At 35.4% G+C, this 42,800-nt stretch carries 26 protein-coding genes and 1 tRNA gene (1 of these 27 cut by a window edge); 13 read left to right on the top strand and 14 right to left on the bottom strand.

Translation table 11 applies throughout. From position 1 onward, the window contains the following. The 4 genes from ABD792_RS08180 to ABD792_RS08195 all read left to right on the top strand — a co-directional run. Positions 1 to 8,607, top strand: the 3' portion of a protein-coding gene (locus ABD792_RS08180; protein ID WP_345005402.1) for a T9SS type B sorting domain-containing protein. It extends 5,151 nt beyond the left edge of the window; only the last 8,607 of its 13,758 coding nucleotides appear in the window; its start codon lies beyond the left edge, outside the window; the stop codon is at positions 8,605 to 8,607. A 42-nt stretch (positions 8,608 to 8,649) separates the two neighbouring features. Continuing rightward, complete coding sequence (locus ABD792_RS08185) at positions 8,650 to 9,627, top strand: PorP/SprF family type IX secretion system membrane protein (RefSeq protein ID WP_345005403.1); 978 nt, start codon at positions 8,650 to 8,652, stop codon at positions 9,625 to 9,627. 61 nt (positions 9,628 to 9,688) lie between these two features. Continuing rightward, a complete protein-coding gene (gene folB, locus ABD792_RS08190) occupies positions 9,689 to 10,051 on the top strand; it encodes a dihydroneopterin aldolase (protein ID WP_345005404.1) in 363 nt (120 codons plus the stop codon). Between the two features lie 51 nt (positions 10,052 to 10,102). After that, positions 10,103 to 10,173, top strand: a tRNA-Cys gene (locus ABD792_RS08195). Between the two features lie 11 nt (positions 10,174 to 10,184). Here ABD792_RS08195 and ABD792_RS08200 read toward each other — a convergent pair. The 10 genes from ABD792_RS08200 to ABD792_RS08245 all read right to left on the bottom strand — a co-directional run bounded on the left by ABD792_RS08200 (position 10,185) and on the right by ABD792_RS08245 (position 28,304). Then, positions 10,185 to 10,886, bottom strand: a complete 702-nt coding sequence (locus tag ABD792_RS08200) for a LysE family translocator (RefSeq protein WP_345005405.1) — start codon at positions 10,884 to 10,886, stop codon at positions 10,185 to 10,187. Between the two features lie 70 nt (positions 10,887 to 10,956). Beyond that, positions 10,957 to 13,257, bottom strand: a complete 2,301-nt coding sequence (bglX, locus tag ABD792_RS08205; protein WP_345005406.1) for a beta-glucosidase BglX — start codon at positions 13,255 to 13,257, stop codon at positions 10,957 to 10,959. Then, positions 13,254 to 14,354, bottom strand: coding sequence for a glycoside hydrolase family 16 protein (locus tag ABD792_RS08210; protein ID WP_345005407.1), 1,101 nt, complete (start codon positions 14,352 to 14,354; stop codon positions 13,254 to 13,256). The genes bglX and ABD792_RS08210 overlap by 4 nt, the downstream gene beginning before the upstream one ends. Positions 14,355 to 14,439: 85 nt before the next feature. Further along, positions 14,440 to 15,384, bottom strand: coding sequence for a PKD domain-containing protein (locus ABD792_RS08215; RefSeq protein WP_345005408.1), 945 nt, complete (start codon positions 15,382 to 15,384; stop codon positions 14,440 to 14,442). 12 nt (positions 15,385 to 15,396) lie between these two features. Further along, positions 15,397 to 17,487, bottom strand: coding sequence for a PKD domain-containing protein (locus ABD792_RS08220; RefSeq protein WP_345005410.1), 2,091 nt, complete (start codon positions 17,485 to 17,487; stop codon positions 15,397 to 15,399). Positions 17,488 to 17,507: 20 nt separating this feature from the next. After that, positions 17,508 to 18,992 (bottom strand): RagB/SusD family nutrient uptake outer membrane protein, encoded by a 1,485-nt coding sequence (locus ABD792_RS08225; RefSeq protein ID WP_345005411.1) that lies wholly within the window; start codon positions 18,990 to 18,992, stop codon positions 17,508 to 17,510. A 10-nt stretch (positions 18,993 to 19,002) separates the two neighbouring features. After that, positions 19,003 to 22,032: a SusC/RagA family TonB-linked outer membrane protein gene (locus ABD792_RS08230; protein ID WP_345005412.1), complete on the bottom strand. Its 3,030-nt coding sequence runs from the start codon at positions 22,030 to 22,032 to the stop codon at positions 19,003 to 19,005. Between the two features lie 228 nt (positions 22,033 to 22,260). Continuing rightward, on the bottom strand, positions 22,261 to 25,080 hold the full coding sequence (locus ABD792_RS08235; protein ID WP_345005414.1) for a helix-turn-helix and ligand-binding sensor domain-containing protein: 2,820 nt from the start codon (positions 25,078 to 25,080) through the stop codon (positions 22,261 to 22,263). A gap of 137 nt (positions 25,081 to 25,217) precedes the next feature. Further along, positions 25,218 to 25,895, bottom strand: coding sequence for a head GIN domain-containing protein (locus ABD792_RS08240; RefSeq protein ID WP_345005415.1), 678 nt, complete (start codon positions 25,893 to 25,895; stop codon positions 25,218 to 25,220). 186 nt (positions 25,896 to 26,081) lie between these two features. After that, on the bottom strand, positions 26,082 to 28,304 hold the full coding sequence (locus ABD792_RS08245) for a ribonuclease R family protein (RefSeq protein ID WP_345005416.1): 2,223 nt from the start codon (positions 28,302 to 28,304) through the stop codon (positions 26,082 to 26,084). A 696-nt stretch (positions 28,305 to 29,000) separates the two neighbouring features. Between ABD792_RS08245 and rpiB the strand changes: the two genes are divergently transcribed. Genes rpiB through ABD792_RS08260 form a run of 3 tightly spaced genes read left to right on the top strand, consistent with a single transcriptional unit; the run spans position 29,001 to position 30,796 of the window. Further along, on the top strand, positions 29,001 to 29,435 hold the full coding sequence (gene rpiB, locus ABD792_RS08250) for a ribose 5-phosphate isomerase B (RefSeq protein WP_345005417.1): 435 nt from the start codon (positions 29,001 to 29,003) through the stop codon (positions 29,433 to 29,435). Then, the gene (locus ABD792_RS08255) at positions 29,436 to 30,353 is read left to right on the top strand and encodes a cation diffusion facilitator family transporter (protein ID WP_345005418.1); all 918 of its coding nucleotides are present in this window, start codon (positions 29,436 to 29,438) and stop codon (positions 30,351 to 30,353) included. After that, positions 30,353 to 30,796 carry a GNAT family N-acetyltransferase gene (locus ABD792_RS08260; RefSeq protein WP_345005420.1) on the top strand — a complete coding sequence of 148 codons (444 nt, stop codon included), beginning with the start codon at positions 30,353 to 30,355 and terminating at the stop codon, positions 30,794 to 30,796. The genes ABD792_RS08255 and ABD792_RS08260 overlap by 1 nt, the downstream gene beginning before the upstream one ends. Before the next feature lie 19 nt (positions 30,797 to 30,815). Here ABD792_RS08260 and ABD792_RS08265 read toward each other — a convergent pair whose 3' ends face one another. From ABD792_RS08265 to rnpA, 3 genes are read right to left on the bottom strand one after another with little or no spacing between them, the layout of a single operon-like run. Further along, positions 30,816 to 31,670, bottom strand: coding sequence for an OmpA family protein (locus tag ABD792_RS08265; RefSeq protein ID WP_345005421.1), 855 nt, complete (start codon positions 31,668 to 31,670; stop codon positions 30,816 to 30,818). 33 nt (positions 31,671 to 31,703) lie between these two features. Further along, complete coding sequence (locus tag ABD792_RS08270) at positions 31,704 to 33,341, bottom strand: S41 family peptidase (protein ID WP_345005422.1); 1,638 nt, start codon at positions 33,339 to 33,341, stop codon at positions 31,704 to 31,706. Between the two features lie 17 nt (positions 33,342 to 33,358). Then, positions 33,359 to 33,730, bottom strand: coding sequence for a ribonuclease P protein component (gene rnpA / locus ABD792_RS08275; protein ID WP_345005423.1), 372 nt, complete (start codon positions 33,728 to 33,730; stop codon positions 33,359 to 33,361). 294 nt (positions 33,731 to 34,024) lie between these two features. On the opposite strand from rnpA, the gene ABD792_RS08280 reads away from it, so the two are divergent. Together ABD792_RS08280 and ABD792_RS08285 are read left to right on the top strand one after the other, a co-directional pair. Beyond that, complete coding sequence (locus tag ABD792_RS08280) at positions 34,025 to 35,878, top strand: glutamate-cysteine ligase family protein (RefSeq protein WP_345005424.1); 1,854 nt, start codon at positions 34,025 to 34,027, stop codon at positions 35,876 to 35,878. After that, a complete protein-coding gene (locus ABD792_RS08285) occupies positions 35,879 to 37,099 on the top strand; it encodes a M14 family metallopeptidase (protein WP_345005426.1) in 1,221 nt (406 codons plus the stop codon). A 28-nt stretch (positions 37,100 to 37,127) separates the two neighbouring features. Here ABD792_RS08285 and dusB read toward each other — a convergent pair whose 3' ends face one another. Continuing rightward, positions 37,128 to 38,120 (bottom strand): tRNA dihydrouridine synthase DusB, encoded by a 993-nt coding sequence (gene dusB, locus ABD792_RS08290; protein ID WP_345005427.1) that lies wholly within the window; start codon positions 38,118 to 38,120, stop codon positions 37,128 to 37,130. A 170-nt stretch (positions 38,121 to 38,290) separates the two neighbouring features. On the opposite strand from dusB, the gene ABD792_RS08295 reads away from it, so the two are divergent. The 4 genes from ABD792_RS08295 to lepA all read left to right on the top strand — a co-directional run bounded on the left by ABD792_RS08295 (position 38,291) and on the right by lepA (position 42,681). Continuing rightward, complete coding sequence (locus ABD792_RS08295) at positions 38,291 to 39,034, top strand: prolipoprotein diacylglyceryl transferase (protein WP_345005428.1); 744 nt, start codon at positions 38,291 to 38,293, stop codon at positions 39,032 to 39,034. Further along, on the top strand, positions 39,024 to 40,424 hold the full coding sequence (locus tag ABD792_RS08300) for a radical SAM protein (RefSeq protein WP_345005429.1): 1,401 nt from the start codon (positions 39,024 to 39,026) through the stop codon (positions 40,422 to 40,424). Before ABD792_RS08295 ends, ABD792_RS08300 begins: the two co-directional genes overlap by 11 nt. 192 nt (positions 40,425 to 40,616) lie before the next feature. Then, a complete protein-coding gene (locus ABD792_RS08305) occupies positions 40,617 to 40,808 on the top strand; it encodes a hypothetical protein (RefSeq protein ID WP_345005430.1) in 192 nt (63 codons plus the stop codon). A 76-nt stretch (positions 40,809 to 40,884) separates the two neighbouring features. Continuing rightward, positions 40,885 to 42,681, top strand: a complete 1,797-nt coding sequence (gene lepA / locus ABD792_RS08310; RefSeq protein WP_345005431.1) for a translation elongation factor 4 — start codon at positions 40,885 to 40,887, stop codon at positions 42,679 to 42,681. Positions 42,682 to 42,800: the final 119 nt, after the last annotated feature.

The following is a 42,800-nucleotide window of genomic DNA, read 5'->3' on the forward strand; positions in this document are numbered from 1 at the left end:
CAAATAACCGATGCTAATGGCTGTCAGGCAGTATCAAATGTAATTACTGTTAATCCAATAGAAAATCCTACAGCAACCACTACAACCGTAAATCCGAGTTGTAATGGAGACTCCAATGGATCTGTACAAATAATACCAGCCAATGGTGTAGGCCCCTATTCCTATAGTTTTGAAGGAAGCTCTTTTACCTCAACATCACTATATACTGGATTAGCAGCAGGCACCTATACCTACCAAGTACAAGATGCTAATGAATGTATTTTTAATGGTACGGTAACCTTAACAGAACCCACCACTTTAGTTGCTACAGCAAGTGCAACAACATTTAGTTGTGATGCTAACAACACAAAACAATCGGCAACAGTAACCATTGCTGTTCCTACTACAGGAACGGCACCCTATCTATACAGTTTTAATGGATCTGGTTTTAGTTCAAATAATACCTTAACAGTAAACGACAATGGAACCGATCAAACCATAACCTATGCTGTTCAAGATGCCAACGGGTGTACCGCTAATGGCTCTATTACGATTTTACAATTAGATCCCCCAACGGATTTAGATTTTAGTTCTACAGATGTAACCTGTACAACAACAACTTCAACAGTAACCGTAACTGCAACAAATGGTGTAGGCCCATTGGAATATGAAACGATTGCCCCATCTCCTATTATAGTTGGTAAACAAACTTCAAACGCATTCTCAGGATTAACCCCAGGTACTTATATCTTTAGGGTTACCGATGCTAACGGATGTTATTATACAGAATCCTATACTATAAATCCTGTTACACCAATAGCTATAACAGGATTAAAGTTAAGTGATGTATTATGTAACGGCGATAATACAGGAGCTGTACAATTCACCGTTTCTGGATATGCAGGTAGCTACACAAGTACTTTAACAAATGGCTCAGGAACTTTAGTGCAATCTGGAAACACCATTGATTTAACCAATCTAATAGCAGGTAGTTATACCGTAGAAGTTACAGATTTAACCACAGGATGTACAGCCGATGAAACTATAACTATTTCGGAACCTGCTAACCCCGTAAGTCTTACAGCAACGACAACGAATGTTCATTGTAATGAAGATAATTCTCAAATTACTGTAACACCTTCTGGGGGAACACCTAATTACACTTATGCTGCTGTAATAACAGGTACTACTGCGCCTACAACTTATAATGGTAGTAACGTTATAACTGTAGATACTAATTCTGCTACAAACTTAGTTTGGGATGTATACGTTAAAGATGCCAATGGGTGTACAGCAATGACCTCTGTAACAATTACAGAAGACCCATTACCAACGGTAACCGCACCAACAGTATCGAATCAATGTACCGCGACATCTGGATTTACCTTTACCGTTACGGCAACAGGACTTGCTCCACTTTCATATAGTATTAATGGTGGCTTATCCTATCAAACCAGTCCAACATTTACCGTAAATGCTGCAGGTAGCTATACCATTACAGTAAGGGACGCTAATGGATGTACAGCAACGAGTGCTACACAAACAGACGTTTTTCCGCCAATTACAACCAGTGCACTTCTAACAAAAGATTTAACATGTTCGCTACCGCAAGAAGCTAGTATTGACATATCGGTATCGGGTGGTAACCCTCCTTATACCTACGAAGTAAGTACTGATGGTGGAAGTAGTTATTCGCCCATTGCTGGGTCTCCATATACAACTACTAACGCAGGTACCTATCAATTTAGGATTACGGACGCTAATGGATGTACCCAAGAAACGAATGTAATAACAGTAAATGCTACTAATAATGTAACGGTTTCAACGTCGGTTATTAACCCAACTTGTAATGGTAGTACAGATGGTTCAATTCAATTAACGTCGTTAACAGGTGAAGCCCCATTTACTTACAGTATTGATGCTGGTACTACCTTTGCATCTTCAAATGTATTTGGAGGTTTAGCAGCAGGAGGTTATAACTATGTTGTTAGGGATAGTAAAGGTTGTGATGTCTCTGGAACTATTAACTTATCAAATCCTTTACCAATAGATGTAACAATTATCTCAAATCCAATACAATGTAGTCCAAGTATTGATGGTAGTTTAGATATCACGATCAATTCTGGCGGTGTAACTTCTTTTACTTATACCTTATATGATAATACTTCTACTCAGGTAGGATCTAGTGTAACAACGGCATCAACAACACATTCATTTTCTGGATTATCGTTCGGTGACTACTTTGTTACTATTGTTGATGCTAATGGCTGCGAATACCGAAGTACTGAACAAAGAATTGAAACACCTCCATACCTTGATTTAGATGCGACAGTAGCCGGAGGTACATGTGTAATAGGAGCTACAGTTGATGTTTCGGTTAATGCTGGGTTATCCCCCTACACATATTCAATATATGGACAACCAGCAACTTCAGTCGGTCCTACAGCATCAACAACACAAACTTTTACAGGATTAGATCATGGAGTAACCTACTTCTTTCAAGTTGAAGACTCGGTAGGTTGCATTTCAATTATAGAAGTTACTACACCTATTTTATCAGCTATTAATATTGATTCTATTACAACAACAGATGTTACATGTAATGGAGCAGATAATGGTTCTGTGAACTTTACTGTTTCTGATTATGATGGCACTGTAACCTCATTATTTTATGAAGTACGAGATGAATTAACTAATACCGCTATATCTCCTGCAAAAAATGGTACAATTAATAGTTTAACAGGAGCTCCCGTTAATGGAACTATTACTGGGTTGGGAGCAGGTAATTATACATTATTTGTTAGAGAGTCGGATGGGTCTTTATGTACCACTTCAAGTCCTTTCCAAATAACGGAACCTATTCAACCACTTTTTTCAGCTGTTTCAAATACAATAAATGCCAATTGTAATACTGGAGCACAACTAACAATTACAACAACGGGAGGCACAGGCCCTTATCAATATGCAGCTGGAGCTCTAGGCTTTACCCCAACCTCAGGAGATTTTGGTTCGAATAATGTATTGAATTTAAACCCTTCCATCAGAACAAATTGGGATATTGTGGTAGAAGATGCTAATGGATGTCAGGTTAGACTTAACCAAGATATAACATCAGACGCCCCACCAACAGTTGACCCTGTACCCCAACAATGTTTTGACGGTACGCCATTTAATATCACGTTGGTTGAAGGTACTGGTACTGCTATTGCTCCGCTAACCTATAGTATCGGTGGTGCTTACCAAACAAGTCCAACCTTTAGCATTAATATGGCTGGCACTTATACTGTAAGCGTAAAAGATGGTAATGGGTGTATCGCTTCAACAACGTATATTGTAGAGCCTCCATTATTATTGGATGCAAATATGACACAAGATTTAACCTGTATCCTTGATGCTAGTATTACTTTAACTGCTAGTGGGGGAACTGGTAGCTACAACACTTTTGAAGTTAGTTATAATGGCGGTGGCTATGTTGTTATCGCCGGCTCTCCATATACAGCTAATGTAGACGGCACCTATCAATTTAGAGTGACAGATTCTCAAGGGTGTCAAGCGATATCTAATGTCATTACAGTCACACCAAACACAACGCCTACATTTACAGAAACTCATACTGATGTGAGTTGTAACGGTGGCTCCGACGGAAGCATTGTTATAACGGCAGCAAACGGTATAGCACCCTATCAATACAGTATCGATAATGGTGCTACGTTCCAAGCATCCAATGTGTTTAGTGGACTATCAGGAGGCACATACAATGTGGTTGTTAGAGACAGTAAAAATTGTGATTCGGCAGCAACACCTGTGACTATTAACGATCCTACCGCTGTGGCAGGAACAGGTTCTTTAACACAGGGATTAACCTGTGGCTCTGGAAATGCAACACAACCAGCCATTGTAACCATTACAGGAAGTGGAGGAACAGCTCCTTATACTTATAGCTTTGATGGTGGTGTTAATTACAGCTCAACAAACACCTATGCAACATATACGGCAGGAACTGTAACAGCTTATATAAAAGATGCCAATGGGTGTATTATTGCAACGCCTATAGATGTTAATATTCCTGCATTAGATGTCCCAACTGATTTGGATTTTTCATCAACATCAGTAACTTGTTTAGCTGTAACTAGTGATGTTACATTAACACCAACTGGTGGTGTCGCCCCATTATCCTATGAAATAATTTCACCAGCAAGTGCAACAAGTAATACAACAGGAGTTTCCTCTGGAATCTTTACAGGTTTAGCACCGGATACATATGTCTTTACCGTAACTGATGCCAATGGTTGTTATTATACAGAATCGTATACTGTAGATCCGGTAACCAATATTACAGTATCTAGATTATTGGTTAATGATGTGAGTTGTAATGGCGATTCTGATGGAGCTGTTGACTTTACAGTGTCTAATTTCTCAGGAACCTATAGTTACACAATTAATGGAGGGGCTGCTATCGTGGGGCAAACAGCAACCACAATAAATTTAACAGGGTTACCTGCAGGAGATCAAACCATAGTGGTAACAGATGATACAACAGGTTGTACCGATACAGTTACAATAACCGTTAGTGAACCAACTACATTAGCACTTATTGAAGCTGATAATATCAATGCAACTTGTAATTTTGGTGCCCAGGTAACTGTAACAGCAAGCAATGGTACACCGCCATATCAATATGCTTTTGTGATAGACGGTTCTGCACCAACTGTATCGGATTACACCAATAACAATACCGCTGTTTTAGATCCTGCAACCAATACCGATTGGGATGTTTGGGTACAAGATGCCAACGGATGTACCGCTCAAATAGATGTTGTTATTTCAACAGATCCTTTGCCAACAGTAACGGTTCCAACATTCGCTGATAACCAATGTAATTTGAATGGTGATCCTTATACATTTACAGTAACAGGTACAACAGGAATACCGCCATTTGAATATTCTATTGGTAATGGCTTTCAATCGAGTCCAACATTCACGGTCTCAACACCAGGAACATATTCTGTAACCGTAAGGGATGGAAATGGTTGTACAGCTACTAGCGGAACATCTATAACTGTTTATCCGGCCTTAGACCTCACACCATCCATTACAACTTTACCTAGTTGTACAAATGATGATGGTGTGATTACGGTAACAGGCTCTGGAGGTTCTGGAAATTATAGCTATGGAATAAGTCCTAGCCCTGCATCGGTTTCTATTTCTGGAAATGTAATTTCAGGTGTGCCATCAGGAACCTATACCGTAACTATTACAGACACGGTTACTAACTGTACAAAAGATGCAACTATTACTTTGGATGCTGCCACACCTGTAACATTTACCCCTGTACCAACAGATGTAAGTTGTAATGGAGGAAGTGATGGTAGTATAACGGTAAACTTACCTGCGAGCAATGACAATCCAATTTATACTTACGAAATTACTGCTCCTATTGTAGTTGCTCCTCAAACTTCTAACGTATTTACAGGATTAGCGCCAGGAACTTACACCGTTCAAGTAACTTCAGGAAGAGATTGTATCGCAACTCAAGATGTCATTGTAGGCGAACCTAACAGCATTGTAGTTCCCGCTCCAACAGTAGTAGATTACGCTTGTACAGCAGGTACCAATACAACAACCTTTGCGAGTATTACAGTAAATAGTGTAACGGGAGGTTCTGGAAACTACATCATTTATGAATTTATAAAAGGGGCAACCGTTGTACAGTCTGGATCTAGCAATGTTTACACCGAAAGTGATTTATCGGGAGGTAATTACACAATAAATGTTTATGACGACAATGGCTGTTCTGGATCAACAACAGCTACTATCGAACCTTTTATAGCCTTGGAAGATTTAACCGTTAATGTCGATAACGCCATTACTTGTATTAATGACGAAGATATTACTGTTTCGGTAACGAGTACAGGCGGTATACCAACAAACCTGGAATATACATTAGAAGATGCTAATGGTGTTCTCCCTAATCAAACAAATACTACAGGCGTATTTACAGGACTGCCAATAGGTAATTATATCATTACCGTTGAAAACTTAGACACACAATGTAGTTTACAAACCGTACACTACGTTAACGACCCTAATACTTTTGATCTTAACATAGACTCTGTTATTGATGTAACGTGTTTTAGTGATAACGATGGTAGCGTTAATGTTACACTAATAGATAGAATACCAACACCTAATGACGAATCTGGTCCTTTTACATATAATGTTGTTGATGCTTTAGGTGCGACTGTTACCTCTGGAACAACAGCCAATGCTGGTCCTATTACCATTTCTGGTTTAGTTTCTGGAACTTATAGTATTACAGCAACTTTAACAAATACACCTTTCTGTACGGTTAGTGAAAACTTTACCATTACGGCGCCTACAGCAGCTTTAAGCATTACAGAAACGCATACAGAAATAACCTGTATAAGTGGCAACAACGACGGAACCATTTCTGCCAGTGCCACAGGTGGATGGCCAGGAGACTACGAGTACCAGTTAGAGTTAACCAGTGGAACAATCATTACAGCATATAGCTCAACATATCATTTTACAGGGCTAACAGCAGGAGATTACATTGTTAGTGTTAGAGATAGTAAAGGTTGTATAGCGTCAACAAATGTAAGCTTGGTTAATCCAGCCCCTATTGATGCTACAATAGCGGCTACCCCAACATTGTTATCGTGTTTTGGTGACACCAATGCAACCATAACGGTTAGTAATGTTACTGGCGGACAAGGTAGTAACTACACCTATACCTTAAATAAAACTGCACCAACACCAAGTTCTTCTGGGCCTCAAACGTCTCCTATATTTAGTGGTTTAGGATCTGGAACCTACAACGTCACTGTAACCGATGGTTACGATTGTGAATTTACTACAGCCGATATCGTTATATCTGAACCTTCCCAATTGGTAGCAGATTTAATCAAGGCAAGTTCACAAACCTGTTTAACAGAGGCAACGCTTACTTTAAGTGCAGTAGGAGGCATAGGACCTTACGAATATAGTGATGATATAGTATTTAACACCGTTCTAGGCTCTTTCTCTACAGATGTAACATTCTCTGTACCAGTTGGCACCTATGTATATTATGTAAGGGATACAAACGGGTGTATCGCTACCGTTTCTAACGAAATTACCATAGAACCGTTAGAACCGTTAATTGTAAATTTAGATACAACCAACGCAACTATTAATTGTGCTGGCGAAAGTACAGGTGTTATTATAGCCGAAGCGCAAGGAGGTTTAGGAAACTATATTTATACCTTACAAGACGACTCGGGTAATGATATTACACCAGTAACCCAAGATACACCAGGTGTCTTTACAGGATTACCAATAGGAACTTATCAAGTCTTTGTAGAAAGTGGTGATTGTGACGTAACATCAGCTACTGTTACCATAACAGAACCTTCAGAACCATTAACCGCCCAATTTGTAACAACAGATGTTAGCTGTAATGGTGCCAATGATGGTATAATTGAAGTGATAGCTTCTGGAGGAACGGGTATCATCAAGTATGCAATTTCCCCTCAAATGGATCAGTTTTTTGATGAACCTATCTTTGATGATCTTTTCCCAGGAACTTATCAAGTGATCGTACAAGATGAATTAGGGTGTTATATACTTGAAGATATTACTATTGTAGAGCCAACGCCTGTAATACTTAACATTGTTCCAAACTCAATCATTCCAGAAATTTGTGATGGTGATATGAATGGAGCCTTTAGTATTGAAATTTCAGGAGGTACAGCTCCTTATAGCGTTGCTTTAGATGACATTAATGGTACGTACACTACTGGTGTTCTGGAAAACACACCGTTTACTTTTAGTGGCCTAAGTGGAAGCGATCACATTGTATATGTTATGGATAGTGAAGGCTGTGAATCGGAATGGAACATTACTTTCCCAGAATCGGTTAAAATCGAACCAGTGGCCATTGTCGAATATGGATGTACTAACAACATGTCTACTAATACGGTTACCGTAGAAGTTGATGAAAGCATAACGGATCCTTCTGAATTGGATTATTCATTAAATGGTGGGCCATACCAATCCAGTAACGTATTTATAAACGTACCAGCTGGACTTGATCACTTTATTGATGTTAGACATATAAATGGTTGTATACAAAGGACCGAAAACTTTGATATTGAACAATATGAACCTTTAGAACTTGTGCTGGAAAATGGTGGCTTAAATGAGATAGTAGCCGTAGCCACAGGAGGTACTGGAAATTATGAATTCACTTTAAATGGTGAATCGTATGGAAGTGAAAATACATTCCTTATTTATGCATCGGGAGATTATACTGTAACAGTAACCGATAGCAATGGTTGTGTAGCTACAGCTACCAAATATTTTGAATATATCGATGTATGTATCCCAAATTATTTTGTGCCACAAAATGGTGGTTGGGGACCTGGATGTACCTCACAATATAAGGATATGACCTTTGACATATTTGACAGGTATGGACGTAAAATAGCCACTTTACGCGTTGGAGAAAAATGGGATGGAAACTACCGTGGTGCTCCTTTACCTTCGGGTGATTACTGGTATGTTGTAAAGCTAAATGATCCAAAAGACGATCGTGAATTTGTCGGCCATTTTACGCTTTATAGGTAATATAATTAATGGATAAAGCCATTAACCAAAAAAAATGAAGCAATGCGAAAACTAATCATATACACACTGTTTATAGTCATAACTACCAGTAGTTATGGACAGGAATTAAACTTGCCTGTATTTACCCAATATTTAGCCGATAACAATTTTGTGGTTTCTCCTACCTATGCTGGTATTGGAGATAATCTAAAAATAAGGGCTAATGGTTTAACCCAGTGGGTAGGCATAAAAGGTGCTCCCGACAACCAATCGATATATGGTGATTTTAGAATTGCCGATCGCTCAGGTGTTGGTATTTCTGCATATAATGATAGAAATGGTAATACCATACAAACAGGTGCCAAATTCTCGTTTGCACACCACCTTATTTTAGATTATTACTCCAAGCAGTACCTATCTTTTGGTATTTCTTATAATATCAATAATTTTAGAATTGATATTAATAATTTTAATACCACATACGAAAACCCTATTATAGATCCATTCGTTACAGACGATAGGCGTACTTCCAACAATAACTTTGATGTAGGTTTCCTGTATAGAAACCATGGTTTCTTTTTAAGTTTTAATGCTAATAATATTTTAAAGAAAAACTTTGATGAAGATATTAGGAAATTAGAACCCAACTTACTGTTAAACTACCAAATATACACAGGTTATACCTTTAGGGGACCTAAAAAAAGTGGTTTAGAGTTTGAACCATCCATGTATTACCAGATGTTTAACAGTGACAAGCGTTCCAGTACCGATTTAAACTTTAAGGTGCGAAAGTACGATAGGAATGAAGATTATTTTTGGGGCGGCATATCCTATCGTTTCCTTAACGATCAGTTCTTAAAACCTTTAAATATAGGCCCTATGGTAGGCTTTAAAAAATCTATCTTCTATTTTGGATATGCCTACCAAATAACAACTAATGCACTATCGTCATTTAATTCAGGTACGCACGTTATTACCATAGGACTTGACTTTTTACAAGGTATTAGTAATTGTCCTTGTACGCAAAGCCCGGTTCATTAAACCTTTTATTCTTTTCTAAAAGAAATAATAAGTATTTTTGCCTTTTTTAAAAGGAATAGATTTGGGACTTATAAAAGTTGAAAACATACGTGTTTTTGCCTATCATGGCTGTCTAAAAGAAGAAACAAAGATTGGTAGCGATTATCGTGTAGACCTTCAGGTTAAAGCCAATTTGCAACCCTCAGCAAAAACAGATACATTAAGTGATACAGTAGATTATGTTTTGTTAAACCGTATTATAAAAGAAGAAATGGCGATACCTTCCCATTTGCTCGAAACGGTTTGCAAACGTATTTTAAAGCGTATTTTTATTGAAGACTCATTGGTTGAAAAAGCAACGGTTTGGGTTAGTAAATTGAATCCACCAATAGGAGGGGATGTTGAAAAAGTAACCATTAAAATAACTAAAAAACGTAAAAAGTAATTTTAAGTATTGTAAACTCTTATTTTTTTTTACATTTGCAGCATAGTTAATGGCGTCATGGCCGAGTGGCTAGGCAAAGGTCTGCAAAACCTTCTACAGCGGTTCGAATCCGCTTGACGCCTCTTAAAAGCTTTCAGTTTCTTTCTGGAAGCTTTTCTTTTATAGGGTTTATTTGTTCCAGCTTTTCTTTAATAAGTTTCTTTTCTTCTGGGAAAAAGCCCTGAACTAAAAGTAACATTCCAAAACCTAAAATAACCAAAGCAATTATTTTCTTGGTTTTAAAAATAAGTCGAGGTGTTAATTTATTTCTTAATTTTTTAGCAATCAATATCTTAATTATATCCACTAAAAAGTAAACCAATAAAATAGTAGTTAAAAAGGTAATTACCCCTTCCGTAGAGCTTGTTAGGGTATTTGCTATTACAATAAAAGCAACCCAGCCTAACAGAACACCTATATTAATAAAATTAAGCAAGAAACCCTTTAAAAACAGTTTTCCGTACTTTTTTTGGATATCGATTTTATGATACTCCTTAACTATTTCCCTAAAAGACTTAGATGTTTTTATAAAAGACGTAAACCCGTAAACAACCAATAAAACACCTCCAAAAATCAAAAAATTAGGATCCCCTTTTATTTTTTCAAGCAATTTATTGGTACTAAGGAACGCTACTAAAATAAAGAGTATATCGGCAAACATAACACCGCAATCGAATATCAGGGCACTCCTAAAACCTTTTGTCGCACTGGTTTCTAAAAGTACAAAAAAGACTGGGCCAATTGTAAAGGCCAATATAATACCAAATGGAATAGCCGCTAAAACATCGTCAAACATGCGTTAAAACATCTTTACACAAAGAAAAGAAATATTTTAAACTTATCTTACGACATTGTTTTTTCAATTTTTATTTTAGTTCAAACCCCATTTCCAAAATAGTGTTTGAGCTTCCTCCAACAAATACCATGAATTCGCCCGGTTCTACAACAAATGCACCTTCATTATTATAAAACCCCAATTCTTCTTCTGTTAAAGTAAATATTATAGTCTTTAACTCATTAGGTTCTAATGCAACCAATTCAAAACCTTTTAACTCTTTAATTGGTCTTGTAACGCTAGCAATCATATCTCTAATATACAATTGCACGACTTCTTTTCCTTTTACAGTTCCTGTATTTTTCAAATCAACAGCAACCTTAACTGTACCGTTTGAAATCGTATCTATTTTTAAATTACTATAAGAAAACGATGTATAGCTTAAACCATGACCGAATGGATACAAAGGTGTATTACTTTCATCTATATAATGTGACCAAAACACTTGGTTAGGAGCTGGTATTACTGGTCTTCCTGTATTCTTGTAATTATAGTATATTGGTACTTGTCCTACACTTCTTGGGAATGTCATGGGTAACTTACCACTCGGGTTATAATCACCATATAAAACCTGTGCGATGGCATGACCGCTTTGTGTTCCCAATTGCCATGCTTCAACAATGGCCGGTATATGCCTATCTTCCCAGTCAATGGCCAAAGGTCTTCCATTGTTTAATACCAAAACAATATTTTTATTTACTTGGTAAACTGCTTCTAAAAGTTCTTGTTGTACGCCGGGTAATCCCAATAAAGCCCTGCTTCTTCCTTCTCCACTTTGGAACCCGTGTTCCCCAAGTACCATAACAACAACATTGGCATCTTTAGCTACAGCTATTGCTTTATTAAATTCGCTTTTATCAGTTGTGTTAATATTTACTTCAAAAGGAAATCCTGTTTCACCAAGGGCAACATCAGCTCCTTTTGCATAAGTTAAGGTGTTACCGCTGTAGCGTTCCATACCTTCAAGAACAGAAATAGCGGTATCATCATCTGCGGCCAATCTCCAACTTCCGAGAGGGCTTGTTTTATCATTGGCCAGCGCTCCTATTATAGCAATTTTCTGCCCTTCTTTTTTAAGGGGTAGCAAGTTATTCTCATTTTTAAGGAGTACAATAGATTTTTTTGCCATATCTAAAACAGCATCGTGAATTTCCTTGCTTCCTATTGTTTCTTTCTCTCTTGCTTCGTCACAATATTTATAAGGATCATCGAATAATCCCAATTCAAACTTAACCCTTAAAATACGCATAACTGCATCGTCTATTAGTTCTTCAGAAACCTTTCCTTGTCTAACTAATTCTGCCAGTTCGTTCACATAGGCATAAGATTCCATATCCATGTCCGATCCAGCATTAACTGATAATTCTGCAGCATGTTTTCTATTCTTTGCATAGCCGTGAGCCATCATTTCGTTTATTGAGCCCCAGTCGGAAACTACAAAACCATCATATGCCCACTTGCCTTTCAAAATATCGCGTTGTAGAAATGTATTACCCGTTGCGGGTACGCCATTTAATTCATTAAACGAATTCATAAATGTTTTTACACCTGCATTAGCAGCTGCTTTAAATGGAGGAAAAATAATGTTGTTTAATGTTGATGTCCCTACATCTACTGTATTATAATCTTTTCCTGATTCAGCAAAGCCATAGCCTGCCCAATGTTTGGCACAAGCTGCAATGGTTAACGGCGAGGACAAATCATCACCCTGAAATCCCTTAACTCTTGCAACACCAACTTTCGCACCTAAAAAAGGATCTTCGCCTGCACCTTCCATAACACGTCCCCAACGTGCATCTCTTGAGATATCTACCATAGGCGCAAATGTCCAATTAATACCTGCTGCAGCCGCTTCTTTGGCTGCTACTTGAGCCGATCTTTGTATTGCTTCCAGATCCCAACTAGCGGCTTCTGCCAACGGAATAGGGCTTATGGTTTTATAACCATGAATCACGTCGAAACCAATAATTAATGGGATGCCTAAACGGGTTTCTTCTACGGCAATCTTTTGGACTGCTCTAACATCCTCAACTCCCTTAACATTTAGCATGGATCCTACATATCCTTTCTTTAAATGCTCATATTTTTTCGCTGCGTCTCCAGAAGATGGGGTAGGACCAGTAACATCCCAAAAACCATTATATTGATTCATCTGGCCTATTTTTTCTTCCAAAGTCATTTTATCAAGTAAACTTTCTACTTTGTTATCTATTGACTCCGAAAGTCCTTTATCCATATTTCCCGAGTTATTTGCTTCTTGGTTATTGTTACAAGAAACTCCTATTAAAAAGAAAAAAAGGACTATGTGTAATTTTTTTAAATCGTGTCTCATTGGTAAATTTTTATATAATCTATTTCCATGGTTGATTCGGTAAAATTTTCATCGATTGTAAACCAATTACCTCCCATTGCAATGTTTAGAATTAAAAATTGTGGTTTGGTATATGGCCAATTATTACTGTCTTTAACATCTGGTTTATAAGTATATAAAATGGTTCCATCTAATGAAAAATGCAATGCATCTTCGGTCCATTCTAAGCCATAAACATGAAATTCATTTGAAAAGTCATTCACGGTTGTTTCACCTACTTTAGTTCCGGCACAACCTCCTGAACAAGCTGGGGTATGGGTTGCACTGGACACAATTTTAGGGTTATGTCCCCAATGCTCCATAATATCAATCTCTCCACAAGCAGGCCACCCAACAGTATCTATGTTGGCGCCCAACATCCATATGGCCGGCCAAGTCCCTGATCCACTTGGTAATTTAGCTTTTACTTCAACTTTTCCATAAGTGAACTCGTATTTGTCTTTTGTTAACAATCGAGCTGATGTATAATCAAATCCTTGATAAGCCACCTTTTTAGCGGTTATCTTCAAAATACCATCTTCAACTTTTACATTTTCAGGTCTGTTTGTATAATATTGTTTTTCTCCATTGCCCCAACCACATAAATCCGGACAACCATTTCCTAAATCGTATCCCCATTTTGAATCATCTGGCTCACCGTCTATATCGAATTCATCTGACCAAACTAATTGAAGTGGTTTTTCTCCAACATAAACAGTAATAGTTTTAAACAAACTAATGGTATGTCCTGTACTTGAGTAAGCAAAAACTGTTACCAAATAATTGTTAGTTCCTTCTCTGGAAAATGTATGATCCAACACGCCATTCGTATTTTTTACTTCCGCTTCATTTTCTATTTTAAAACCATATGTAACTGCATTCACTGCAGTGGCTTTACAAGTTATAGTTCCTGAACCGTCACCATTAGGGTTTTCACTGTCCAATCCTAAAACACCTATAGTTAAAGACAAATTACTGGGAATAATCGCTTCCTCTGTTTCTGGAGAAATCATCGAATCACTGTTCCCTGAGCAGGAAACAAAAAACAATAGGATGACATGTAAAACTTTATTAAGCATACGTATTTGTTTTTTAATTAAAATTTAGAGGCTACCTACTAGAAGTAATGAATGACAATACTTCTAGTAGGGATAAAGTCAGCTATTAATCGTTTGGGTTATCTGTTTGGTATTTACAATACCAAGCCAATGCAGGGTTAGAAGCATCTAACATTCTTACAAACAATGTGTTTTCTGTTATTTCAATAATTTCTATTGAACTAATGCCCACATACCAACACATAAAACCGCCATCGGAGAAATTAATGGTCGTACCTCTATATTCTCCGTCAACTGTTGCGTTGGAATTTGATGGAGAGAAACTAACATTCTTTACACCGTCTAAAGTAGGAGCTACATCGGTACCGTGACAGGTATCGCCTGCCACACCTATTGATGCTGCATAGTCTCCAGGGGTATAAGCTATATCTGTTAGTTGTTCGAATGTTACTTTACCATCGGCAGACTGGGTAAAAACAAATTCTGCATCGTACATGCATAATTTATCGGAATGCCAAGCGTTGGATGTAAACCATTGTGACCATGTATGTTCTCCACCGGGCTGTACATCATTAGGTCCCAAGCCTATATTTCCAGGCTTATCGGCTGCCCAATACCAGATTTTACTGTTACCAGATCCACCCGTTAGGAAATCCTTGGCTTCCTGATCTTCAAAAGAACTAAATACATCGATATTCATTGAACTTGTTGTTGTTATGCCACCAATACCAGAGGCCATGACTGTAACCGAATAGGTATTTAGCCCTGTTAAACTGAATTGGTGGGTTACATTTCCTGAAGGTGCAACTACTACATCTGTACCATCACCAAAATCATATCTGAATGTTATTACATTGTCGGCTGTTGATGTAAACTTTACTAACCCTGTACCATCTCCATTGGGGTTATTGGCATCAGCTCCAACAATTTCATACGACATTGTAATATTACCTGGCGCTATAATATCTCCTATTTCGCCATCATCATCTTGACAAGCAGTCAGCAAGAACAAGCTTAAAAAAGGCATTAAAATATATTTTATGTTTTTCATGATTTATATGTTTTAATTATGAAAGTAAATGTTATCAACATAAACTGTTGCACTGCCTCCAGAAGTATCCCAAATTAATTGGGTAATATTTGAAAAATCTAAGTTATAATCAGATAATGGAATGGTAACACTAACCCATGTGCCTATAAGGATTTCAGATAGGAAAACAATGTCTTCTTGTACTGGATCCAATGCCGTATTCACTATTTTAAATCCAAGAGTAGTAGCATCTGGTGTGTAGTAATCGAAATGTAAATATTTAACTCCAGTTAAGTCGGTTGGGTTACCATAATCTGTTACAATACCAGAATAGTTTAAAGCTTGGTATAACCAAATATTATCACCATCTACACTAAAGTCTGTTAGGGTAGTTGTTTGTCCCCAGTTTGGATTTACTTCATTAAGTGTAACACCTGTATAGGCATCACTATAAATTGAAATAACATCATTTTGAGCTATTGTTGGAACTGGTGCTATAACCTCTGGCTGTACAGAGTTCTCAGAATAAAAGTACAGGTTGTCTATATATACTTTAGCACTGCCTCCTTCGGTATCAAAAAGTAGCTGGGTAACTTGGGATGCATCTATATTGAACTTACTCATTGGTATGGTAACGCTTACCCAAGTACCCCTAATTATTTTATCTATAAATACTATATCTTCTTGGCTCACTACTGTATTAACTATTTTCAAACCTAGTTTCTCAGCATCTGGTGTAAAATAATCGAAGTGAACGTAGTCCATAGCAGATAGGTTTGTTGGGTTACCATAATCAGTTACAATTCCTGTGTAATTTAATGCCTCGTATAGCCAAATGTTATTACCATTTAAATTTACGGTAGTTAAAGTTGTTGTTTGTCCCCAATTTGGGTTCAATTCGCTTAAACCAACATTGGTATAGCTATCGCTAAAAATTGATACTACGTTAGCTTCATTCTGCGTAGGGGAAGGCGCATTATATTCTGGTACCTTTGCAACTGTAGATGGTTTATAGAAATAGATATTATCAATAAACACTGTACCGGCTGCCCAAGGGTCTCCTACAAACTTCATCTGGAAAATTTCTGTAACTGTTAATCCTTGGTCTGTATAATCTGTTATTGGAATATCTATGCTTGTCCATTCACCAGCCGTTAAATCGCTCCACACAGGCTTTTCCGTAACATCGCCAGAGGCATTATTAATTAATGATGTTTCTATCTTCAATCCTTCATCGGCTGTCCAAACATCTAAATGCAAATATTTCATTCCAGAAACATCTATGGTAGTTCCGTCAGCTAAGGCTATGCCTTGATAGCTTAAGTTAATGTATTGTAACATCGTATCGCCATTTAAATCAAACTCTGCCCAAGAGCTACCTTGTCCGCCCTGTCCCCAATCTGGAAAGAAATTAGTATCGGGTACGTTGGTATATTTGTCGCTATATAGTGAAATAACGTCTGTTTCTTCTCTATTTGGAGGTGATGGCGCAGAGGCTATAGGTTGCAAAATTTCTGTAACTTCAAATTCCTCTGTATACTCTGTAGTTGCAATAGCAGCACCCATAACCACTACTCTAATAGTATAGATGCCTGGTTCTTGGTAAATATATGAAATAGGCTCTCCTATATTGGCACTAACAGGATCATCTATTCCTGGTTCTCCAAAATAAACATCGTAAGACACAGCAAAATCTGCATTAGCCGTGACATTAACCTGCTTAGAAACAGCAACATCGTTTGATATGGAAACGTCAACATTCTCTGGGGCTTTAAAGGAGACTTCGAGGTTTTGATTAACTTCTGTTTTTAACCCAGTAATACCTACAGCTTCTATAGTTACTACATACGATCCTTCTTTATAGGTATGGGTTACGCCTTCTCCTTGTATTACATTTACGGGTTCTATTGTATCATCACCTAATGTAATATTGTAGTTTGATGCTCCTACGGCATTGGGTGTAATAGTTACAACTCCTGTATTGTCTTGAGTTACTTTAAAGAGTGCAGACACTTCCGAAGGTGCTACTACTTCATCCAAAAAACTCAAATCGTTATCATCAGTACAGCCGAAAATTAACAATAAAGCCATGCTGAAGGTATATAAATATTTTAATGCTTTCATCTGTTTAATTTTTTGTTTTTTTAGTATCCTGGGTTTTGTGCCCATCGCCCTCCAGATAAATTAATTTCTTCAATTGGAATGGGAAACAGCTCATGCTTGCCTGCCACGAATCCATCAATTTCTTGTGCTGCTCTTCCAGTTCTCACCAAATCAAAAAATCGATGTCCTTCACCTACTAATTCAACACGGCGTTCTTTATAAATATCATTGGTTAAGTTTGTTCCTGTCGTATTAACATCTGATAATAAGGCCCTGTTACGAACTTGATTAAGGTAATCTTGTGCTCTGGTATCGCTTATACCTCCTCTGTTTAAAGCTTCAGCGGCCATTAACAATACATCTGCAAATCGAATAGATCTGTAATTGTCTGGATTCGTTAATGCTGCATCACCTATATCCAAATCGCCTTTTCGGGCAATATATTTTCTGTTAAAATATCCTGTTTGTTCGTATCCTGCTGTTTCATCGTAAGACGATCCTGGATTGTCTATAATGTATTGTTCTATGTCTAAAATAGAAGTTTCGTAACGCAAGTCTCCTGGCTCGAAAGCATCGACCACTTCTTGTGTAGGCACATTAAAACTATATCCTGCATCGAACTTTCCTGTAGCATCAACAAAACCTCTTGGTCCATTAAAATAAGTTGTATAATTCCCTTCTAAGCACTGAAAACAATCAAAACTTCCGCCATCAACGTCGGAGTATTGTATTTCGAAAACAGATTCTATATTGTTCTCCCAATCCCGTTCGAACATGTTAGGGTACTCTTCGGAAGTTAACAAACGATGTGGTCCGTTATTTATTAAATCTTCCAATACGGTTGCCGCTTCATCAAATTTATCTTGGTATAGATAGGCCTTACCTAAAAGGGCTTGAGCAGCACCTTTAGTAACTCTTCCCGTTTCGTTTTGTACATACGGTAAATTAGCTGCTGCAAAAATTAAATCATCTTCAATTAATGCGTAAACGTCTGCTTTTGGAGTTCTGTCTATGGTAAATTGATCTCCAAAACGGATACGCTTATCTATTAACATTGGCACATCACCCCACCATTTAACTAATATAAAATTGTAATAGGCTCTTAAAAACCGCGTTTGGGCTATAACACTGGTTTTATTTGGGAAATCAATTTTATCTTGAAATTCCATAATATAGTTACAGCGGTTAACCGCTTCATACATCCACTGCCACATGGTTCTTAATCCGCCATCACTTTGTCCAACAGGTGAGTGGATCATGTCGTCTATTTGTTGGATGTACGGTGAATCTGTTGCACTCTCTCCACCACATAGTGTATTATCTGAAGCTATTTCAGCATATTGGTAAAATTTTGATGTGGTCTGTAGATAGTCGTATGCTGCTACCAGTGCCAATTGATAATCATTTTCTGAGTTGAAATAATCCTCTGAGTTCTCATCTTCTGAAGCAACTTCAACAAATGAATCACTACATGAAAACACCAGCAAAGAAGCTAATAATACATATATATGTTTTAGATTTTTCATATCTCTTTTTTTAAAATTTTACATTAATACCTAACAAAAATGTACGAGCACTAGGATAAATCCCTTGATCTATCCCGCCTCCTAAGGGAGCACCAGTTCCAGCCGTGGGATCATAGCCATTGTATTCTGTAAGTGTAAACAAGTTGCTTGCCGACACATAAATTCTAAATTTGTCAAACGAAGATTCTTCGGAACTGTTGTTAGAAAAAGTATATCCCAATTGTATGTTTTGTAAGCGTACAAAAGAACCATCCTCTACATAATAATCTGAAAACAATGTATTTGGACTTGTACCAATAGTTTGTCTTGGAGCAGCATTGGTAGAACCTGTTCCTGTCCAACGGTCTAAATACCAAATGGGTTTATTTACCAACTGCTGATTTCGCTCATAATTACGAACTATTTCGTTGCCAAGAGAGGCAAAAGCATACGCTGAAAAATCAAACTTTTTATAGTCGAAAGATATGTTAAGTCCCATGGTTGCATCTGGAATTGGGTTTCCAAGGTCAACACGATCCTCTAAATCGATAACCCCATCATTATTTTGATCCACAAACTTAAAATCGCCCGGTTGTGTTGCAATATTGGTTACGGCCGCATTATCAACTTCTTCTTGTGTTTGAAAAACACCGTCTGTTTTATAACCAACAAAGTAACCTAAAGGGAAACCAGCTTCCATTCTAGCAATAACTGGTTGTGAAATTCCAAAATTACCAGCTTCAAGAAACTCTCCTTCACCACTTACTGAAATTACTTCATTCTTTATTCCAGTAACGTTATAGTTAATACTGAATTTAAAATCTTCGCCAATAGTGTCTGAATAACCAATAGCAAATTCGACACCTGTATTTTCAACAATTCCTGCATTTACAAATGGGGCTGCTCCAGTTCCCAACAATCCTGAAACTTCAGGAGACACCAATAAATCTTCTGTTCTTCTTGTAAAATAATCTGCAGTAATATCTACTTTATTATTAAATATGCGCATATCAACGCCAACATCTAAGGTCTTTTGTTTTTCCCATTTAATTTCTGGGTTCGCTATACCTCCTGAAGCTTTACCGAAAATTTCATGTTCAGCATCATTTCCTCCAAAAAAGTAAGTGCCTTCTCCATTTAAAAGGGATACAAACCTGTAGTCACCAATTCTATCATTTCCCAAAATCCCATAAGAAGCTCTTAACTTTAAAAAATCAAAAAACTTGCTATTGCTCATAAAATCTTCATCTGATACTACCCATCCCAAGGAACCTGACGGGAAATAACCAAATTTATTGCCTGGTCCAAACTTAGTGGAACCGTCTCTGCGAATTACTGCAGACAATAAATACTTTCCTTTATAATCGTATTGTACTCTTGCAAAATAGGATAACAACCTACTATCAAATGTTGGATTGCTTCCCCGTTCTTTATAGATGTCTTCTTGATCGGAAGCTAAGTCTACCTTTGCATTAGCAGGGTCGTTATTAATAATATTCTTTCCTGTTCTTCCAGAGAATACTCCAGTTGTTTTAAAAACAGAGGTTCCTAAAAGAACGTTTAATTTATGGTTATCATTAAAGGTATTTTCATATTTAATAAACCCATCAAAGGTATAATCCCTAAAAATATCGAAGCCTTCAAAAACTTCACTTGTAAGCGTATTAAACACTTTTCCAACACCGTAAAAATCGATAGGGTCGAAGGAGTAGGCATCAACTTCAGAATAATTAAATTGAATATTTGCTTCTGCTGTAAAGTGATCTAGAAAGTTATAGGACAAACCGGCAAACCCATTAAGTTTCATAACTCTATTTCGGTTATAGGTATTAGTCATTTGGGCTAAAGGATTTACCACTTCACCACCTAATCCATCAGCTAATGAAAACGCTCCATTTTCATCCCTAACGGGAATATTTGGTGCCATGTTTACGGCATTGAATAAAACAGAACCCAAAGTGCTTTCTGGCAAGTTGTTCTTTTTAGTTCTTGTTAAAGTAAGACCAGACTTAAACTTAAAATTTTCTAAAAAGTCTAAATTATAGGTCAACGTATTGGTAAAACGCGTAAAATTTGATTTTGTTCCACCAACAATTCCATCTTGTTTTAAAAACGAAGAGCTATAAGAATATGATGATTTTTTACCACCAGCTCTAAATGCGATGTTATGATTAAAAATTGGTGCATTTTGGAAAACTTCATCCTGCCAATCTGTTCCAACTCCTAAAGCTGACAAATCTGAAAAAGGAGGTGTACTGCCCGCAGCAGCATAACCTTCATTAACGATTACAGCATATTCAGTCGCGTTTAAAACTGGAAGTTTTCGAGTCGTTTGTTGGAATCCAGCATAAGCATTATATTCAACGGTTAATGGCATTTCCTTACGACCGCTTTTAGTCGTAATTAAAATAACACCGTTTGCTGCACGAACACCGTAAATACCTGCTGTGGCATCTTTAAGTATATTCATACTCTCTATGTCATTAGGATTAATAACACTTAAATCTTCAACAACATTGCCATCAACAAGTATTAATGGACGGCTATCTCCATTTGTCGAAACACCACGTATACTTATAGTTGATGCACCTCCCGGTGACCCTGAATTGGTAGTTATGTTAACACCTGCTACTTGTCCTTGTAAGGCTTGCTCGATTCGGGTAGGTTTAAGTTTTTCTATCGTCTCTGCACCAACTACCGATACGGCTCCGGTAATTTCCTTTTTGGTTTGGGTTCCATAACCAATAACAACAACCTCATCTAATTTTGCAAGATCTTCTTGAAGTGTAATGGTTAATTTTGAGCTATTGGTTACAATCTCTTCATATGTTATATAACCTACATAGCTAAATATTAAAGTAGAACCAACCTGAATGTCCGATAGAGTAAAGTTTCCGTCAAAGTCACTAACTGTACCTTTGTTGGTATCTTTAAGAAGGATATTGACTCCAGGAATTGCTATTCCGCTTTCATCTATAACCATACCATTTATATCTATATTCTGCGCGCTGGCATAGCTTATAAATAATAGGGTTAAAATTTTAAAGAGCGTATGTCTCATAAGTTTAGATTTTTAGTTTATGTAAACCTAAATATTTTTGTTGTTGTATTTTAATTTTGTACCTCAACAAAAAATATACACTCTAATAAAATAATTGTTTTTATAATAAAATGCTAATAAATAAGCAGTATTATTGGGTATTTATTATTTTTTAAATAAATAAATGGAGAAACCAAAAAACACCAATGTTGTGGTGTTGTATAGGTAAAAATGGCTTTTGTAGTGTGTTTATATTTCCAAAATATAATCTGTTAAGCTCGATTCATGGGGTAAATCCATCTTTTTTCGTAATCTATAGCGTTTTACTTCCACACTTCTTGCCGATATATTGAGTAGTGGAGCTATTTCTTTTGAAGATAAATTTAGCCTAAGGTAAGCACAAAGTCTAAGGTCATTTGAAGTAAGGTTAGGGTGTAGTGTTTTAACCTTTTTTAAAAAATCTTTATCAGCATTGTTGAAAGCTTCTTCAAAAACATTCCAATCATCTGTATTGTTAAGATTTCTATCAATAATTTTTATAACGTGCTTTAAGTTCTTATTGTTTTTTGTAACATCACCCAACTCTTTTTTAATACTATTGAGAAATTCGTTCTTTTTAATCAAACTCATAGTTGATATGGCCAACTCCCTATTTTTATTCTCAATATCCTGCTTTAAATTTTCATTATTTAAACGCATGAGCTGTTCTTTATTTTCAAGTTCTTTTAATTCAAGTTCCCTTCTATTCTTTTGTAGTAGTTTTTCTCTTTGTTTTCTATAATACCGTTTGTATATGTTATGCATTAGCAAGGAAAATAATATAAAGAATGTGATATAAAAAGCAATCATTGTTTTAGTAAGATACCAAGGTGCTTCAATACTAAAACTATAAAACTCTGTATTTGTTGAAATTTCATTTCCTAATCGGGCTCTTACATAAAAGGTATAATCGCCATATGGTAGATTTTCAAATAGTTCTGAAGATTTAGCTGACCATTGACTCCATTCATTATATATTCCGTCTAGTTTATACTGATACTCGGTTATTAGATACTTACTGTATTCCGGCACACTAAAACTGAATTCAATATTGTTTTCTTTATTTTTAAACTGTCCATTTTTGGTTTTATCAATAAAGTTATACCTATACGTGTTTTTATAAGTGCTATTAGAAATTTGATTGATATTTACCTCGAAAGGTTTATTGTACAGTTTATTTAAATCAATTATTACATAACCCAATGAAGTGCCATATAGGTATTTATTATCTCCTATATGTGTAATGTTTTCATATCCTGACACATCATTTCTTACATAACTTGGAAATGATATTCTTTTTATTTTAGGTACATTACTTAATTTTCTGGGAGACAGATAACTTAATCCATACAACGAAAAACTCCATAATCGGTTATTATCAACATCGTTTACCAACTTTCCCGAAGTATATTCTTCTTCTTTAAATAAGGTGCTTAAAATGGAATCCTTTACAAAGGTTTGATTATCTGAATCAAATTTAAAAACACCTTTTTGGTGTGCATATAAAATATCGCCCTGGTACTTTGTTAAACTAGTTTTTAATCCTTTGTCTACTGAGCTTTCTTTAACAACATGAGTTGCTTTGGTTAGTGCCTCATTTAATTTAATTTTAAAAACACCTTTATATTCATGACTTACAAATACTTCTGTTTTATTAAGCATTTCAAAGTATCTACTAGACACATCAAAACCTTCTATCTTATTTCTTAATTGCCAAAATCCATTTTTATTCTCTAAAACATACAGTCCGCTATAATTTCCTTGCAGCAATAAATTTTCATCATTATCTATGGTTCTAATATTCCAGGTTCCTAAAACGTCTATAGCAAGTTTTGCTTTACCTTCATTAATAACAAACGTACCGGAGTTATGTCCACAAAACAAGGTGTCTTTTAATACCGTTAAACACCATACAGCTCCTTGGGTGCCTTCTATAAATTTAAATGTATTATTATCTATCCCTGTTTTTTTATAAAAAAGCCCTTGATTGGTTCCTATGTACAAATAACCATTGAATACAACCGAAGCATTCACAGCACCTATATCACCAACCTCGTCATTGTAAATACCAAATGGTGATTTTATATTTATACAGTCTATTCCATTTTCTAATCCCAACCATATATTATTTTCTATGTCTTCAAAAACTGATAATACTGTATTATTACTTAAACCACTGGTTTGATTAATTTGATAATTGATATCGCCTTTAGGTGTTAAATGTATAATACCATTAGAAATAGTTCCCAACAAGAAACTTTTATCTTTTAATTGTTTGCTATTATATATCCTATGCTTAGAAATCGTTTCGTTAGCAGGAATATTCCATTTGGTAAGCTCTTGGTTATTAAAAATATAAAAACCTTTATCTTCCGTTTGGAACAGAATATTTCCATTGTGATTAAAAATATTAACCAGTAAATTTTCTCTTAAAATAATATTATTTGATACGAGTTTAGATGCTCCATTTTTTATTTCATAAACGCCATCTTTTACTTTTTGAAAATAAATACTTTCATTTATTTTAAACATTTTATAAATGGTAGTATCCGAATTGATTGTAGAATAACTGTTATCTCTTTTGTTGTATATATAAATTCTTTTTAAAGACTGGAATAAAACCCAATCATCAAGCGTTATAATATTCCAAAATTCCTCATCTTCCAGAAAATTTATCTTTAGTTCTCTAGATAAGGAATGGTATGTTAATATTCCAAGTTCATTTCTATTCCAATACCCAAACTCTTTATAACTTCCGGTGTAGATTGTTTCTTCAAAAGCATTTACGGATCTAATAATGGTATGATTGGGTGAAGGGTACAATGTCCATTTAGCACCGTTATATTCCAATAACCCTTGATTATTTGCAACATAAATATATTTATTGGTAGTTTGTGAAATTGACCAGTTTTGATTTTCGGCACCATAATCGTTAGGTGTGTAACTATTAATTGGCGGATGCTCTTGTGCAATAGCAAGTAAACAAACAAAATACAACAAAAAAACAAGTATCCCCTTGATCAATTTCATAACTAAAACATAGTTTGTATAGTTACTAATTTAATAAAAATAAAGGATTAAAGTATTTGTGTATAGTATATGTATTGATAACAAAAAAGTCCAATGCTAGTAATACATTGGACTTTTTATCATGATATTATAAATATTTAATTCTCCATTCTTTTTACACGCCCACCCAAAACTTTGCTTTCACTAACAGTTTTTGGATTACCGTAAATGTATACATCGCCTCCTGCTCTTATTTTTATGTCTACCTCATCTGATGCATTAACATAAGCTTCGCCTGCAGCATTGATAGATACATTCGTTTTTTCTGTTTTAAATGTTTCCCCATTGAAAATACCACCTGTTAATAATGAAATTTTTTGTGACTTAGATTTGCCTGCTACTGTTATAATTCCACCTGTAACAGCTTTTGCTGTGGTGTAATCGGTATCTAGTTTTACTTCAATGTTAGCACCTTCTTGCGCCCTTAAATCTATTTCAAATTGTTTGATTGGATCGTTAACGTATATTTTAGCACCTTCGTTGGCATCAATAATATCTACACCACTATAGTACAAGGTAACCTTAGTTTTATTACCGTCAAAAATTTGTTTTAAGCTCATTTTTATTTTAAGCGTACCGTTTTTATTGTTAACTAAAACGTGCTCGCTATTTTCTCCTGAAATAAGTACTTTATCTTCTTTTGATTTAATCATTTTTACTTCGATTAAATCGTATACCTTAAGTTCGTTAAATTCACCTATTGTTTTTTCTATGGGTTGTTGAGCCAGCATAGCTGCTGACATCAATATTGTAAAAATTGTAAATACGCGTGTCATTTCTTTTTTGCTTTTTGTTTATTATAGTAACGGTAACTAACAATTATTATTCCTTTTTTACTCAATAATCAAAAATTTAAATGTTTAGAGACTTGTCTCGCTATCTAAATGCTTTTTATAAAAAATGCCTCTTGGCTTTTATCGTAGTTAAATTGGATACTTTTAAATATAAATGCATCTACACATTTAATCTACTAAAATAAAATCCAAATGCTTCTTTACCAGATCTGTATTTTTAACCTTTACGGTCACTTCGTCACCTAATTGATACATGTTTTTTGTATGCCTGCCTATTAAGGCATACAAACTCTGGTCGAATGCATAGTGATCGTCCTTAATATCCCGTATACTCACCATGCCTTCACATTTATTGGCAATAATCTCTACATAGATTCCCCAATCGGTGACTCCAGAAATAACTCCCAAAAAGTGTTCGTCCTTATGATCTTCCATAAAGCGTATTTGCATGTATTTTATGGAATCACGCTCGGCTTTGGTGGCCAGGTTTTCCATATCACTGGAATGTTGACATTTATCTTCATAGGCTTCCGTATTTGCCGATTTACCACTATCGAGATAATGCTGTAATAAGCGGTGTACCATAACATCGGGATAACGTCTAATAGGTGATGTAAAGTGCGTGTAGTAATCGAAAGCCAATCCGTAATGCCCAATATTATGCGTTGTATACTCTGCCTTGCTCATACTACGAATAGCCAAGGTATCTACTAAGTTTTGTTCTTTGGTACCAACAACATCCTTTAATAAGTTATTAAGCGATGATGAAATGGATTTTCTATCCTTAAAATTTAATTTGTAACCAAACTTAGAGACTATCCCTTGTAAACTAGCCAATTTACTATCATCTGGCTCGTCATGAACGCGGTAAACAAAGGTTTTCTTAGGGCTTTGTTTACCTATAAATTCTGCTACTTTTCTATTAGCCAGTAGCATAAATTCTTCTATCAATTTATTGGCATCTTTACTGGTTTTAAAAAACACGCCAACAGGATTATTTTCCTTATCCAGATTAAATTTAACCTCCACTTTATCGAAGGAAATTGCACCATCTTTCATGCGTTTATGCCGCATCACTTTTGCAAGTCCATCTAAGACTAATATGGCTTCGGCTATTTCAGTTTTGGTCTTATATGCTTGTTCTGTTAATGAAACTTCTTTTGGAACTTCAGTATTTATTTGATCTCTTGACTGTGATCGAGATGAGAATTCGTAATCTGTATTATTTTCAATAATAGCCTGCGCTTCTTCATAAGCAAAGCGCGCATCACTGTAGGTTACCGTTCTTCCAAACCATTGGTCTTTAACTTCTGCTTTCTCATTTATATGGAATACTGCAGAAAAAGTTAATTTTTCTTCGTTAGGTCGTAAAGAACAGGCATTATTGGATAAAACTTCTGGTAACATAGGTACGACTCGATCTACTAAGTATACCGAAGTGGCCCGTTCGTAAGCTTCATCATCCAAAACGGTTCCCTCTTTAACATAATGTGAAACGTCGGCAATATGTATTCCTACCTCATATAAGCCATTTTCAAGTACTTTAAACGATAAGGCATCATCGAAGTCTTTTGCGTCCTTAGGATCGATGGTAAAGGTCAAATCCTGTCGCATATCCCGTCGTTTCGCTATTTCATCTTTTGTAATGGACGTGTCCAGATTATCAGCAAAGGTTTCAACTTCGTATGGAAACTCGTAGGGTAGACCGTATTCTGCTAAAATAGCATGAATCTCTGTATGATGTTCTCCCGGCTTACCTAAAACCTTGATTACCTTTCCATAAGGTGAATCGGCGTTATCGGGCCAATCTTCCAGTTTTACCAATACTTTATCTCCATCTTCAGCTTTAAATGTTTTATTAATAGGAATAAAGATGTCTTTATACATTTTATTGTTGTCGGGAACGACAAAAGCATAATTGCTATGAACTTGAATAACCCCAACATATTCGCTTTTTGCACGTTTAATAACTTGGGTTATTTCACCTTCTATCCTACCACGCTTTCGGCGTTTATACACATAAAACTCAACTTCATCGCCATTTAAGGACTTGTTCATATTATTGGATGCTATAAAGACATCCTCATCAAAATCCTCACATATAACATAGCCAGAACCTTTCATTCCTATATCGACGATACCTGTATGATATTGGGTATTGACTATAGCTCTGAACTTGCCTCTTTCGACTTGTTCTATTTCCTGGTTGGTCGCTAACTGCGCTAATTTTTTAATAATCTGATTTCTGCTACTGGCATCATTAACACCTAATTTAGCAGCAATTTGTTTATAGTTAAAAGCTTGGTTTCTATCTTTTTTTAAAATACTCAAAATAGTATTTGAGAGGTTGGAAATCCCTTTTTTCGATTTCCTCTTTTTCTTTCTTGTCATTTAATTTTTGTAATCATTTTTATTTCCTAAGATACAGGAAATTATGTTATTAAATAGCGCTAAATAGGGAGAAGGGTTCGCTATTTATTTTTACAAAGCTACAATTTTAATATTAACTTATCTTTTCTATAAGTTAAATAATAGCTAATGCCTATTAACATATTATAAAATTCAAGTTTCAAATATCAAAATGGTTTTAAACATATTATTCTAGTTATCCACATTATATATATTATTAATTGTCTTTTTAAAAATTTAAAAAAAATAAATAATGATTATTATAGGCTGTTAATAACGGGTATAACTTTTTGAATATTTATTTTGATATTAATTTTTTTACGTTCTATTAATAATTAATTAACAATCAAAAATGTTTTAATCGATTCATTTTTAATGAATTTTAATTTTCTATAAACAGTTGTTAATAACTAAAATTTTCAGGTTCATACTAATAACTATTTCTAAATTTCATGTTTATATCTGTTATTTTGAAGTGTAAAAAAAGTATTAAAAAAAGTGTTCAAATTTTTGGAAGTATAGCCGAAAGATTTGATTAGAAAAATAATTGAAATATCATAGATTTACTTTTATAAAGTAATTAACAGTTATTAACAAGTAATCAATATACTAATCTACATTACTTATTATTGATTTTAGTTAGTACCTTTGTAAAGTCTAAAAATAACATACGAACAGATGAAAATTTCAATAGGTAACGACCATGCTGGAACGGATTATAAATTAGCAATTGTAAAACATTTAGAAGCTAAAGGTTATACTGTTAATAACTATGGTACCGATAGTAACGATAGTGTGGATTATGCCGATTTTGTACATCCGGTGGCTGATGATGTTGAAAAAAATAAAGCAGATTATGGTATTTTAATTTGCGGTAGTGCCAACGGTGTGGCAATGACTGCCAATAAGCACCAAAAGGTACGTGCTGGTTTGTGTTGGAACAAAGAAATAGTAGCTCTTACACGTAGCCATAATAATGCAAACGTGTTGTGTATTCCAGCGCGTTTTACGGCTATTCAGCAAGCTATTGAAATGGTAGATACCTTTTTAAATACGGAGTTTGAAGGTGGTCGCCACCAAAAAAGGATAGAAAAAATACCGTTATCTTGTTAAATGGCACACAGTCACCATTCCCATAGTCATACCCATCATCGCGACATGAAGGATAAGAATCTTATGATTTCTATCCTTTTAAATGTAATGATTACGGTGGCTCAGGTTATTGGTGGTTTAATATCAGGTAGTTTATCATTACTTAGTGATGCCCTTCATAACTTTAGTGATGTCCTTTCATTGATAGTAAGTTATGTAGCTTCTAAACTTTCTAAACAAAAAGCGTCGGTTAACAGAACTTTTGGATATAAGCGTGCCGAAATTTTAGCAGCTTTTGTAAATGCTTCTACTTTAATAATTGTAGCTATTATTTTAATAAAAGAAGCTATTGAACGCTTTAAGCACCCACAGGTAATCGATTCCAATTTAGTTATTTGGTTAGCCATTATAGCAATTGTTTTTAATGGTTTTAGTGTTTTGCTGTTAAAGAAGGACTCTAAAAACAACATTAATATAAAATCGGCATATCTTCACTTGTTAACAGATATGTTGGCTAGTATCGCTGTGCTAATTGGTGGTTTATTAATGAAGTTTTACCAAATATTTTGGGTAGATAGTGTCCTTACTTTTTTAATTGCCCTATACTTAATTTGGGTAGGCTACGATCTCTTAAAAACATCTACTAAAGTATTAATGTTGTTTACACCAGAACATATTAATATAAAGGATGTTGTTAGGGTTGTTAATAATTTACCTAAAGTAAAAAAATTGCATCATGTGCATATTTGGAGTTTAAGTGATGAAGAGCTGCATTTAGAAGCGCATTTGGATTTATATAACGATTTATCTATTACAGATTTTAACAAATTGCTGGAAGATATAGAATCTGTTTTAAGTGAACAGTTTAATATTAACCATGTAACGATTCAACCAGAGTACGATAAAAACGATCCAAAAGAAATTATTGTTCAAGACTAATGTTAACAATAAAAATTAAAACGTTTTCTGAATTAAACATTCATGAATTATACGATATGTTACAATTACGAAGTGAAGTATTTGTAGTTGAACAAAACTGTGTGTATCAAGATTTGGATGGAAAAGATGAAAGGGCCTTACATGTTTTGGGCTTAAAGCATGATAGACTTGTTGCTTATACTCGTATTTTTGGACCAGGCTATTATTTTAAAGAGGCTAGTATTGGTAGGGTAGTGGTAGCTAAAAATGAACGCGATCACCAATATGGTTACGATATAATGAAGGCTTCTATTGAAGCTGTTCATAACTATTTTAAAACGACCACTATTAAAATTTCGGCACAAGTTTATTTAAAAAAATTCTATACTAATTTAGGTTTTAAGAGTATAGGCGAGGCGTATTTAGAAGATGGTATTCCACACATAGTAATGTTAAAAGATTGATTATTCTATTAATGTTCGTTTAATCTACATACGTAATCACAATTTCAACACGCCTGTCGTATTTGGGATCACCTCCCAAAGGAAATTTTCGACGCATACCCAAATAGCGCATACGTTTTTTACTAACGCCTTTTTTAGCAAGATAATCGTATACATATTTGGCTCTGGCTTCAGAAAGGTTTCGTTTTTTTGTTTTTCTATCGACTGCATCCCTGCTAAATTGTGTACAGCATACATGGCCTTGAATGGTAAAGTAAATATCTTTGCGTTCTACCAACGATTTTGCAATGTCTTCCAATATTTTTTTAGATTCTGGAGTAACGGTACTATAGCCAGTTTTAAATAAAATATTTTCGAAACGAATTTTATCACCTACTTTAAGTTCGCCTTTTATGATTTCGGCAGTTGCTTTCTTTTTTTCTTCAACAGGTTTTTCTTTTTTTTCTACCTTCTTTTCTATAATAGGTGGTTTGGGATTAACAATAATCTCTACTTTCCTGTTTAAGCCCCTTATTTTCGAGATGTTTTTTTCGTTTACAATTTTTAATAGTATTTCACCTTTACCGTCTACGTTAGTAATTACCGTTTCGCTTATTTCGTGATTAGAAAAAATAGCTTTAATAGCTTCGGCACGTTGCTTGGAAAGTTTTAGGTTATAGCTAGCGGCACCAACATCGTCGCAAAAGCCAAAAATAGCTACAGATTCAATATCGACATCGGTTAAACTCGAAATAAATAAAAGTAAGCGATTTTCTTCGGTAGGAATAAGGTCATATTTATCGGTCTCAAAATAAACATCGTGTGTTATATTATTTTGAGCAAGAACCATACTACCGTAAAGTAATACTAATATAAAAGTAAAAAGTTTATTCATATTAATATAGCCAAGGAATAAATTTACAAAATCTTATCTTAAATATTTAGCGTAAGTAATAGGACTTTTTAAAATATCGGCAGCTACTTTCATTCCTTTATCGTGTGTTTTATAATACTCGTACAAACCTTCTCTATATACATATTGTTTTACAATTTCTTCAGTTAATAATTCTAGTAAATGATCTTTATTTTCGTCGAGTACCTGCGTTTTAGATTTTTCTAAATTGGTTATTAAAGTAGTATAATCTGTTTGGATATTATCGTTCAATTCCTCTTTTTTAGCTATTTCCATTACATTTAGAAGTGCTTTCTCTGTTTCTGTTTCAAAAGAAAAATGATGAGATTTTAAAAACATCTTAAAATCTTTAAAATCGGCATCGGTCAGTTTAAAATTATTAATGTCTTTTATATTATCATGTTTGTAATGGTAATTGGTAGCGTAGTTAAATATTAAATCATCGTTAACAATCGCTTTTATAATAGCCGAATTTTTTTGTGTATTTATAATTTCGTCTGGTAAAATACCTCCACCATCAAAAACGCTACGCCCATTTTTGGTTTTAAATGTATTATAGTTTTCTTGTTTTACACGAACTGCTTGACCTTTTTCATCTCTATGCCAATAATCTAAAGCTTGAATACAACGACCGGAAGGTGTATAGTATCTAGAAATAGTAATTTTTAATTGCGTCCCGTAAGTTAGTTGTTTAGGGCGTTGTACCAAACCTTTTCCAAAGCTTCTTGATCCTACTATAACAGCACGATCCAAATCTTGTAAGGAACCCGATACAATTTCACTGGCCGAGGCACTACCACCATCAATTAAAACTACCAAGGGAATTTCGGTATCTATGGGGTCATTTTTAGTGTAATAGGTTCTGTTGTATTTTTTTACTTTGGATTTGGTAGTAACTATTAATTGACCTTTAGGTACAAACAGGTTTACAATACGAATGGCTTCGTTTAATAAACCACCAGGGTTACCTCTTAAATCTAGAATGATTCGCTTTGCACCCTGCGCTTTAAGATCTCTCAGGGCGTAGTTTGTTTCAGCATAAGCTTTATTATTAAATCGACTTAAAACAATATAACCTGTTTTTTCGTCTATCAATGAAAAATGGGGTACGGCCTTTATTTCAACTTCTGCTCTTTCTATATTGGCAGTTTGTGTTTTACCTTGTCGTTTGTAAGTTACTTCTACTGTGCTCCCGGGAGCTCCTTTTAGTAAGTCACCGGCATTTTCCTTATGGTTCTCAACAAGAATATTACCTATTTTAATGATTGCGTCTCCAGCTTTAAGTCCAGCTTTGTCGGCAGGGTAGTCTTTGTAAGGTTCAATAATAACCAGTTTGTCTTTTAAGGTTTTTATTTTGGCCCCTATTCCTGTATAATCGCCTGTATTATTAATTCTGGCAGCTTCTACATCCTGTTCGTTCATAAAATTTGTATATGGATCCAGGTTTTCCAGCATACTTTTAATAGCTGTATCCATTAAATCTCCAGGATTGGTGTCATCAACATAATTCATGTTGAGTTCTTTAAAAAGGGTTGTAAATATTTCTATTTGCTTAGCTATTTCAAAAAAATCATTTTTAAAAGCTGTTCCTGTAAAGAAGAGGGTAAAAGCCAATACAGGTACTAAGATTTTCTTTTGTATTAAATGCTTCATTACTGTAGTATTTATTTTTACAATATTTTGCCCGAAAACTTTTCAAACAAACGTTTCATTTTTGTTTCAACAAGCTCAAAGCTTGGTTCGTCTTTACCAATGTACAAAATCATAAACGCATACTGTGTTGTAATGTTGTTAAAATATATAGCTTTATTCAACCTATAGGCTTCTCTTAACAAGCGTTTTACACGATTACGGTCTACAGCATTTTTAAAATTACGTTTACTTACCGATACACCGGTTTTAAATTGCGTACCATCATTAAAAGTAGTTTGGATGTAAACCAGACGTAAAGGGTACGCAGATACTGACTGACCTTCTGAAAATAATTGCTCAATAAGCTTTTTGCTTTTAAGTTTTTCTTTTTTAGGATAGGTTGCAGTCATATGTTATTTTATCTACACAAAAATAGCAATAACAATTCACACAGCACCAGACTTATACCTTCATGATAAAAATCATGTTTTAAACAATTGAAACGTAGTAATTTAATGTGTTTTAAAAGTGTAAATAAGTTAGTGTTAAAATAAAGAACATTAACTAGTTATCACGGTAGTAAACTACCTCGGTGCAAGTATACGAGGCATTTACAGGATATTATTTTGATTTCGAGGTAAGCCTTGGAGCATTTTAATATCGATTATCGAGTATAATGGAAAGGTATTAAATCATTAATAATTATGGGAGATCTAAATATTTCAAGGCTCAAGACGAAAAAAGATAGATCAAATTATATCCATCATTTGGTAAACGATATAAAAGCACTTGACTTAATGCTTGAAACAGGTATGATAGAAGAGGAACCTATTCGTATTGGAGCTGAACAAGAATTCTTTTTGGTACATGACAATTTTTTACCAGCCAATCAATCTGATACAATTTTAAAAATGATTGACGATAAACATTTTGTAACAGAAATAAGTAAATATGCACTAGAAATTAATTTGGACCCCCAGATACTTAAAGATAATTGTTTTTCGAAGCTGCATAGCCAGTTGAATAGTTTGTTGAACAAAGCAAAGGCAGCTGCAGCCAAAAAGAAGGTGAAGCTTATATTAACAGGTATTTTACCCTCCCTGTCTGTTAATGATGTAGATGAATCCAGTATGACCAATGCTACTCGGTATGAGGTTTTAAATGAGGTTTTAAGACGTTCCAGAAAGCAAAGCTTTGATATTCATATAAAAGGAGTGGATGAATTGAACTTGTTACACGATTCGGTTATGTTGGAGGGTTGTAATACGAGTTTTCAAATGCATCTGCAAATTCCTCCAAAGCGTTTTGTAGATATGTATAATTGGGCACAGGCCATTTCGGGTCCAGTTTTGGGTATTTGTGCCAATTCACCCATACTTTTTGGAAAAGAACTTTGGAATGAAACGCGTATAGCCCTGTTTGCTCAAAGTATGGATACTAGAGTCCATTCCTACTTGTTAAATGAAAAGCCTTCGAGAGTTAGTTTTGGAAATGCTTGGCAAACAGGTAGTATAACCGATATATTCAAAGATAATATTTCAAGATACCGAAGTTTTTTAACATCTCATTTTATTACGGATAGTGTGGATATGCTTAATCGTAATGAGGTACCAAAATTAAAAGCCCTGCAACTACATAATGGAACAGTATACCCTTGGAATCGTGTTTGTTATGGTGTTTTAGATAATAAGCCAAGTTTACGGATAGAAAATCGCTACATACCTTCTGGTCCAACAACTATCGATGAAATTGCTAACATGGTTTTTTGGGTAGGAGTTATGATGGGTAAACCAGAAGCATATCATAACATTCACGAAAAATGGGATTTTAAAGATGTTAAAACCAATTTTATTAATGCTGCGCGTTACGGTATGGCTACACAGTTTTATTGGGATGGAAAATACATATCCAGTCATCATTTAATTTTAGAAATGTTATTGCCTATGGCTTATAAAGGACTGTCAAGTGTAGGTGTTTCATCCAATGATGCCGCATTTTATTTAGAAATTATTAAAGATAGAGTACACAAGCTTACGGGATCGGAATGGATCATCAGAAATTATAGAGCTTTGTTAAATAGCCATAAACGTTATGAGGCTATGCAAATACTTACATCCAAGCTTTATGAGCAACAAGATAAAGGGCATCCTATTGCTAATTGGAATATGTTGTATAGAGCAGATGAGATACCTATTACCCATCGACGTATTGTAAAGCATATTATGAGTTCCGATATTTTTTCGGTTAATAAAAAAGACAGTATCGAGCTGGTTTTACAAATTATGAAATGGAAGAGCATTCACCATATGCCCGTTACCAATAGTGATAGAAATCTTGTTGGCTTATTGACCTGGACAGATGTTGAAACGTATTTAGATGATCCCAAGCAACAATTTAACGCGGTCGATAAGATTATGAAAACCGATATCATAACAATAGGTGAGTACACTTCTGTTGCAGCTGCTAAACAATTAATAACAAGACATGGTATTGGATGCCTTCCAGTGGTTAAGCATGAAAAGTTGGTAGGACTAATTACTAAAAACGATCTTTACTAAATGATTTCTGTACACAATAAAGCACTAGCCGAAACAATAACAGTTGAGCGTATTCTAGGAAAAGTAGAAGGAACAACCAATGGGCCTACAGTTGTATTTTTTTGTGGTATACATGGTAATGAGACCTCAGGTGTTTTTGCTTTAAATGAGATTTTTGAAAAATTGAATGCCAATTTGGTTCATGGAACAGTTTACGGTATTTTAGGTAACTTAAAAGCACTTCAAGAACATATAAGATATAAAGATCAAGACCTTAATAGGCTTTGGACCAAAGAACAAATTAAAAAGACTAAAGAGAAGTTTATTTTAAATACCGAAGAGGTCGAGCAATTGGCTTTATTAGAACTCTTAAAATCTATTATAAAGAGTCATAGTGGCCCCTTTTATTTTGTAGATTTACATAGTACTTCAAGTTATTCCCTGCCTTTTATTACTATTAACGACGCCTTGATAAATCGTCGTTTTTCCAAACAATTTCCCGTACCTATTGTGTTAGGGATTGAAGAATATTTAAATGGAGCGCTATTGAGCTATATTAACCAATTGGGGTATGTATCCCTGGGGTTTGAATCAGGACAACATGATGCAGCCGATGCAGTGAATAACAGTATAGCCTTTACTTATTTAACCTTGGTATATTCGGGTGTTTTAAATAAAGAATCATTACCAAATTTTTCGACCTATTACAAACAATTAGAAGCCCAATCACAAAATACGTTTGATTTCTTTGAAATAGTTTATTTACATTCCATACACCCAAAAGATAGTTTTAAAATGTACAATGGATTTAAAAGCTTTCAGGATATAAAAAAAGGAACCGTTTTGGCAGTAAACAATGGTGTTGTTTTAAAGTCTGATTACAATGCTAAAATTTTTATGCCATTATATCAAAATAAGGGTGTTGACGGATATTTTATCATTAAGCGCATTAGACCTGTTTTTTTAGTAATATCTGCGTTATTAAGACGATTAAAAATGGACAGTTTACTTATTTTATTACCAGGTATTTCATGGTTGGATAAAAAAGAGGGTATTTTAAAAGTAAACCTTAATATTGCCAGATTTTTTGCAAAATCTATTTTCCATGTACTAGGTTACCGAAGTAAGCAGATAACACTTAATTCCTTACAACTGAATAATCGTGAACGTGTTGCTAAAACAGCCATGTATAAAAAAAAGTGGTGGTATAAAAACAAGAGAGATTACAGCGCTAACGTTTAAGGTAAGTTAGGTGTTTTAAAAAAATGTGTCATGAAAACTGATAGTCTGCAAAAACATCCAGAACCTCATCAAATGCGGCAAAAACATCTTCGGGGCGATCACTTGTAACCATTTTGGTACGGTATTCCTTAAAGTGAGGGATACCTTTAAAATAATTGGTGTAATGCCTTCTGGTTTCGAAAACGCCTAATATTTCACCCTTCCAATCTATGGACATTTGTAGATGTCTGCGTGCTGCTTCCACCCGTTCCTCCAAAGAAATTGGAGTTAGGTGTTCACCTGTTTCAAAAAAGTGTTTTACTTGCTTAAAAAACCACGGATTCCCAATACTGGCCCGACCAATCATAGCACCATCCAAACCATAATTATCACGCATTTCCATAGCTTTTTCTGGTGTATCCACATCACCATTCCCAAATACAGGAATATGCATTCTCGGATTATTCTTAACCTCAGCTATAGGTTTCCAGTCCGCATTGCCCTTATACATCTGTGCCCGCGTACGCCCATGAATGGCAATGGCTTTACAACCTACATCCTGTAAGCGTTCGGCAACCTCAACAATACGAATGGACTCATGGTCCCATCCCAATCGGGTCTTTACCGTAACAGGAATATTGGTACGCTTTACCATTTCGGCAGTGAGTTGCTCCATAAGGCATACATCCTTTAATATACCAGCACCAGCGCCTTTACTCACAACTTTTTTTACGGGACACCCAAAATTAATGTCGATAATATCCGGTTTCGATTCGGCAACAATATCAATTGTTTGTAACATACTGTCCAAGTTTGCTCCAAATACCTGAATACCCACAGGACGCTCCTTTTCATAAATATCTAATTTCATAACGCTTTTAGCTGCGTTGCGAATGAGTCCTTCGCTCGATACGAACTCAGTATACACCACATCAGCTCCCTGCTCTTTACACAGGGCTCTAAAAGGTGGGTCACTAACATCCTCCATAGGAGCTAAAAGCAATGGGAAATCACCTAATTCTATGTTACCTATCTTAACCACAGTACGTTACATTGTTTTTTTGAAGCTGCAAAGATACGCAATTATATGACATTCCTAACGTTAATCACTATTTAAGCGAAATCAGAATCCCTTTATATAGGGAAAAATCATACTCAAAACGTCTATTAAATGCAATTATCGTATTTTTAGTTTATAAAACCATATACCTTTTGAACATTCCTTTCGAACCCGTATGCTTTGGTTATCGTATCAATATTCACCTCATTCTGGAGTATCTCGCTTTTTTTATCGCATTCAGATATTATGTACTATTACGCCGAAAAAGCAAGGACGTTATCTCCACCAATAATCGGTTATCCATTATACTTGGTGCAGCCCTAGGTGCTTTGATCGGTTCAAGATTGGTAGGTTTTTTGGAAAACCCAATCATGCACATATCCACCGAACATATTTTACAACTACTAAATACCAAAACCATTATGGGAGGTTTGTTTGGTGGCTTACTAGGAGTGGAACTGGCAAAGAAAATAATAGGCGAGACGCGATCGTCTGGCGATCTATTTGTATTTCCTATCATTTTGGGAATTTTTATAGGTCGTATAGGTTGTTTCCTTTCCGGAATCAATGAATTTACCTATGGCAAGGAAACGGCTTCCGTATTTGGGATGGATTTGGGTGATGGCATCCTTAGGCATCCAACATCACTTTACGAACTGACATTTCTTATTGGGCTATTTTTTATTCTTAAATACTTAAAAAGAACTATTGCCTTAAAAAACGGAGCCCTTTTTAAATGGTTCATGCTACTCTATTTTGGTTTTCGGTTTTTCATAGAATTTTTAAAGCCCAATACCTTTTTCGTATTCGGACTGAGCAGCATCCAACTTTTATGTGTAATTTGTTGGTTATACTACAGTCCTTTCATCATTCAAAAATTTAAAAATGCCCACTAGGAATTATACCTATTACGATTTTACCTTAAGTCTGTGCCCAGAATGTTTACAACGTGTTGACGCGAAGATTGTATTCCAAGACGGTAATGTATACATGCTGAAACATTGCAAAGAGCATGGTAATAGCAAAGTGTTAATTGCCGACGATATTGATTACTACAAAAACATAAGGAACTACAACAAGCCCTCTGAAACACCTTATACCTTTAATACCAAAACACACTATGGTTGCCCTTATGACTGTGGTTTGTGTCCAGATCACGAACAGCATAGTTGTTTGACCGTTGTGGAGATAACCGACAGGTGTAATTTAACCTGTCCGACCTGCTATGCGGGATCCTCTCCAACCTATGGCAGACATCGCACTTTTGAAGAGGTAAAAGCCATGCTGGACACCATTGTTAAAAATGAAAAAGAACCCGACGTGGTCCAAATTTCGGGAGGAGAACCCACTATTCATCCTCAGTTTTGGGAGATACTCGATTATGCCAAATCACTCCCCATTAGACATTTAATGTTAAACACTAACGGTATTAAAATTGCCAAGGACTTCGCTTTTGCCGAACGACTAAAAACCTATACACCAGATTTTGAGATTTACTTACAGTTCGATTCATTTAAAGATTCCGTATTGTACGACCTTAGAGGCGCCCATTTAAATGATATTCGAAAACAGGCCATCGAAAACCTTAATAAACTTAACCTGTCTACCACTTTGGTGGTGACACTTCAAAAGGGATTGAATGACAATGAGATTGGAAAAATAATAGACTATGCTTTACAGCAGCGATGTATACGAGGTGTTACCTTTCAGCCCACACAAATAGCAGGAAGATTAGAGCATTTTAATCCCGAAACCGATCGTATGACCCTTACCGAAGTACGACGGCAGATTTTGGAGCAAACCACTGTTTTTAATCCAGACGACTTGCTACCCGTGCCCTGTAATCCCGATGCTTTAGTTATGGGATATGCGTTGAAACTGGGAGACGAGGTATTTCCCCTAACACGTTATATTAATCCGAACGACTTGTTAGATAACAGTAAAAACACCATTGTTTACGAACAGGATGAACATATTAAAGGTAAAATGATAGAATTATTCAGCACAGGAAACTCGGTCGAGGTAGCCGAAGAACATTTAAAATCCATTATGTGTTGTTTACCCGGTATTGATGCTCCAAATCTTGGTTACGAAAATTTATTCAGGATAATAATAATGCAATTTATAGACGCTTATAACTTTGATGTCCGTGCCATTAAAAAATCCTGCGTACACATTGTGGACAAAGACAATAAGATTATCCCCTTCGAAACCATGAACCTCTTTTATAGGGATGATAAAAAACAGCGATTAAAGGAATTAAAAAATAAAATAGAAGTATTATAGAGATGGTATTTGTAACCCTAATAGCATTAATTATCACACATATACCAGCAATAATCATGTTTATTGTTGGATGGTCCATTCGTGAAAAAAGACCAAAAGCAACAAAGATATTATATATCTTAGCTACTGTTTACACTATAATAGGATTGGGTATTTGCGGAACCATTTTAATTTCTATTTAATAACTAAACTATGTTTCTGGAGGTAAATTTAGACGGCTTAATATTCATCATTCTTGCCATTATGTTCGGCCCGGCTATTATTATGGCCTTTGTAGGTTTTGTGATCCTAAAGAAAAACAAAAAAACAGCTAAAATATTTTTTATATTGGCTGCTGTATATGTTTTGGTAAGCCTTGGTATTTGCGGTAGTATGGTTTTATAAACCTCCTTAAAATATTAACTAAAGCTCGCATAAATGAACTATATTTGCAAATTATCTCAAGGTATAGATTCCTTTTATGAAGAATATAAGAAACTTTTGCATTATTGCACATATAGATCACGGTAAGAGTACCCTTGCTGATCGTTTATTGGACTTTACAGGTTCAGTAACCGACAGGGAAAAGCAAGATCAGCTTTTAGATAACATGGACCTGGAACGTGAACGAGGTATTACCATTAAGTCGCATGCCATTCAAATGGAGTATACTTATAAAGGTGAACAGTATATTTTAAATCTAATCGACACACCGGGTCATGTAGATTTCTCATACGAAGTATCCCGTTCCATTGCAGCATGCGAAGGCGCCTTGCTTATTGTAGATGCTGCCCAAAGTATACAGGCTCAAACCATTTCTAACCTATATTTGGCTTTAGAAAACGATCTGGAGATTATACCTGTTTTGAATAAAGTTGATCTGCCCAGTGCTAACCCTGAAGAGGTTACCGATGATATTGTGGACTTATTAGGCTGTGATCCTGAAGATGTTATTCATGCCAGTGGAAAAACAGGTTTTGGAGTAGACAATATCTTAGCTGCCGTGATAGAACGTATTCCTGCTCCTGTAGGTAGCCCTGAAGAGCCGCTACAGGCCTTGATATTCGATTCGGTTTATAACCCGTTTCGTGGTGTAGAAACCTATTTTAGGGTAATAAATGGTTCTATTAAAAAGAATCAACAAATTAAGTTTATTGCCACAGGAAAAACCTACTATGCCGATGAGGTAGGGACACTCAAATTAAAACAGCTTCCGAGACAGGAAATAAAGGCTGGCGATGTAGGCTATGTTATTACAGGAATTAAAGAAGCCAAAGAAGTGAAGGTTGGTGATACCATTACCGATGCTAAAACCCCAACAAGAAATGCCATTTCCGGTTTTGAAGATGTAAAACCTATGGTATTTGCAGGTATCTATCCAGTTGATACGGAAGACTATGAAGAGTTACGTGCGTCGATGGAAAAATTACAGCTTAACGATGCCTCCCTTATCTTTGCTCCTGAAAGTTCTGCAGCATTAGGTTTTGGATTCCGTTGTGGTTTTCTGGGCATGCTTCATATGGAGATTATCCAAGAACGTTTGGAGCGTGAGTTCGATATGACCGTTATTACAACGGTACCCAACGTATCCTACCATGCCTATACAAAAAAGCATCCCGACGATATTATTATTGTGAACAACCCGAGTGATTTACCCGATCCATCTGGATTGGATAGGGTAGAGGAACCATATATAAAAGCAACCATTATTACCAAGGCAGATTTTGTGGGTAATGTTATGTCGCTTTGTATTGAAAAACGTGGTATGATTACCAATCAAACCTATTTAACGACCGATCGTGTAGAACTTAATTTCGATATGCCTTTGGCCGAAATAGTTTTTGATTTTTATGATCGCTTAAAAACAGTTTCCAAAGGGTATGCCTCTTTCGATTACCATCCTATAGGTATGCGGTCTTCAAAATTGGTTCGGGTTGATATTCTGTTAAATGCACAACCAGTTGATGCACTTTCAGCTTTAATACATGCCGATAATGCGCAGCATATTGGCAAAAAAATGTGTGAAAAACTAAAAGAACTTATACCGCGCCAACAATTCGACATACCTGTTCAAGCTGCTATTGGAGCTAAAATTATTTCGCGTGAAACCATAAAAGCTTTACGTAAGGACGTTACTGCAAAATGTTACGGTGGTGATATTTCCCGTAAACGTAAACTTCTTGAAAAACAGAAAAAAGGTAAAAAACGTATGCGTCAGGTAGGCAATGTAGAAATACCACAACAGGCATTTATGGCAGTATTAAAACTAAACGATTAAAGAGGTACAGATATCTTTAACGTTGTTCCTTGATCAGGTTTTGAAATCATTGGACTTGCAACAAAAAGTCGGACAATTTTTCTAAGACCTATGCCACGTTTTTAATTTGATAAAATTCT

Source organism: Snuella lapsa, from assembly GCF_039539345.1.
GTDB classification, from domain to species: Bacteria; Bacteroidota; Bacteroidia; order Flavobacteriales; family Flavobacteriaceae; genus Snuella; species Snuella lapsa.

Bases quoted from the DNA above. Each gene is read 5' to 3' on its own strand.
- ABD792_RS08300 (WP_345005429.1), top strand. From the start codon at position 39,024: ATGCCCACTAGGAATTATACCTATTACGATTTTACCTTAAGTCTGTGC.
- ABD792_RS08185 (WP_345005403.1), top strand. From the start codon at position 8,650: ATGCGAAAACTAATCATATACACACTGTTTATAGTCATAACTACCAGT.
- ABD792_RS08200 (WP_345005405.1), bottom strand. From the start codon at position 10,886: ATGTTTGACGATGTTTTAGCGGCTATTCCATTTGGTATTATATTGGCC.
- ABD792_RS08305 (WP_345005430.1), top strand. From the start codon at position 40,617: ATGTTTCTGGAGGTAAATTTAGACGGCTTAATATTCATCATTCTTGCC.
- ABD792_RS08215 (WP_345005408.1), bottom strand. From the start codon at position 15,384: ATGAAAAACATAAAATATATTTTAATGCCTTTTTTAAGCTTGTTCTTG.
- lepA (WP_345005431.1), top strand. From the start codon at position 40,885: ATGAAGAATATAAGAAACTTTTGCATTATTGCACATATAGATCACGGT.
- ABD792_RS08260 (WP_345005420.1), top strand. From the start codon at position 30,353: ATGTTAACAATAAAAATTAAAACGTTTTCTGAATTAAACATTCATGAA.
- ABD792_RS08245 (WP_345005416.1), bottom strand. From the start codon at position 28,304: ATGACAAGAAAGAAAAAGAGGAAATCGAAAAAAGGGATTTCCAACCTC.
- ABD792_RS08270 (WP_345005422.1), bottom strand. From the start codon at position 33,341: ATGAAGCATTTAATACAAAAGAAAATCTTAGTACCTGTATTGGCTTTT.
- rnpA (WP_345005423.1), bottom strand. From the start codon at position 33,730: ATGACTGCAACCTATCCTAAAAAAGAAAAACTTAAAAGCAAAAAGCTT.
- ABD792_RS08265 (WP_345005421.1), bottom strand. From the start codon at position 31,670: ATGAATAAACTTTTTACTTTTATATTAGTATTACTTTACGGTAGTATG.
- ABD792_RS08255 (WP_345005418.1), top strand. From the start codon at position 29,436: ATGGCACACAGTCACCATTCCCATAGTCATACCCATCATCGCGACATG.
- ABD792_RS08240 (WP_345005415.1), bottom strand. From the start codon at position 25,895: ATGACACGCGTATTTACAATTTTTACAATATTGATGTCAGCAGCTATG.
- ABD792_RS08230 (WP_345005412.1), bottom strand. From the start codon at position 22,032: ATGAGACATACGCTCTTTAAAATTTTAACCCTATTATTTATAAGCTAT.
- ABD792_RS08225 (WP_345005411.1), bottom strand. From the start codon at position 18,992: ATGAAAAATCTAAAACATATATATGTATTATTAGCTTCTTTGCTGGTG.
- ABD792_RS08235 (WP_345005414.1), bottom strand. From the start codon at position 25,080: ATGAAATTGATCAAGGGGATACTTGTTTTTTTGTTGTATTTTGTTTGT.
- ABD792_RS08220 (WP_345005410.1), bottom strand. From the start codon at position 17,487: ATGAAAGCATTAAAATATTTATATACCTTCAGCATGGCTTTATTGTTA.
- ABD792_RS08280 (WP_345005424.1), top strand. From the start codon at position 34,025: ATGGGAGATCTAAATATTTCAAGGCTCAAGACGAAAAAAGATAGATCA.
- ABD792_RS08210 (WP_345005407.1), bottom strand. From the start codon at position 14,354: ATGCTTAATAAAGTTTTACATGTCATCCTATTGTTTTTTGTTTCCTGC.
- bglX (WP_345005406.1), bottom strand. From the start codon at position 13,257: ATGAGACACGATTTAAAAAAATTACACATAGTCCTTTTTTTCTTTTTA.
- ABD792_RS08285 (WP_345005426.1), top strand. From the start codon at position 35,879: ATGATTTCTGTACACAATAAAGCACTAGCCGAAACAATAACAGTTGAG.
- rpiB (WP_345005417.1), top strand. From the start codon at position 29,001: ATGAAAATTTCAATAGGTAACGACCATGCTGGAACGGATTATAAATTA.